Source organism: Cupriavidus sp. CP313 (assembly GCF_054072015.1).
On record NZ_JBSVZB010000013.1, the window covers coordinates 1 to 57,296 of the forward strand.

The window sequence follows — 57,296 nt, forward strand, 5'->3', positions numbered from 1 at the left end:
TCCCAAGCCCTTCGCATGGTCGAAGTCAGCCGATGACATCCTCGCCAGCATCGAGCGATTTTGTCTACGAATTTCTGACTCAGGACACTAGATGATATCGGCCACCGAGAAGAACAGGTGGTCGGTGAAGCCTTGCCCAAAGAAATGACCAGCGAACCGGTCAAAGATCATGAACAGGTGCCATGAGAAGGCGGCGGAAACGATCACCACCTGCCGCATTCTGTCGATCTGATTGAAAATCGACAGGAAAAATATCAGGTATAGCACGTACTCGTATCGATAATACCTTGGGAAGGCACCCGGCATCAGTACCAGCAAGCCTATCGAGAAAGCAAAGCTGATCAGTATGGTTAGCAAAAGATTCCTGTCGATCTGTTTTCGATAGACGAACAACAGCAGACCCATGCAGGCAGTCTCGATAAGGAACTGTACGGTGGAGCTGAGTTCCATATCGAATTGATCGCTATAGGCAGATATCTTTGCGCCGAGGCCGATCTCGCCCGTTTCGCGTGCCACCAAGTAAGCTCCGAGCGTCCAGCCGGCGCCCAGAACCACCATTTGAGCGACTCGTTTCAGGTTCTTGCCATCACCCAGCCTGGCAAGAACCATCAACGACATCGGCAGCATGCTGTAGTGCACGGCACTGGCACTGACCGCCGTCACAAAGGAACCACGGGTCATGCCGCGAAGCATTAGTGCCACCGCGAACAGCATGACGCAGAAAGCGAGACCCGCTCGAATCCCGGACCCCTGGAAAGCGTAGCTGGTGATGGTGGACGCGTACAGCAGATACGCGATCAGGCCACGATTGGCCAGCATCGCCCCGGCCGCATAGACCAGGAAAAAACCCAGCATGCTGATCGCCACATGGATGCCGATGGATGATGAAAATAGCAAGGAGAAGATCTTTGCGACAACCCAGAATATTGGCTCCGTGCTACTGGTATAGTGGGCCACGCCCTCCAGCATGCTCGTCATGCTGTCATACTGGCCCGTTTGCAAGAAATCGAAGCCCTGCGAATAGCTGTACATATCCGGGCCGAATCCGATCTCGTCACCCTCCAGATACGGCCGCACTGCCAGCAGGAAAGAGAACGCAAGACTTGCGTTCAGAAAGACTGCGAACTCCACCAATGGATACCCACGCACCCGGCGCAACGCAGGCTCAATGAGCGTCACCAGCGCAAAGACGTATGCGAATGGCACCGGCATCAGCAATGCGCAGATGAGAGTGCCGAACAGCGCAAGTGCAGCGAACGCGGAAGCCATGACAACTCACTCCAAAAACGCGCGAAAGCTCGCCTATGTTCTTTCGCACTTATCCGAGCATAGCCGCTCCAGCGCGATGCGACGAGTGCCTTCAGGTGGACATACCACATTGCTTGCGCCGCGGCAGGGCCGCATTGCCGATGCCACCGCGCCTGGCCGCACATCGCTCAACCCGTCAGGCGGGCTGCCCGACGGTCTTTCCTGCCGTCGCGGGCGACAATTCTGTGAACAATCGCCGATTCAGTTCCATCGCGCCCGAAGCATGAAGCCAGTCCTGCGCGAACCTGCGTGCGCCGTTTCGGTGTGCTTCAAACTCGACGGCGGACATCCGTACATAATGGCTCAACACCGTGACAAAGGCTTGCGCGTCGTCGAGGTCAAGATCGTGGCCGGCCCCATGCTCCTGAAGATTCCTCCATGGGGTCCGGTCGCTGATGACAACCGGCAAGCCACAGCTCATCGCCTCATAGATTGAATGTCCGAAGTTCTCGCTATTAGTCGGCAGCAGGAAGACGTCATAGCGATCCATCCGCGCAATCACTGCCTCGTGAGCAACAGGCCCCAGGAAATTGATCTTTACGTTCCCTGGTGCCACGCCTATCAGCGCCTCGCATTCTTCCAGGTAGCCCCGGTCCTCCACGAGCCCATAGATATCGAACACAATGTCGCCCTGCAGCCGGCTCACGATCTCAATCGCCCGCGCCAGATTCTTTTGCCGTACCACCCGGGACAGGGCGACGACACGCAGCGTGCCGGGCGCCTTGGCTACGCACGGGCGAACGTCGTCAGGAACGCCACCGGGCAGATCCGGCGCAATCGTAATGCACTTGTCGGCAACGCCGGTGACACGCTTGATATCCTCGGCCTCGTAGTGCGTGGACGCGTGCCATTGCACATCTTTCAGAACCCCACTGGCTTTAGCAGCGCAAAGGTAGGCCTTCTTCTTCTGCGCACTGAACTTCAACGCTCCTGGCGAGAATTCCCCCCGTGGGGCAATCAGGGTATTCCAGGCAGGCAGCAGCCCGTACCTTGCGGACCACAGTGGGAGAATGGTGAAACGCGGATTAAAGAAGCTATTGAAATACACCGTGTCTGTCATCCTGGTGCCGAGCAGCTTGCGCAGGTGCCAGGGGCGCATCGCCTGAGCGGGCAGGTAGATCACGTCGCCTTTGCCGACTCGCTGCCATGCACCGACCTGGACGTCCGGATAGGCCACCGGTTGCCGAAGATCGCGATCCAGGCAGACGACCTTGAACTCGATGTTGTCGCCCAGATGCTCGATCATATTGGCAATACTCCGCACCGGACCTCCGGAAAGGGAACCGGGCAAGTAATGCTGCAGGAATACGAGTATGCTTCGCTTTCTCATTTTTTCCCCTCGACTGCGATTCGCCATGAATGATGGGCACAGGCGTTCATCAAGCAAGGCTCCCGGGCTTTCTCATTCCTCTCTTCCTGAAGCATCAGCTCCTGCGTTGCCGCGACCACGTCTTCGACCCTGATGGCGCGGATGCACATTTTGTCGAACTCTTCGCAAGTGACTCGCCTGCACCCGGTGCATGGCACCTTGTGGTAAAGGATGCGATGACCATGGCCGCACGGAAACCATACTCCCGGTTCGCAGCGGCCACTGAATACGGCGACGCAGTGTATTCCCACCGCAGCGGCCAGGTGCATCGGCCCACTATCGTGCCCGACATAGAGCCTGGCCATTTCCAGCAAGGCCGCGCTTTCCCGGGGAGTCATGCTGCCACACAGGTTGATGACGGGCCCGCTCCAGCATTGTGCGATGCTGGCGCTCTCCTGGACCTCATCGGGAGCGCCGATGAGCGCCAGTCCCAGATCGGGGTCGCGAGCTGAGAGCAGCCTGGCCCAACTCTGCCATCGATCCGCTCCCCAGTGATTGACATCTACCTTCGTGCCAATGCTTGCCGCCATAAAGCGTCCGGCGCCACGCCACCCACTGATCGCGGCGCGCGCTCGTGCCCGTTCACCGGCGTCCAGCTTCAGGTCCCAGAATGCACGATCCGCGAGATCGACCGGGCCAAGCGGCGCGATGTTCCTGAGCAGGCGCGAAGCTTCCGACTCGACCTGACCCTTGCCGGGCACGCTCAGATGCGAGTGGTAGGTACCGTCGTAATTCAGCCCGATCACCTTTCGGATGCCGCTTAGCCGGAAGAACATGCTATCGCGTACCAGCGATGACAATGGCCGCTGGGGCATCAGGTAGATGACGCAATCAAATTTTTCGGCACGCAGACGGCATGACAGCGTGATGAAATCCTTTATCGAAGACGTGCGGGCATCGTAGTCAATGAACTGATGCACCAGGCCGGAGGGCGCGAGAATCGAAGCGATCGGCGCCTCCTTCTTGCCGATTCCAACCGGAAGATTTGCAAGAATCGCCCGATGGGAGTCAGGGAAAGCCCGGGCGATGAGATGGAGCGCGGGTAACGCTACGACAGTATCGCCGAGCGATCCGGTTCTGAAGATGAGTATTCGTTGCGGCATTATTTGTTCTCTTTCCATGACTCCACCGAGCTGCGCGCTCCGCGCAGGAAGAGCGGGATCCAGACCGCGCCAATCAGCGCGGATGAACAGATCATTCCCAGCAATACCCCAATGAAACCCATTCTCATGGCGAGGTAATACTGGAGTCCGGCATTGACAACGGCCTGGGCCACGGTAATGCGAATAAGAACATTCTGGCGGTTGAGCGCCTGGCACGCGAATGAGTGCGCTTCTGTCCAGCATCTGATTGCCAGATAGCATCCGAACAACACAGTCTCCCAGGCGCCTGGTATGGGAGCGTTGGCACCGAACAGCCAGTGAAAGGTATCGTTCCTGACCAGCAGCAGTGCCATGGTTTCCAGCGTGACGCCGAGCACCCCGACCAGCGCAAGACGACGGGCCGACGCAGTGATCTCATCGAGGCGCCCGCGGACTCCCAAGGCACTCCAGGTCGGCCAGGCCGCGGTCAGAAGCGTCCAGTAGAGACTCATCCATACCCAGCCCAAGCGGTAGAGCACGTTGTATTGCGAGATGTCTGTCGCAGTCAGTATCTGGGACATCACCAGATACTCGATATTGAAGGACAGCAGACCAACCAGCGCGAATATCCATGCGTTGCGAGCGCGCGGCAGCAATGGCCTCAACTGACCGAGCCACGCCGACGCCGGCAGGGCCCCATCCTTCACAAAGACCATGGCTAGCGTCACCACCCCCACCAGGCCGAGACTTGCGGCATAGCTGAAGAAAGCTCCCACCAGTACATTGTCGGCACTGGCGTAACGCACCGAAATCCATACTGTGGCAAATGAGACGACGGCACCGGCGACCTGGAGAAGGTTGGCGGTGACGCCTTTCCCAAGCGCATACATCAGGCGCGAGCCAACCGATCCCGCAGTGGCCAGGGAAAAGAAGACTCCCGCCGCCATCAGCAGCAGGACTCCGGACGTCGCGCTGACTGCCGGGTTGTTCCTGAACAGAAATGGCGCCAGGAGATAGGCGACGGGGAGCGAGACGCAACTCACTACCAGCACGGCGGCCACGACACACAGGCATGCCGAGCCAATGATTTCCCGGATTGGCTGCCCTTTCTCCCGGCGTTCAGCGATGGCATTCTGGACTGCCACGCCCAGACCGATATCAGTCAGGGAGAACCAGGCCATCAGCGAAGCGACCAGCGCGTACGCCCCGAACTGTTCGGCACCAAGGCTGCGAGTAAGCACCGGAACTATCAAGAGCTGCAAGCACATCGCAACGATGCGCGCGCCCCATCCCGAGGAGACCAGCAGTACGGGATTGCCGAACCTGCCCCGCACCCCGGCGCTGCCAGCCTCATTCGGGATTTCCGCAATGGCTTGCGCGCCCTGGGCTTCGCGGTCGCAATGACCGCCACAATTTTTCAATGCGTCGCGACCGGAAAGCCAGGAAAGCCGATTACGGAGAACTCCCGCGAAGTAGGCAGCATTCATGGCCGATAGCGCGTCAGTCCAACCGGCCTAGGCCTCGACCGCAAGCAGCTCGGCGCACGTCAGCGTCGACGTGCCAAGCTTGCCTACGACGATTCCGCCAGCCCGGTTGGCATAGTGCACGGCCTCCTGCAATGGCACGCCCGCTGCCAGCATGACGCCGAGCGTAGCCACAACGGTATCGCCCGCACCAGAGACGTCGTACACCTCGCGCGCCTGTGCCGAAATGTGCAATGCACCGGCCTCCGTATAGAGCGTCATGCCCTCTTCCGAGCGCGTCAACAGCAGTGCATGCAGCATCAGCGCGCGGCGCAACTCCTGCGCGCGGCCTGTGAGGTCGCTCTCCGAATGCCAGGCCCCTACCACGCTACGCAGTTCGGCGCGATTCGGTGTCAGGATGGTCGCACCGCGGTACTTGGCGTAGTCATCGCCCTTGGGATCCACGAGGACGATCTTGCCGGCCTCACGGGCAAGGCTGATGATGCTGCTGACGTGACGCAGGGCGCCTTTCCCATAGTCCGACAGCGCGACCACCGGATAGCGCGGCAGCATCGAGGCAACGGCCTCCATCTTGCTCTCCAGCGCCCGGATCGCAGGCTGGCCCTCCATGTCGATCCGAAGCACCTGCTGGCGCCTTGCGAGTATGCGCAGTTTTATCGTCGTCGCCAGCCCGGTGTCAATCTCCAGGCGGGCCTCCACACCGATTGCCGCGAGCTGGCGCCCTATGGCGCGACCAGGCTCATCGTCACCGATGACGCCAATCATGCCGACCTGCGCGCCCAACGCAGCGGCGTTCCTTGCAACGTTCGCCGCACCGCCCAGCCGTTCATCCTCGTGCTCGATCAGCACTACCGGCACGGGTGCCTCCGGGGAGATCCGACTCGTGTCGCCGAACCAATAGCGGTCAAGCATGACATCCCCTATCACCAGCAATCGCGCTGATGCCAGGGTTGCCGCAAGAGCAACTTCCTTTGCTATACCGATGTCCATAGGAACTCCCGTCATCAAACGCTCTGCTGCTCACCCACGCGTCATCTACACTGACGTACATACCAGCGCCTCGAACTGGGCGGTGCCCCGCGGGCAATGCAGTGTCGTGCCAGCTAGCATCCGGATCTGGAGCAGCCTCATCTGTGCGTTGACCCACGGAACCCTGGCGATCCCCCAGGCGCTCCTCGAACGCCCGCTCGGGAGCCGCTTCCGCCCGTGCTCCAGATGCGTGCGCTGCCGTGCAGACCGGCTTCGGGCAGGGCGACAGCGCCGCCCGGAAACCGTCGCCGGCAGGCGGCCTGGCTCGCGTGGGCATATGGCTCGCCCTTAAATACTTTCAGTGTGCGACAACGCACCGAAACAGGGAGCGGCCCCTCCTAGGATGCAATCGTCGGGGGACATGGCATATACGGTGCGATGCCCACTGCTACCAGCAAGGAGACCGCCGTGAGTTCAGTCAATTGGCGCTTTCATTTTCGGGACTTTTCTACCCATCGCCACAGTGTCCTTTCCAGTCTGGCGATAGTCGTTGCTACAGGTCTGCTGGCGGCTTGCGCCGCATCGCCGGGCATGTACTTCGACAACAAGGCGGTAGTGAGTGCAATCGGGCCCGATGTCGTACCCAAGGTGACACCGATCACCCTCGATCTGGTGAAAGCTCAACGCAGTAAGGCTCGTACGGACAACGAGCGGGTCGAGGAACTGTTCGCGACTCCGCAGCCTTATCGGATCGGCCCCGGCGACATCATCTCGGTGGTGGTATGGGACCATCCGGAACTGGTCTTTCCCACCCAGACCTACAGCATCGGAGCCGCCTTTGAGATCCCCACGTCGAGCGGTGGCTCCAACGTGCCTGGCTATGTGGTCAGCGCGCAGGGCGATATTCAGTTCCCCTACGCCGGCGTCATGAAGGTGGCCGGCAGAACGGCAAACGATGTTCGCAACCAGATGGCGCGTGTGCTGTCGCGAGTGGTCAGGGATCCGCAGATGACGGTGCGTGTGCTCGGCTTTCGCAGCCAGCGCGTCTATGTCGACGGCGAGGTCCGCACGCCTGGCATGCAGGCCATCGACGATGCGCCCATGACCCTGGTGGAAGCGCTCAACCGCGCCGGCGGTGTGCTGAACCTGACCGGCGACAACAGCCGCATTCGTGTTACCCGCGGCGAACGCAGCTGGTATGTCAACATCCCCGCGCTGTTGAACAAGGGTATCGATCCGGCCCGCATCCTGCTGCGCTCCGGCGATATTGTCCGCGTGGAACAGCGCGAGGACAACAAGATCTTCGTCACCGGCGAAGTGGTGCGCCCGACCTCCCTGCTGATGCGCAATGGGCGGATGACACTGAACGAGGCGCTTGGCGATGCCGGTGGGGTCAATCCGAGTTCGGCCAATGCGGAGCAGATCTACGTGATCCGCAAGGCGGCTGATGGCCAACCCAATGTATTCCACCTGGACGGCAATTCGCCGGCAGCGCTGGCCATCGCCGAGGGTTTCGAGCTGGAGCCGAAGGATGTGGTCTATGTGGACGCACGTCAGGTGGTCCGCTGGAGCCGCGTGATCAACCAGCTGATACCGAGTACGCAGCCGGTGTTCAGTGCCACGAGCGCACTGAAATAGTGGGGCGCGAGAGATGGTTCGCTCAATCCTGGTCATTTGCGTCGGCAACGTCTGCCGCAGCCCGATGGCGGCTTGCCTGCTGGGCCGCGTCCTGCCCGCATGCGATGTGGCTTCGGCCGGGCTCGCGCCGCCGGTTGGCGCACCCGCTGACCCGAACGCTGTCAGGCTGCTTGCGCGTGAGGGATACGATCTGGCCAGTCATCGCGCCCGCGCTGTCGATGAAGCGCTCGTGGCGGCGGCAGATCTGATTCTTGTGATGGACAGCGAGCAACGCGACGAGCTCGAGCAAGTGTACCCGCAGGCATGCGGAAAAACGCACAGGCTCTGCGAATTCATGCACACAGACGTGCCGGACCCATACGGATGTTCGCCGAGCATGTTCGTGATCGTGCTGGAACTGATCAAGCAGGGCATCGCATCATGGTCTACGCGGCTGGAAGAAGTTGTACCGGCCGATGGTCAAGGAGAGGCATCATGAAAACGGTCAGTGCGCGGGACAATGTCCCCGCTGGCGCGGACGACCGCGGCACGGCAGTGGATCTGACGGCCTATCTCGATTTGCTGGTTCGCTATCGCCGGACCTTCCTGTCCGTAGCCGGGCTGGTCATCGGCGTAGGCCTTGTCTATGCCCTTGTTGCCAAGCCGGTCTACCGCACCGACATGACGGTGCAGGTGGAGGAGTCGAGCGGCAATGCCGCCAGCAAGCTCGCGGCCGGCGTCTCGCCGGTGTTTGACGTCAAGCCCGCCGCTTCTGCCGAGATCGAACTCCTGCGTTCACGAATGGTGGTCGGCAAGGCGGTCGACAACCTGCGCCTGTATATCGAGGCCGCGCCGCGCTATTTCCCCCTGATTGGTCCGGCCATCTCCAATTTCAACCCGGAGCTGTCGCGCCCGGGGCTGTTTGGATGGGGCGGCTTTGCCTGGGGACATGAGTCGATCACCGTGCCCCAGCTCGACGTGCCTGCGCCGATGGAGGAGCGCAAGATCATGCTGACTGCGCTGGGTGACAACCAGTATCGGGTGCGGTTCGCCAGCGACAATGCCGAGGCCACGGGCACAGTGGGAACGCCATTGGCGATCACCACCGCCACCGGCACGGTCACCATGCTGGTCAGCCAGCTCGATGGGCGCCCCGGCAGCCAGTTCGTGCTCCGTCGACTGCCTCGCAGCGCGGCCATCACGCGGCTGCAGGAGCGGCTGATGATCAGCGAGCGTGGCAAGCAAAGCGGCGTGCTTGGCGTGTCGCTGGAAGGCATCTCGGCGAGCATGACGGCAGCGGTCCTCAACGAGATCGGCAACGCATATGTCGACCAGAACATCCGCCGCAAAGCTGCGGAAGCGGAAAAGTCGCTAGCCTTTCTCGAGCAACAGCTACCGGTGCTCAGGCAGCAGGTCGACGCGGCCGAGACCCGATACAACGCGATGCGCAATCAGCGCGGCACGATCGATCTCAGCGAAGAGTCCAAGCTGATCCTGGGACAATCGGTACAGATCCAGACCAGGCTGCAGGAATTGCAGCAGAAGCGGCAGGAACTGGCTGCGCGCTTTACTGCAAACCACCCGGCCATTGCACTGATCGATAACCAGATTGCCGGCCTGAACGCCCAGTTGAATGGCGTATCCGGGCGCATCCAGAAGCTGCCGGATGTAGAGCAGAACGTGCTGCGCCTGATGCGCGACGTCAAGGTCAGCACCGAGTTGCTCCAGTCGCTGCTGAACGATGTCCAACAGCTTAAGCTGATCAAGGCGAGCAAGGTGGGAACAGCGCGGCTGGTCGACCCGGCAGATGTACCGCTCAAGCCAGTGCGGCCGAACCGGGTGATGATTGCCGGGATGTCATTGGCCCTGGGCTTGTTTGCCGGCCTTCTGGTGATCTTTGTGCGCAACGCTCTCGATGGCGGCGTCGCGGATGCGGACGAAATCGAGCGGCAGACTGGCATGACCGTCTACTCAACCATCCCCTTCAGCAAGCAGCAGTCACTGCTGCCATCGGCAGGCGGGCTGCTGGCGCTTCAACAGCCAGATGACCCCACGGTAGAGAGCCTGCGCAGCTTCCGCACCGCGTTGAAGTTTGCCCTGGCCAGCAGCAGTAGCCGAACGGTAGTGATCACCGGGCCCGCGCCAGGCGTCGGCAAGTCATTCGTGTGCGCGAACTTTGCCGCGATTGCCGCCGCCGGGCACCGCGTGGTGCTCATCGATGCCGACCTGCGCCGGGGCGGCTTGCATGGTTCCTTCGACGCCAAGCGTGGCCCAGGCCTGACTGAGCTGCTGATGGGTGCGCCGCTGGAGCAGGTCATACAGCGGCAGGTGGCGCCCGGCCTGGATTTCATCTCGACCGGCACCAAGCCTCCGCATACGGCGGATATGCTGCTGAGCCCGGGCATGGATTCTCTGCTGGCGCAGCTCAAATCGCGCTATGACCTGGTGCTGATCGATACGCCGCCAGTACTCGCGGCCGCTGACGCCGGCATCCTGGCCGGCAAGGCAGGCGCCGTGTTCCTCGTGGCGCGCGCCGAGAAGACCACCGTCGGCGAGCTGGTCGCGGCGCAGCGAACCATCCGCCAGGCTGGCGCAGAGGTCAAGGGCGTGCTGTTCAATGGGCTCGTGATCGAGGGGCGCTGGTATCGGGCCCACTACTACTTCGGCAAGTATCGCTATCTCGCCGAGTACGGTCGTGCACCGACCAAGCAGGCTTAGAGGTGGCGCCCGTACGGGCGCCATCGTTCCCTTGCCATGATCATCTGCCTCGGCTTTGCCTTTCCGGGGCTCAACCAGCCATGCCACTTGTCAATGCGTCTCCCATCTCCTCGGTCGTCATCGCCGGCGCTGGCGGCCTTGGGGTGGAACTCTATGATTACCTGCACGATGAAGCGTTGCGCGGCGGCCCAGCTGTAGCGGGCTTCATTGACGACAGCCCGGGCAAGGTTCCGGACGGCGTCGATGCGCCCAATCTGGGGGCGGTTCGCCAGTTCCGCCCCGCACCGGGCCAGGCAGTGCTGGTCGCGATCGGTTCCCCGCAAGCGCGGCAGGAGGTACTGTCGTGGCTCTTGCAGAACGGGATCACGGTCCCGCTGTATGTGCATGACAAAGCCCTGATCTCGCCTTCCTCCCGTTTAGGCATCGGGGCCCTGATCTTTCCTTTCACCGTCGTCAGCCGGGGCGCGGTGGTGGAAGACGGCGTGGTTGCCAATGTCTTCTCGGGGATTGGCCACGGTGCTTGCGTGGGCGCGTGCTCGGTGCTTTCGCCGCACGCCGTGCTCAATGGCAACACCGCGGTCGGGCCGGGGTGTTTCCTGGGCACACGGGCAACGATCTACCCGGGCATAAGGATCGGTGCGGAATGCGTGGTCGATTCCCACACCGGCGTTTCGTCCAACGCCAAGGACCGGCAGTTCATCACGACCGGCAATTACCAGATTACCTCGCGCCGCATTCGGGATCAGTGAGGATGGGTTACCGGGTCACGACGCGGGTCACAAGAGAACTTCGGTAAGCAGGCGGCATTGCAACGGCGCGCCTGCACCGTCAGCCCTGACCAGGGGCTGCCGCCGAGGCCCCTGGCTTGTCGTGGCATGTCGCCACGGTTACCACCACCTCATGCGACATCCACATCGGGCGCGCTGCGCTTGCTGCCCCGGAACCGGGGGGCGGAGAATTCTCCTGCGGCGCTGATGCCTTCGCGCGTCAGCACCTTGATGACTGTCTTCCACAGGATCACCACGTCCAGCCATACCGATACATGGTCGACGTACCACACGTCGAGCCTGAACTTCTCCTCCCAGCTAATGGCGTTGCGTCCGCTGATCTGCGCCAGCCCGGTGATGCCGGGGCGAACGTCATGGCGGCGCGCCTGCTCTGGCGTGTAGAGCGGCAGGTATTCCACCAGCAGCGGACGCGGTCCCACCAGGCTCATGTCACCCTTGAGGACATTCCAGAGCTCCGGCAGCTCGTCCAGGCTCGTGGAGCGCAGGAATGCGCCGAATTTCGTGAGCCGTTCCGGATCCGGCAGCAGCTCGCCATCCTCGCCGCGGGTGTCAGTCATGGTGCGGAACTTGAGGAGCTTGAATGGCTCGCCGTGAAGCCCTGGTCGCACTTGCCGGAAGAAGACCGGCTTGCCCAGCTTCAGGCGGATTGCGCAAGCCAGGAACAGTAGCGGAACGGCAAGCAGCAGGAGGCCCAGCGAGGCCAGGCAGACGTCAAAGATGCGCTTCATGATGGTTCATCCTGCCGTTGAAATCCGACCTCAGGCGATGGAGGTGGGCACCGCGTCGCCGCATGGAGGGATGCCCGGGAAAGTGGGAATGTTGCAGGGAGAGACCTGTGTCCCGCGTCTGCGCCCGGGCCAGTGCTGGGGCCAGGCACGCAAGTGGTGACTGCATGCCCCACTGGCTCAATATAGTCAAGCCAGCAAGCCGGCGTGGCACGGCTATGTGGCGGTGGGCACAAAGCCCGAGTCGCCGGCGCCAACCTCAGTCCCGCGGCACGGGCCTCGTCGCCATCTCTTCTGATTTTCCGCCACCGGGAACTTGGATGCCCCGAAAGTTCTGACGCAGCTCACGCAGCTTCACATCGATCAAAGGTGCCGCCGACCCAGCCATCACTGGCTTCCCAGAATACCACCCCAGAAACCAGCAGTGCAGCAGGGATTCCGGCAAAGACAACCCGATGCTCCATGGAGGAACCGGGCGTCAATACGCAGAATCCGATGACGCCGGCCGCAACCCAGCGCCGCAGCAGCCAGCTTGGAGAGCCGGTAGCCGGACAGGTTGAGCCAGGCAAACAAGCAACCGAGAATGAATTCCAGCAGCAACGGGTCGGTCAGGAATCGGAAGAGGAATGGCGTTGGCCGGGCCAGTGACAACAGGGACAGCACGACAAAGAAACCAGGCAATGCCCAACGCATACGCCGCTCCGAAAACAGGATCGGATATCGCAAGGACCAGCGTAGTAACATCTCATACGTCAGCGTCCAGCCAACATAGAGGACGGGGTAGGCGTTACCGTGTTCTTTGACTTCGTATGGGATGAAAAGATAGGAGGTCACTATCTGCATCACCGTGAATTCAGTGCTCTTGAGACTTGGCACTGCCCACACAATGACCAGCATCAGGCTCGTGAAATCCAATACATCGGCGCGATTCGCGTGATCCGGGCGACCATGAAATCCCTTGCCGCCCGAGGCCCGCGACGCCGGTCACCGTCATGAACCCGGAGATGAAGAAGAAGATATCGACTCCGGCCCAACCCCACTCGCTCGCGTCCGCAAAACCACCAGGCGCCCACCCGAAGTTCTTGATCGTGGCCGCCGAATGGTAGGCGACCACCGCAATTGCCGCGACGGCGCGCAGCGATTGCACGGAAGATAGCTTTTGATTCATGACGTGCGCCGGTGCGTTACCCTCGACATGAGGTCCATCCGTTGGCGCAAAATCCGGGCAAGGCGTTAATTGATTTTGGCTCCTTTCGCGCTTGCGCACCGTTGGCTATCTCACATTTCAACCGCTTTGCGGACTCAGCGCGGCCCTGTTCACTGGAGCACGGGAAAGCCTCCGATTCTGTTGGAGAGCGCACCGAATGGCGGGGGCCCTCCCGCTAGAGTCAAAGTCAACGCGCAGGCAAGCAGGCAAAGCCTCGGGGCTAGACAGGTGCGGAGGACCGACATGAAAGCAACCACAGCACGCGGTGAGGGCGGCGGCGGACTCGACGCTACCCCTGCGGCGATTCCGCATCCTCACGCACTGCATGGCGCCGAGGCCATCTGGCAGGAAACCAATTGCTATATCGACCTCTGGGTGGAACTGCTGCATGGCTGGGGGCTCGAACCGCGCGCGGGACTTCCGTTCACGGTTGCTCAGGACTTTGAAGGGGATCACTTCACCTTCTTCAAGTACCCGCAAATGGATCTGGAGACGCTGTACGGAACCGTCGTGCAGGAAATGGCGGTCTACGACACGCTCCAGGCGCACGTCATGGCCCAGATCGAACGCGGTCACACCGTATTGCTCGAGGTCGACAGCTATTATTTGCCCGACACGCATGCCACGGCGTACCGGCGCGAGCACGTCAAGACCACCTTGGCCATCGACCGTATCGACAGCCAGGCCCAGCGCCTCTGGTACTACCACAACCTCGGCTATCACAGCGCGCACGATGAAGACTATCGCGGCCTGCTGCGGCTTTTGCCTGACCTGAGCGGCAATGGCAATATCCTGTTCCCTTATGCCGAATGCGCGAAACGCGTGCGGCCATCGCTCGAGTCGTCCGCGCTGGTCGACGCCTCGGTCGCGTTGATGCGCTACCACCTGGCCAGGCGCCCTGCAGCCAACCCGGTGGGACGCTGGCGCCAGGTGTTCGGCAAGCATATGGACGCGCTGCTGGCACGTAACGATGCTTATTTCCACTTGTATGCCTTCAATTTCCCGCGTCAGCTCGGCGCCAACTTCGAGATGCTGCACCACTGGCTGTGCTGGCTGCGCGAGCAAGGACGCGAGGCGCCCATGGCCGTTATCGGCTCCGCACGGACCATCGCGACAGAATGCAAGGTATTGCAGTTCCGACTGGCGCGTGCAGCGGCGCGCCGGCGCGCCGATCCCTGCACGGACTGCCTGGATACACTGGAAAGCTGCCATGACCGGACCATGGAAGGCCTGGTCACTGCCTTCGGTTGCGTCGGCAATGCGCCCGCGTAAGGCAGAGCCGCTAGCCGCAGAACCGCCAGCCCGCTCCCCTTCGTCCGGTGGCACGGGAGGCTCTGTATCTCCAGGCGTATCGCGAGTTGCAACGACAAGCGAGAACTAGCGCCGCCCGGCGTCTCGCGCATCATGTCGCATCCACCGAAGGCGCAACGTGAAGATCCGATGCGCGTCGGCCCTGGGCAATGATCCGATCGGCGCAGGTCAACCACCATAGCCAAGCGAATGTTCCGCGTTGACGGCGTACACCTCGCCGGAAGGGGGCGGAACCGCGTGCGCCCCCACCTTGCCCTCATGCACGAGACGGAGCCGCCGGCTGCTGCCCGGTGCAAGATGGAACCAGTTCTCGGAGGCATGGTAGGCATGATCCTCGACGTGTACCCATCGAGCGAACCGCTGTGTCGACACGGTAAGCCACCACTCGCCGTCCACTTGCTCAAGCTGTGCCCGCAGCCCTGGCGCCTTGAGCGCCGCGGCACGGCGGTCGGGCAAATAGACGGCTTGGCTCAGTTGCTCGCCACTGTCAGGGGCAAGCAGTGTCGCCAACACGACATCATGCGTCCGCGGGCCGAAGCGGTAGGCATAGGTCAGGTCGAAGAAGCGGTCAAGCAACGCAGCAGCTTCCACGCGCTGCGCACTGCGGGCCGGCAGGCACAGACTGTGCCGCGCCTGCGCCACGACCGCCTCGCCACCGCGCAGGCAATGCAGCTCCAGCGCCAATGCACGTGGCTGCGGCGTTTCGTTGAGCACGTGCAAGTGCAGTCCGTTGAGCCCTTCATCGGTAATCAGTACCTGCAGCGGCTGCCAGACTTGCCTTAAGGCATGCCACGCCGATTTAGGACGGCCGCAGGCATCAACGATACCCCAGCCGGCGCCAGGCATCAGGTCCTGCAGTTGCCAGACCAGGCCGCCTGAGCAACTTGACCCGACACGCCGCCATTCGCTGAAGACTTCGGTCATCACGTCCGCGACCACGGCGCGCGACAGCATCAGGTAGCGCCGGGGCTGCTCATACCGCAGGTGCGGCGGATCCACGTCATACAGCACACGCAAGTAGTGCTCGCGTACATCCTCGAAATCCCACGGCGCGTCGGCGTCGCGCGGCACCGAGGCTTTCCAGCGCGGAGCGTGCAGCGGCGCAGACAAGCCGTACTCCGTCAACGTGCGGTCACCGGGCACATTGGCAAAGGCCAGGCATTCGGAAGCGAAGCGCACTTGCGCCAGGCGTGCGTCAGCCAACGGTCGCTGATAGGCCCCGACGCCGTAGTAGTGGCTGATGCCCGTGTCGGGCTGGAACGGCCAGCTGCCACCGGTTGGCGAATTGCTGACATACACCACGTCCGGCCGATGGGCGGCAACCAGGCCCGGAATCAGTTCGTCGAACAGCGGTTGCTTCCAGTCGCTGCGCGAAGCGCCCAGCATCGAGGCCTGCTGCTCCGCCTCGCTGCCGCCACACAGCACTGCGAGACTCGGATGCGCCCGGGTTGATGTCAGCCATTCGGTGACTTCACGCGTGATGTCATCTGTGAGGCCAATGCCGGGCCCGATGCCGCCGTAGTCAAAATTGGCGAACATGAAATCGTGCCAGACCAGCAAGCCAAGTTCGTCACAGATCCGGTAGAACGCTTCACCCGGATAGCATGTGACGCCGCTGATTCGCACCATGTTCATACCGCCCTTGCATGCCAGCGCCAGCCAATGCCTGGAGGCTTCATCGGTGTCCGCCAGCCCGGGCAGATCATGGCTTGAGATGCAGGCCCCGCGGCAAAACACCGGCTCGCCGTTGATGCGTAGCGCGAAGTGCCCAAGCTCGCCAGCATGATCCGACGATACCGTGCGAAAGCCCACCCGGCCGCAGTCGATGCCGCGCCCCTCGATGGTCGCATCGACGCGGTAGAGGCAAGGTTCGCCGTGCGTATGCGGCCACCACAGCCTGGGGCGCTCTACGCGCACCGTGCCCACGAGGGTGTGATTGTCAGCGCGCGACAACGAGCCGGGATAGCAGCAACCCTCGGCATCTCTGGCTTCGAACAATCCCGAAGCCGGCGCGGACGCCGGAAAATGCAGGCGCAGCGTGATGACACCGAGATCGCCTTGCACCTGTCCGGACAGGTCAGCGCGCACCCCATGCAGGATGTCGTCACTGGCCGGGTCGAGCAATTCCACCGAGCGCCAGGGACCCACCGCATGCACCGGCGGGCACCACCCCGGCATGTGGCCAAGCAGTGTCGTGCGGACCGTGCGCAGCGTCGGCGGCACGATCATCCTCGGCTTCCAGCGCACGAGGCCGCGCTGCTTGCGCAACCATGGATGGAGCGCGCGAAAACAAAGGTACAGCAGGTTGTCGCCATCCAGGTCGAGCTCCACCTCATGCGCGACGAACATATGCCGGGCGCTCAGCACGAGCTTGCCGTTAAGCCAGGCTTCGGCCAACGTGGCGAGGCCGTTAAAGCGCAACACGCGGCGGCCACGGCCCGCAAAGCTGACTCGATACCAATGGTCATGCAAGTGCAATGGCGGCGGCGCCGAGTCGTCCCAGCGCCCGGCGGCGCGCAGGGCGCTGGCCACCGTGCCGGGCACGGGCGCTGGCAACCAGGCTGCGGTGGGATCCAGTGCGGCGGGGCTATCGGCTGCGCCGGCGGGCGTTTGCACCCAAACCCACTCGCCGCCGAGCGCGGCGCTGCCGATGGCAACGCCAGGGCGGCTGCCGCGCGATGCCTGCAGACCGGACGCCGAAGTGCCCGTGTCCGCGTTAATTTGCGCCTTCATGGACTGCCTTCCCTGAGAAAACCTGACAGGACCCGAACGCCAGCACGGCGAAGCACGCGTGACTCCCGGGACGGCCGCCAGGGCGCGATGCCGGGCAAGGCGCCGGCCGCATCCGCCGGCACGGCACCTCATGGGCCGAACGGATGCGGCACGTAGCGTCGTCCTGTCGCGCCCGTACTAGCGCCATGCTAGATGCCTCCGAGCACGTCACGCACCCGCTGGGGCCAGTTCGCCAGTTTGAAGCCGTGGTGGCGCAGCAGGGCCAGTGTCAGGCGCTCGATGCCAAAGCCCACGCAGCCGGTGTGCGCCGGCGCGCCATCCGCGGTACGCAACGGCCATGCGTGCGCGAAATGGTCCATGTGGTAGTTGAAACTCATGCAAGCCGTGGGCGGCGCGCCATCATTGATCGGCACCAGCAACTCGAACTTCAGCTTGAGCTCGCGCTGGCTGTCGGCCACGATCTTCCCACCACGGCCAAAGAACGGATCGTTCGCCACGTCAACCTCATGCGGCAAGCCAAGCAGGCTGGCCAGTTGCGTGCCACGTTCCATCCATCGCTGACGGAATTCTACGATCTGCTCGGCCATGCCGAGCCGGACATATTCGCGCATGCGGAACATCTGCATGCGTGCAGGGTCAATCGATGGCTCATGGCGGAAGCAATACGTGAACACGTCAACCACCAGCCCGTCCCGAGGCATCGGACCGCGGCCGGCCACTACCGGGTAGACGGGATAGCACGCCGCAGGCGCCAGCACCACATCCGTGGGCTGCTGCTGATCGGCCCATTCCTCGCCGTGCTCCAGGCGCGCCAGGATACGCTGATGCTCTCGGTCACCGCCACAGAAGCAATGCACCGTCCCTGCCAGTTGGGGAAAGCTCTTGAGATACTCACTCGCTTCGAAGTCCTTGCGCGGCATGGCAGGAGGAAATCGCATCACCTCCGCGTGCTGGTCGGCGCCCAGTTTGCTGATGGCGTAGTTCAAGCCGTCGGCAATGCTCTCGAACAGTCCGCTACGGCCATAAATGCCGGCGACCGTGGTGGGATAGAGCACCCGGGCGTCAATCAGCGCCTGCCGGTAAGCCCGGCGGCCCGTGTCAGGATCCTGCGCCGGCGTGGCCACGGCATGATGGTCACCCGGGGCAACGGATGCGTCGTCGCCTGGCACGTAAGCGTTGCTGGTATCGTCCATGGACGGCTCCTCAGGCAGACCGGTCCGCCAGTAGCAGATGGGCGGTATTGGTCAGAATGCGATCGTTGTTGATCATCAGGGGGGCGGACCACAGATCCCGCAGGTGGCGTCCCAGGCTGAACGGCGTGCCATGCTTGTAGCCCGCCATGCCGCAGACCAGCATCGCGATTTGCACCGCTTCGAGCGCCAGCGCCGACACGCTGGTCTTGAGCCCGTTCATTTCCGCCGCCAGGTTGAAAATTGCCGACACACTCTGGCTTGCATGACGCTGGCGTTGGTGAGCCAACGCCAGTTCCAGCCGACCCTCCAGCATCTGGATAATGGCAACCGCTTCGGCCACGCGCGTAGCCGAGGGCGGAAGCGTGCCAGGCCGGGCGCGCGCCTGGCCCTGGAACAGCACCTTGGCGCGCTGAACCGCGTCCGCGGCGATGCCAGTCCACAGGGCAGACCACAAGATGTGCGACACGGGGGTCATGGTGACGTCGGCAATCTCGCCGAACGGCACGGGCAGGATCTGATCGGTATGCCCGCGGGCTTCCAGCCGGAATCCATTGCTGCAGGTGCCGCGCATGCCCAGGGTATCCCATGTGGAGAGACTTTCCAGTACGTAGTCTGGCTTGAGCACGCTTACCATGACCTGGTCCGATGGCGAGGCATCGGGATGGCGGCGTGCCGTGACGAGGATACCGTCCGCATGAGCGCCATAGGAAATGGTCGGCGCCATCTTGAGCAAGTGCAGGTTGCCGCCGTCGGCGTTGACCGCGCAGCCGCTGCTGCGCAGGGCACCGCCAATCGCCTCTTCGGAGGTGGCCGAAGCCAGCAGCAATTGTTCGCTGGCCAGGCGCTGCAATAGCTGCGCGTGCCATGCGCTGGTGCTCGCATGATTGACCAGGCATGCCACCTGTATCTGGTGCATGGCGTAGATCATTCCCGTCGAGGCACAGGCACCGCCCAGCACGCGGCAGACCGCTGCGATCGTTTCCAGCGACGCGCCATCACCGCCACAGGCTGCCGGCACCATGGCGCCCAGCAACCTCTGCTCACGCAATATTGCAAATGCCTGGTGCGGAAAACACGCATCTGCGTCGACCTGGTCGGCATGCCTGCCTGCTTCTGCCGCGGCCAGGCGCGCCCCGGCCAGCAAGTGGGCGGCGTCAGCAGTCTCTGCGCGCGGACAGGCCTGCTCGACGCTGGCGAGGACCGGGCTCATGCCGCCTCCTGCTCTTGTTTGATCTGCTCGGTCGCCGCAGCCAGTGCGCTGATGCTGCGGAACAACTGGCGGGTCAGCATGCGGTCAGGTATCTCGATGCCGAAGGTATTCTCGATCGCGAGCATGACCTGCACCGTTGCCAGTGATGACAGTCCCGCTTCGTACAGATCGGCCTGGTCGTCCAGCGATTCAACTGGTACGTCAAGTCGGGCAACTTCCAAAAGTATGGTGCGTATCGCTGCTCGCATGCTGGGCTCCAGGTTGAGGTACAACGCCTTGGTGACCTATTGAGCCCGAACGTCGCACGCGCATCAGTGCGTTTTCACACCAATGCGCGTGCTCAGGAACGTCCGCCAAACGCTCGCAGAAACGGGTACACCCACACAAATGGCGGTGCGGTTTCTGGCGTGCTTTGGCATGCGTCAGTCTTTCCCTACCCGATCGGCTTGCCCGGCCAATGCGGGAGGCTTCGCTACCGCTCGGGGCAACGGCATCCCCAGATAAGGATTGATGGTATTGAAATCCGCCCGGTTGCTACGCCGTGGCATGACGCCATTGAGGATGCCCCCGGCGAGCCGCGCATTGGCATGCGCCAGCCGCTTGAGCGTTTCATCGACCTGCGCCGTAGCCGTGACATCCGCCCGCACCACCACCAGCGTGGATCCCGCCAGGTTGGCCACCAGCGTGGCATCGGCCACCGCCATCACCGGCGGCGTATCGACCAGCACCAGGTCAAACCGCCCCGCGCACAGCCGCAGCATTTCCGCCAGCGCCGGCAGCATCAGCAACTCGGACGGATTGGCCGGCACCGCGCCGCGGTTGAGCAGGAACAGGCCGTTGACCACGCTCGGCTTGACCGCGTCGGCGATCGCGCTGCGGCCCGCAAGCACTTCTGCCAGCCCGGGCTCGGCAGGCAGGTCGAACCAGTCCGCCACGCGGCCGCGGCGCAGGTCTGCGTCGACAAGCAGCACGCGCTGGCCGGCTTCGGCGAACAGCACCGCCAGGTTGACCGCGGCGAAGGTCTTGCCGGCGGCGGCGGCGGGGCTGGTCACCGCGACCACGCAGTTGGGCGCATCGCGCAACGCGAAATGCAGCGCCGCCCGCAGCGTGCGCAGGCCTTCCACGGCGAGCGAATGCGGGGCGCGCCGCGCCAGCAGGAACTGGTCGTGCAGGCCCTGGCGCATCAGCCGTTCGGCGCGCGCGCGCTCATCTTCGGGGGCGGCGGCCGTGGCGGCGTCGATCACGCTGGTGACAGACTCGGGCCAGCCCAGGCGCACATTGGGCGGCAGCACAAAACCGGAGGCGATGCCCAGGCGGCGCTTGGCGTCGACCAGCCGTTCCAGCTCGGTCTGCTCGTTGCTGAAGGCGATATCGCCCAGCATGGCCATGCCCAGGCGCTCTTCCGCATCGGCGGCGCTGGCTACCGACGGGCGCATGCGCTGGCGCAGGTTGACCGCGGCCACGCCCAGGCACAGGCCGAGCAAGGCGCCGGCGGAGGCGAACGGCCACGCGCCGAGACCGACCGGTGTGACCGGCGCGATTGCGGCATCGACCACGCGCATCTGGCTGGAGCTGTCGGACAGCATCAGCGACAGCTGCTCGACCTTGCTGCGCAAGGACATGTACATGTCTTCGGCCACCTTGACGTCACGCGTGAGCGCCACCGATTCGCGCTCGGAGGCCGACAAGGTCTGCATGCGCGCGTCGATCTCCGCGCGCTCGCGAGTCATCTGCTGGATCTGGCTGTCGAGGGTGCGGACCTCGTTGGCCTCGGGCGTGAAGCGCTGCAGCAGCCGCGTGCGCTCAAGCTTGAGCGCTGCGATCTGGCGCTGGTACTCCATGCTGTTGCTCAGGAACGACTGCGCGTCGCGGCTGGGCTGCAGCGAACCCGTGCGCGCGCGGTAGCGCGTGAGCGCCTCTTCAGCGCGCGTGAGCTCGCTCTGCACGCGCGGCAGCTCGCCCGACAGGAACGCGAGCGTGCCGGCCGCGTCCTGGCGCCGCTTGTCGGTCTGGCCGTCGATATAGGCGCGCGTGACCCCGTTGACGAGTTGGGCGGCAAGCTGGCGGTCCGGGTATTGCCAGCTCACGCGTACGGTGCCGCCCGGCGCGGTCAGGGGGTCGGCCGCGCCGCCCAGGCTCGCCGGGGTTTCGGTGCGTTCGCTTTCCACCGTGAGCCCGCGGCGCACGGACTCGGCGGTGCGGGCCAGGTCGTGCCGCGTGAGCTGGAAGCGCGTACCGGGCGCGGCCTCGATCTTGTCCACGCGCAGCACAATGCCGTTGGCCATCGCGGTCTCGCCGGCCTGCCCTTCGAGCAGCACGGTGTCCTGCTGCATCAGGCGGTAGCGGCCGTCGCGGCGCACCTCGAAGGTGAGTGGCTGGTCTACCAGCGCCTCGGGCACGGTCATGCTGGCGATCACCAGGCGCTCGCCCCCCCAGGCATAGCCCAGGCTGGCGGGCCAGGTGCCGCGCGGCTGGCCGGGTGTGGAAAAGCGCTGGACCAGCGCGCCCACCAGCGGCGCACGCAGCGGCTGCACGGTGATATCGAGCCGCAGCCGTTCCACCACCGGACCGACCACAGCGCGGCTCTTGAGCAGGCCCGCGTCGAAGGCCGCCGGGCCCTGCGTCTGGGTGACGCTGCGCATGCCGCTATCGCGCCCCTCTACCTGCACCAGCGCCTGCGCGCGATACTGCAGCGGCGCGGACAGCGCCACCAGCAAGCCTGCGGCCGCACCGGCCACGCCAGCCGCGGCGATCCAGCCGAGGTGGTCCATCAGCGCGCGCGCCTGCGTGACGCCCGGCTGGGCATCACGGCGCGGGGTGGCGCTCTCTGCCGGGCCACCGGCATATGACAGTCTGCTCACGAGTACAGCTCCTCAAATGGGACCGGCGCGGCGTATACACGCCGCGCTTCGCAGGCCACGCGCGCCGGAGCGTGCCGCTCAGGCGCCGGCCAGCGCGGGCAGCAGGCGGTCATACTCGCGCTTGACAAGCTTGTAGCACTCGCACGAATGCTTCTCCAGCCCGCAGCGGTCGAGCACGGTGATATGACCGCGGCTGTGGTGGATCAGGCCCAGGTCTTCCAGCTTGCCGGCCGCTTCGGTCACGCCTTCGCGGCGCACGCCGAGCATGTTGGCGATGACCTGCTGGGTGATCACCAGTTCGTTGGAGCTGAGCCGGTCGATGGCAAGCAGCAGCCAGCGGCACAGCTGCTTGTTCAGGGAGTGGTGGCGGTTGCAGGCCGCGGTTTGTGCGATCTGCGTGAGCATGGCCTGCACGTACAGCAGCGTCACGCGCTGCAGCGTGGGCAGGCGCGGCAGCTCGCCGCGCAGCAGGCGCGCGGGAATGCGGTAGGCCATTCCGGGGCTGCGCACTTCCACGCGGCTGGGCATGGTGTCGCCGCCGGTGACCACGGGGATGCCGACCAGCCCTTCGTTGCCGACCGCGGCGATCTCGACCGTCGCGCCGTCCTCCAGCAGCGACAGCAGCGACACCACCGCGGTGGTCGGAAAATAGACGTGGACGATGCGCTGGCCGGAATCAGTCAGGAGTTCGCCGGCGCGCAGACGGACCAGCTCGAAGTGCTGCGCCAGCGCCTCCCACTCGCCGCGCGGCAGCGCGCTGAGCAGGTGATTGACATGCAGATCCGATCGATGCGTAATCATTTTCGTACCCCCTGTCCATCCCGTATCCGTGAACAACGCTCTGCCGGCCTGGCTCGGCACCACTGCTGTCCGAGAACCGGCTGGCCACGCCACCGACCCAGGTGCGGCGCTCTTTGCAAGCCAGTGCCTCTATTTAGCGTCATGGCAGCGCGCTCCGACAGTAGGCGAACGGCTGGGAAACGGTCATCCATCGGGAGGTTGGACGGAAAGGCGAGAGTGAAGCGGGCGCTGGCAAACGCGCCATGCGCCGCGGCGGCTGCGATGTCTGCCGCCGCCGCACGAGGCGAGGCAGCACGGCGGCTGGAAGCGGTTCCGGACTAATCAGCCACGGCACGCACGCAAGGCTGGATACATGACATGCCCTCCGCTGTCGGCATGAGATCCGGGCTATCGTGCAAAAGGCGGATGCACCGGGTTGCCCCCGGCGCCGGATCAGAACGGTTCTGTGCCACGCGCCAGAGGCAGCACACAGGCCACGGGTTGCCCGCTGCAGGCACGGTCTGCCGGCTCATGGCGTGAACTCGCCGAAATGCGCGGCCAGCAACGGCACGCTGGCCAGGTATGAGGCTTCGAGCTGGTCCAGGCAGTCTTCGCAACGGTCCGGCTTGCGGCTGATGACCGCGCGCATCAGGCGGAACTGCATCACCATCGCCTCCGAGGCCATGGTGTAGCAGGCTTGCGCCGCCTTCTCAGGCACCTCCTGCCCGTGCAGCACCAGCCAGCGCAGATAGCGCGCCAGCAGCTCGAAATTGGCGCCGAGCTGGCGCAGCACGCCCGACGCGTAGTGGTGAAAGCCCGGTTCGCCGCGCGCCATCAGCCGCTCGAGATGCTGGGGAAACACCGCGCGAAACAGGGTGACGGGGTTCTCGCGCGGACGGTTGCCCAGGTGAAAGCGCAGCAACGCCAGCGAGGCCTCGAGCAGCGTCTCGGCAGCGTGCGGGTGCCCGTTGCGGCGGACCACGTCGGCATGCATGAAGGGCAGCGCCTCGGCACTGCGCACGCCCGGTGCCAGGCGAATGATGGCGGTGTAGTCCTCGCCGGTCGCGGTGTGGTAGCCGTCGGAGTGGTAGTAGCCGACCGCGCCGGCCTCGGGGATCAACACATCGATGGCAATGCAGGTGGGCGTGCAATGGCGCAGGTAGCCGGCGCCGCGGGGTGGCGGCAGCTGGCTGCTGTCCAGCTCCATCACGACGATATGGCCGCGCGAGGTCTGTGCCGCCACGTGCGACTCAAGCGAGTCGTAGAACGCCAGCGCGTGCACGGTGAGGCCGTACAGCCGCTCCAGGTCGGCATCCGGAAAGCGGCACTGCGTGAAGTGGTCGGCCTCGAAGTCCTGCCGCACCGCGCAGGCCAGTGCCGCGACCGGCGGCAGGTCCAGCCCGTGCAGCAGTTCGATCCAAAGGTCGATATGGCAGTTGACGTGCGACCACACCGGATTGCCGCCGCGCAACCCCGGTCCGCCCCGTCCACGCATCCTGGTGTCGCCGTGCACTAGTGACCTCCGCGCCTGCCATGCCGTTTCATGAGCGGATACGGACGGCCCATGCCGGGCCCGCGCGCGTGCCTGACGTGCGATACGGCAGGCCAAGCGCTGACACCAGTCATTTTTCCGTCTCCCCCTGAACCCGAGCCAGATACTTGCTGCCATTGGCCGTAATGGCGATCTTGGCGCGCGCGGTTCAGGCCAGTCTGTTGGACGGCGCACAAACACGCGGACGGTTCAGGGGCACTCAGCCGCAAATATGCGCGCATGGTGCTTCTGGTTGATGGAGGAGGGCGAGCCGATTGGTTATCGTCAAGGAGACGTGTGGGCGGGCAGTATGGCCCGCACGCCTTCAAAGCCCGCATGGTCCCCCGGTCGGCGGGCTTCTTTTTTGCCTCGCCGGCAAGCTGCGCGATCACGAAGGGAATGACAAAGGCACAGTGGCACCCGGCGAGGCCGCCGGGTGCCACTGTGCATGATTCTCGCTGGATGCCTGCAGGTTCAGGCTACGAGTGGCGGCGGCACGCGATGCCGATGCTGAGCAATGATCAGCGCCCTCAGGCTTTCCACACGCAGCCGCGCTTCGCGCTCGCCGGCCGCGCGGGCCGCGTCGGCGGCGGCCAGCTCACAGTCAAACTGACGCCCGTGCAGTTCACCGCGGTAGAGCAGCGGCTCATCGCTGCCTTCGTTGGTACCTGCGTTGCATCCTTCGTCATGGCTGATTGCCAGCCTGATCTCGAAGCAGCACGCCCACTTGCCTCTGCCTTCGCGCACAGCAAAGCCGCGAACGACGAGGAATTCCAGTCCGGCCTCCATATGACCCCCTTACTTCTCCGGGGCGGCCTGCCTGCAAACTGGGCTGGCTTCTGCCTCCGGGCGAATCAAGCATAGGTGATCGGGTGCGATGCGCACTCCTCCGGTGGATGTAGGACTGCTCGCTCAAAGGAGGGAGGCGGTCGTCCCGTTGGCCCCGGTCAGTGACAGCGCCATGCGCGGAAAGCATTGGCCGCCGGCCCAGACCAGCGCGGTGGCTGCGCAGACCAGTTCGAGCGGTGCCGGCAGCGCGAGACACCCGCTGGCACCGAGCAGCGCGGCATGCAGCATCAGCGAGGCATCGAGGCGATCGGACAGCACCAGCCAGCGCCGTGGCGCCAGGCGTGCCTGCAGCTGGTCCAGCAACGTACGCGGGTCGCCCTCGAGCGCGCTGCAATCGATCAGCGCAATATCGGCCGGGTCCGGCGATGGCTCCGATGACGAAGCCTGCGTCGATGCGCACGCTGTTTCATGCAGCCACTGCGGCGTGCGCCATGTGATCGGCTGCGGCACGTCCAGTGCGTTCAGGCGACGCGCCAGGACACGGCACATCATTTCATTGCTGGCGATGAGGTAGGTCGGCATTGACTCAGTCTGGCAGCGTGCCCGGGCCGCAGATGTGCTTGCCGCCCGGTCGGGATCCGGGCCGCGGCGCGGCCCGCCTTGCAGGGCATCAGGGCAGCGCCGGCCGCCGCCGGCAAAAGTGTCTGCAGATGCCTTTCATCACAAGGTAGCAAGCCGCCGCCGCCATTGCCTCATGCTTTTGGCCGAGAGCCGCACGCCAGAAGGATGAGGCGCGGCCGGCCGGTGGCGCCCTGGCGCCACGCGCTCATCCGCGCCTGCCGCCCCTGGAACCCGCGCCGCCACCAGTCACGCAGCCTGGCAGGTGTGGTCAGGCGCCGGCACGCGGGTCACCGGATTGGCGGGCGTGGCGGGCCCGGCCCAGTTGAGCGTGGCACCCTTCTGCAGGGCAACGTAGACGGCTTCGCCCTTGTTGCGCACGTGCAGGCGCTGGTACAGCGTGCAGGCATGCGTCTTCGCGGTGGCCACCGAGATATTCAGCATGCGGCTGACCGTCTTGATGGGATAGCCCCGCGCCAGCAGCGCAAGCACTTCGTACTGGCGCTCGGTGATGTTCAGCAGGTGCGCGCCGGCCGACGGGGTTTCGTGGTACGTCGCGTGCGCCTGGAAATGGCGCTGGGGCGCGGGCACCGCGTGGTCGAGCACGGCCTCGCCGATACCTGCGCGCAGCGCCACAACCCGGGCCTCGCCCTGCCCTGCGCTGCTTGCCACCGGGGCATGGCCGGCTTCGAGTTCCGGTTGCCAGGCGTGGCTGCCCTGGGCACGCGCCGGGAAACACTCGCCGCCGGCCAGCACCAGTCGCACCGCCGCATCGAGCGCATCCGCGCTGCAACTCTTGGCCACGCAACCGCGCACCGGGTCAGGCAAGCCCGCACCCGGCAGCGATGGCGCCGCTTGATCGCTGAGGACTAGCACGCGCTGCGGGCGTAGCCGCTGGCACAGTTCGTCCAGCATGGCCCAGCCGCCGGCGTAGTCGGCAGGCAGACCATAGATCAGCAGGTCGGCATCGTACAGCCACAAATCCGAATCGACTGGGGCGAGGGGATCAATATCGATCAGGTCACCAGGAATATGTGCTTGGGCCAGCAGATGGCGCAGACCCAGGCGCAGGAGGGGGTGAGGCTCGATCAAGAGGATGGTGGCCATGGCCGCTCTCTTATTATTGCGGCAAGTACGGACCCTGCGACAATCCGCGCTTGCTTGTCGGAAATGCTCCGCTATCTTGCGGTTGCAGTTCCATACGATCCGCCATCGCTCCAGACCGCCTTGCAGCCTTCCCGTCTGGCTGCAGGTCCGTCCTTCCCGTGGAGATACCGGATCGCCCCGTTTTGCGTGTTAAGACGCTTATGTGAAACAGTCTTAGATACGACTGAAGTCTGATCTAAGTATTTATAACTCCTGACCTGCAGCATATGAAACGCGTAGGGCGAATGCAAGGTGATGGTGCGCTGCGACGGGTTTTCCCCGAGCACCGCCTGACGCCAGCATACGGATCGCATAAGGCCAGCGGGGATGACTTTTCAGTGAAAACACGCATAAAATTATCGGCATTGCGTTTTGCTATGCATTTCGGGCCGGATGAATTCTCGCTCACTTCAAGTGCCTTATAAATCAAGAAGTTAGCCATTCAGCGCATACGTGCCCATGATTCCTGGAATGATGACGGTCAGCCTCACCCGCAGCGAGTTTGCGGCGGTGCGCGCCTATGTCCAGGGCATGCCGGCGGCCATGGTGGTGCCCCGCTACCTGACAGACGAAACCGATGACGACGAAGCCGGGGCCGAGTCTTCACTGCGCATCCTGCTTGCCCTGCGCGACCGGATGGTCCAGCTCGCGCACCTGCACGGTCGGGCAGACCTGGCCGAACTGCTGCTGGCCGGCCCCGGCCGCTCCAACCGCGGCATGGACCGCCGGGTGGACGCGCTGGCCGAACTGGAGCGGCTGGGTACGGCGGCGCCGCGCCCCCAGCATGGCGTGGAGTTGTGGTTTGCACCAGCCTTGGCGCGGCGCTTGCGCAAGGCTGATATTGTGACTCTTAATACTCTTTTTGGGCTTGCGAACCAGCGCGGCAGCGCCTGGTGGCGGTCCGTCCCGCGCATTGGCGCGCTGGCCGGCGCGGCCGTCAACCGCTGGCTCAGCGAGAACCGTGCTGCCTTCCGGGACCCGGACGGCAAGCCGCTGCTGGGCGCGCATGTCGGCAACCGCACTTTGCTCGAGCAAGGCAGGCTGGGGCCAGAGATGCGCCAGCCGTTGCCGCTGGAACGGATGACCGCGTCGCCCGCGTTGGATCCTGACGCAAGCTGCCCGTACAGCCAGGGCCTCGACGTGGTCCAGGCCTGGCTGCGCGATGCCGCCGGCGACAGCGGCAGCACGTTTTCGGCCTACCGCAAGGAGGCGGAGCGCTTGCTGCTCTGGGCAGCGCTGGAGCGGCGCAAGGGCCTGTCCCGGCTCGATCTGGACGACCGCCGGGCCTACCTGGGCTTCCTGGCGCAGCCCGAACCTGCCAGCCGCTGGTGCGGACCGCGGGCACCGCGCCACCTGGCCGCATGGCGTCCGTTCACCGGCCCGCTCAGTCCGGCAAGCGTGCGGCACAGCATGCGGGTGCTGGCCGCCCTCTTCCGCTGGATGCATGCCAACGGGTACCCCCGCGCAGCGCTCTGGCCGGCGCAGGTCCCGGACGGCACCGAAGCATCGGCGGCAACTGCGGCGGCGCGGCCGGACGCCTCGCCGGTTCCCGGGGCCAGCCTGGCCCCCTTCCTGTCATGGCTGGAACGCCGGGGCGGCGACGGCGATGGCCAGCGCTACCGGACGGCCCATGCGGCAATCCTGCTGTTGCGGGAACACCGGCTCAGCCTGGACCGGCTGACCTCGGTCACGCGGAGTTCACTGGCCCCGATGCAGCAGCCTGCGCGGAGTCCGGAAGACGATATGGGAAATGCTGCGCCAGACAGAACGCCTGGCTTTGGCCTGGCCACGCAGCACGCGCTGGCCCGGCATTGGCGTGACCGCAATCTCCAGTGGGATGGCGCGGGCACCGAAGACGCCTCGCTGATCGGCCCACCCGCCGCGCCGCCGACCCGGCGCGCGCAGCGTAAGCTGGCGGCATTGCCCCAGGCCGGCTACTCGGTGCGCGGCCTGCACGCCCTGCTGTCCAGCATGCTTGAGCGCTACCGCAAGACCTGTGATCCGGAGTTTGGCGCGCGGTCGCCGCGCGACCTGCTGGCCTGAGCACGGCGCCGGCAGTGCTGCCGCAGCGCCATGGCTTGCCTGCTCGGCTCAGAGCAGCGTCTTGTCCAGCCCGAAGCGGGCCTTCAGGGCCTCGACCAGCGCCTCGCGGGCACTGCGGTCGCTCAGCTGCACGTCCAGCATCACGCGTCCCGAGTCCCATTCCTTGATGGTGCCCAGCAACTGGCCGCTGTCGGTCCGGATCTTGTATTGCCGGCTGATTTCCTTGACCTTGCGCGCCTTGCCTTCCTGCGCGTGCTTGCGGATGGCTTCAACCTCGCGGCTCGACAGGCCGTCATTGATGATGCGCGCCGCCAGTTCGCGCGTGCGCTCCTCGCCCGCCAGCTTGCAGTACAGCGTCAGTTCATAGCCCGCGGCGATGCCGATCGCGCTCGGGCGCTCGCGCATCACGCCCAGCACGGACTCGGGCAGGCGCAGCAGCGCCAGCGTCTTGTTCACGGTGCCGGCCGACATGCCGGTCAGCTCGCAGATTTCCTCTTCCTTCTGGACCTTGCCTTCGTCCAGCAGCTGGCGCCAGGCGATCGCATTGTCCAGCGCCGACTGGTCCGAGCGTTGCTCGTTGAGCATGAACGACAGCCGGTAGAAATCCAGGTCGCTCAGGTCGTTTTCGACAAAACATTCCATCTCGAGCTTCCCGGCGGACGCCAGGGCTCGCTTGCGGTAATGACCGTCGATCAGGATGTAATGGCCGGGGCGCGCCGGGTCGGGCGCGGCCAGGCCGGGCGTCTTCTGGCCGTGCGTGGCGATGGATGCCGCCCGCTCCTGCACCACGGCCGGATCGTAGAGGCGCCGCGCGTTGAGGGGATTGTCGTGCAGTTGCGCCAGCGGGATCCTGATCAGCTGCCGGCCCGCGGCGGCTTCGCCAAGACTTTCAGCGCTGAAAACGGGCGTGCCATCGGCTCCCCTGCCCTGCAGCAAGCCGTTCGGATGCTGCGAAATGGCCGCTTCCGCGCGTGCGAAGCGGTCCAGCGTTTCGTTGCGGTTCTTTTCGGCCGCCATGCCGGCCAGCATGCCAGCCTTGAGGCTCTTCAGTTTGGTAGCCATGCCTAGTGCTCAATCAAAGACAGTATTTCGTCGACCATCATGTCGACCTCCTGCACCGCCTCGCGCGCGCCGACAACGCCGTGCACGGTGCAGCCGATCGCCTGGCATTCCCGGAATGCCGAGCGCGACCCAATCATCGAATTCAACAGCGGTACGTCGCCGTCGTCGCCAAGGATTTCAATGGCCTGGCGCGCGATCGAGACGCGGCGCTGGACCATATTGGCCATCACGCGGATCAGCAAGGATTCATTCTGGACCTGGGCGTGTTGCGCCAGCGTCTTGGCCGCTACCGCCGCCCACAGATCCGGCGGCGAAGGCACCACCGGAATAATGGCAAGGTCGGAAATCAGCAGCGCGCTCGAGGGCGCTGCCGAGTGCACCGCCGGCGGGCAATCCACGACGATGTAGTCATAATCCTGGACGAACTTGCGGACCTCGCGGTGCATGGCGCCGCCCGAGGGCGCCAGGCCGATCACGGAAGCCGGGAAAGGCCGCTCGTCGCTGGCCTGCGCCGCCCAGCGGGTGGCGGTGCCTTGCTCGTCCATGTCGACCAGCATCGAGCGCGCGCCGCGCAGGCCCAGCGTGCCAGCAAGGTGCATGCTGACCGTGGTCTTGCCGCAACCGCCTTTCTGGTTAAAGACTGTGATGATTTTGGCTGGCACTGCGACCTCTCTTTCAGCGCTGAAAGCGCGGTTGATTCTTAAGGCGCAACTGTAGCCAAAACCAAGTGATGCTTCAACCGTTTTTCAAACTTACAAAATATATGTTATCGCCGCAGGGGCACAGGCCGCCATTTGGCAGCCGGAAACGGGCCGGACCGTAAAATTGCTTGAAAAGCAGGCCGGAATGTGCCTAAAGTATCTGTAGTGCGCATTACGCCGCACATGACACCGCAATCCAAAGTGGTTATGATGCGCGCTACAGTCGAGTCAAGTCGTGTCAACCTCGTCGGCTTCCGTTCGGTATCTACGAGAACTCAACGTGCTTGAACGGTTGTTTGCGTTGTGTACAAGAACTTGCTTCGAAAAGGAAATTCCTATGGCAACCGGTACGGTCAAGTGGTTCAACGAGACCAAGGGCTTTGGCTTCATTACCCCGGACGACGGCGGTGCAGACCTGTTCGCGCACTTCTCGGAAATCCAGGGCTCGGGCTTCAAGACCCTGAAGGATGGGCAGCGCGTGACGTTTGAAGTCAAGCAAGGCCCGAAGGGCCTGCAGGCTTCGGCGATCAAGCCGGCCTGACCAGCCTCGGCTGACCCCGCCCGCTGCGGATCCGTCCGCGGCGGGCAAACAAAAAAGGCAAGCGTTCAACGCTTGCCTTTTTTGCATTCAGGGGCCGGGCATGGTGTCCGCCTTCCGCTGCGGCACGCCCGGCCCGCTGCTGCCGTCCCGAGAGCGCGTGCAACGGCGTGCGCGGCTTTCCCGGCCGGAAGCCGGGAGATCAGCCCAGCTTGCGCACGCTGGTCCGGGAGGGCTGCAGGATCAGCGCCTTGGACGAATCCGCATCGACCTTGGCACCGGGGTACACCACCAGCACATCCTTCAGGGCCTTGCGGAACAGCGCGCGGAACTTGCGCTCGCTTTCGGTCTCGGTGCCGAACTGCATCTGCAGCGCTTCCCACGGGATTTCCGTGCGGCGCTGGATCGTAAAGAAGCGGTAGGTCAGCCACGAATACACGTCCAGTGCGAACGGCGACTGTTTCAGCGCCTTCAGCGCGCGCATGTCCACCGGCACCGGGCGGTTGACCAGTTCGTTGAAGAACGGCTCGGACAGCACCACGAAGCTCTCGAACATGGACCCCTGGCCGGGCTGCATGGGGTCCCACCAGGTCGACAGCTGGTCGGCCAGCAGGTAGCCCACCCGGTCGATCGACAGCGGCTCGTGGTTCGGGTTCTGGTTCTGGCTCGGCGTTGACTTGTTCTGCACGATGGCGATGGTCGCCGAGAACAGGCGGATCATCTGCTGGCGTACCAGCGTCATGGTGCCGCGCTTGCCGCCGGTGGCCATCGGAATGCCGAGGTTGTACATGAACTCGGACAGCGAATTGCCCAGCGAAATGCGCCGGTCCTCTACCGTGCCGGTGAATTCGCCGCGCTTTTTCTTCGCCATGATCTCCTTGCCGATCCAGGCCAGCATCAGCCGCGGATAGGAGCCATAGGGGTAGCCCAGCGAGACGGTCTCGGACACCAGCTTCTGGCGGCCGTTGGCGGCACGCTCGGAGCGTTGCTGCGTGAAGTAGCCAGGCTGGATCATCAGCGAGATATTGCCGCTGGTGCGGGTCCATACCGGCGGCGCGCCCTTGGGCGCGCGGTAGGGCAGCGTCACCTGGACGCTGGCGCGGCTCAGGAAACCGACTTCCCCGCTGTGCCAGGCGTCTTCACGCTCCATGGCCTGCGCTTCGTCGAACAGACGCTGGAATTTCTCGGACGGAACCAGGTTGTTCTCGTTGCCGGGAACAATGATGCGGGAGGGCTCGGCGTCCAGGTCGAGGATGCGTCGATCCCCCGTGGTGGCCGGGGAGCGTTTGATGGGCATATTGGCGTGCTTCGGATTACCCGCCTTTGTACGCGAAGCCGCAAAGGTTGTCACGCAGAAACAGGTACGCAAAGTCTTTGCCTTGCCCGCCCTGTTTTTTGCCAGCCGGGGATCTCAAGACTGGTCGCATGGTGGCGGACGGTGGGCAACCCGCCAGGGTTGTCCACGGTTCGCCAGCCATCCACTACCAGTAAACGATACCGATACGGGTTAACTACTTGTAAACCGTATACGTGAAGTTCAGCGCCTTGATTCGTAAGGGAAAAACCAACCCCACCGAACCCGATTCTGCGGGCAAACGTACCCGATTCTGCGAAGGGCCGAACCCGTATCTGCGGCAAGCCGAACCTGTATCTGCGGGTGGGGCGAACTGGTTTCTGCGGGGATAACTCGCGGGTTCCACAGCCTTTTCCACAGCGGCCACCCCGCAAACCGTACCCGTTTCTGCGAGCAAGCACCGGGTATACGCGGTTTACGAGCGCTTTGAGGCCTCGTTCCCGCAGAAAGCACCACCAGGCCCGGTTATCCACGCAGAAACTGGTTCACTTGCCGAGCTGCCGGCGGGCGTTTTGCACGCCAGGCGTACCCGATTCTGCGTTCCGAAGCCTGAAACCGTACCTGTTTCTGCGCCGGCCTGAAAAGCCGCTGTCGTGCTGCCGCAGCGTACCTGTTTCTGCGGCGTACCCATTTCTGCGTGCCGTCCCGGGAGCCTAGTACGCCGCGAAGCGTACCTGTTTCTGCGTACTCGCTGCCAGGCTTCTCCGAGTCATGCGTACCCGTTTCTGCGCAGATTTGCGGGTTGCTCTGGCGGAATTTCCACCAAGTTTCCATTCTACATGAGAGCTGTATAAAAAGCTAGCACTTACACTCAACGTATACGTGACAACCTCGCCGCGCTGCATGCCGTACCTGTTTCTGCGCCGACACACCATGGTTGCCGCGGCTCGACTTGGTGGCCATCCACCTCGCATGCCGTCGGCGTACCCGTTTCTGCGTGGCATTGCGTTGTGCACCTGCGCCCGTCGGCGTACCTGTTTCTGCGTGAGGTGCGGGCAGCCTCATGGCTTCAGGTGGCTATTGCGTTGCAACATCCGCCGTACCCGTTTCTGCGTCGTCGGTCCGGTCCGATTTTGTGGATATGTCGGCGGAATGCGGGGCAGACAACCGCTGCCATCGGCCGAATCGAATTTGAAGAAAAATTTAGGGCGTACCCGTTTCTGCGTGCCAGAAGGCGCCTGGAAAGACCACGTCAGCCGCAGGGCGTACCCGATTCTGCGTGCGCGCTGCGCAGCGCGAACCGGCGCGCCAGGCAGACCGTACCCATTTCTGCGGCGCTTACGGACCGTGACGGAACACGTGCGGCGCAGCAGGGCGTACCCGATTCTGCGTGAGGCGAGAGGCAGGGTGGTGAGCAGGATGGCGTGCCGCGCAAGGCCAGGAGTTCTGGCTGTCGGCCGCATGGGCAGGCGGGGGCAAGAGCGGGGCGCCTGGCCGTTTGCATGACCGGGGCAGGCGGGAGCAGGGCGGGGCCGGGATGTGATGAAGGTGGCGCAGGTAGCACCGCCAGTGGCGCGATCTGCGCCTGAAAACAAAAAACCCCGCCATCGGGCGGGGTTCTACGCTGTTCGGCGCGCACGGGGCGCGCCGGCAGTCAATGCTTACAGCGGGGTGATGTTCGCGGCCTGCAGGCCCTTCGGGCCATTCTTGACTTCGAACTGCACGCGCTGGTTTTCCTGCAGCGACTTGAAGCCGTCGGAGCGGATTTCCGAGAAATGGGCGAAGAGGTCGTCACCACCCGCGTCCGGCTTGATGAAGCCGAAGCCCTTGGCGTCGTTGAACCACTTGACGATACCGGTTTGCATGATTTGCTTTCCAGAAAAAGGACAAAAAACATCGCATGACGAAAACGTCATCCGATACGGGGAACTCAAGGAAAGGACACCATGGACAACCGAAGTACCAGACGGTGGCTAACGAATGAACTGTTGCCTCGTCGCTTGAATCTAGGCGGCTTTATACGGGGGATTGCCGCAAGCGTCAAGCTGGGGACGCCCCGGAACGCCCCCGTTGCGGCGCTGGCTTCAGCGGTGTGCGCTGTGGGATCATCACGCCTTTTGCATATCGCTTATTCGCCTGTGCCGTGGCGAAGCGGGGCTGACCTGCACCAGAGTACGCTTGCCGCGCAGCGGGGCGTCGCAGGATGCTTCAGGCCGAAGCCAGCCACCTGCGGCCGCGCCGTTCTTGTCGCCGCGCACACGATAACGATATCAGGAGACCAGTCATGTCGATGCCGGAACCCGCTTCCAAGCCGGGCACGTCAACCGCCAATCCGCCGCACGGCCAGCCCCAGGCCCCGCCTTCGCTGGTCGAGCGCCTGTTCAGGCTGCGCGAACACCAGACCGATGTGCGCACCGAGATCCTCGCCGGCGTCACCACGTTCCTGACGATGGCCTACATCATCTTCGTCAACCCGTCGATCCTGGGCGATGCGGGCATGCCGAAAGACGCGGTGTTCGTCGCCACCTGCCTGGCCGCGGCGATCGGCACGCTGATCATGGGTTTCTACGCGAACTACCCGATCGCGATGGCGCCGGGCATGGGCCTGAACGCGTACTTTGCGTATACGGTGGTGAAGGGCATGGGCTTTGCGTGGGAGGCGGCGCTCGGCGCGGTCTTTATCTCCGGCTGCCTGTTCCTGCTGGTGACGCTGTTCCGCGTGCGCGAGATGATCGTCAACGGCATTCCGCATTCGATCCGGGTGGCGATCACCGCGGGCATCGGCCTGTTCCTGGCGATTGTCGCGCTGAAGAACGCCGGCATCGTCACCGCCAGCCCGGCCACGCTGGTGACCATCGGCGACCTGCACCAGCCTTCGGCGGTGCTGGCGATCATCGGCTTCTTCGTGATCGTGGCACTGGACCACCTGCGGGTGAAGGGCGCGATCCTGATCGGCATCCTGCTCACCACGCTGCTGAGCTTTGCGTTTGCCGGCAATACCTTCCACGGCGTGTTCTCCGCGCCGCCGTCGCTCAGTCCGACGCTGTTCAAGCTCGATATCTCCGCCGCGCTGTCAATCGGCATCATCAACGTGGTGCTGGTGTTCTTCCTGGTGGAACTGTTCGACGCCACCGGCACGCTGATGGGCGTGGCCAACCGCGCGGGCCTGCTCAAGGCCGGGAAAATGGACCGGCTGAACAAGGCGTTGATGTCCGACAGCACCGCTATCATGGCGGGCTCGTTCCTCGGTACGTCTTCCACCACGGCGTATATCGAAAGCGCGTCCGGCGTGCAGGCGGGCGGGCGCACCGGACTGACGGCGGTGACGGTGGCCGTGCTGTTCCTCGCGGCGTTGTTCATCGCGCCGCTGGCCGGCACGGTGCCGGCCTATGCCACCGCGCCGGCGTTGCTGTATGTGTCCTGCCTGATGTTGCGCGAGCTGCTGGAGATCGACTGGAATGACGTCACCGAAGTCGTGCCCGCGGTGATGACCGCGCTTGGCATGCCGTTCACGTACTCGGTCGCCAACGGCGTTGCGTTTGGCTTTATCAGCTACGCGGCGCTCAAGCTGCTGACTGGCCGCGCACGCAGCGTGCCCGTGATGGTGTGGATCATCGCGGCGGTGTTCATCTTCAAGTTCTACTACCTGCCGGGGCATTGAGCGCGCCAGCCGGCATGGGATGAAGGAAGGGCGGCCAGGGCCGCCCTTTTTCCATGGTGCGCTGCTGTCATGATATTGCCATCGTGATGCCGGGCGGTGCCGTAGCGCCGTCCGGCATCCGTACCCGTTTCTGCGTACCGCGCAAGCGGACCCACAGGCCGGGCGTACCTGTTTCTGCGTGACAGTCCGCTACGCCCTCGCGGCATGCGGCACGGCTTGCCATGCCCGCGGCGACGGTGCTGTCATCACCCGTTCGGGGGTGTGAAAGCGTACCCGTTTCTGCGTAGCATGTATGCAGACACTGGCCGCTGGGAATGTGCCCGAAGGGGTATGGTCGCAGGCCGGCGGCCAGTGTGCGCGTGGCCTCATACCAAAGTATGAGATTGGCTGTAAGTCATCCACTCGGGGCTGGACAAAGTGCCCTAAATGCACTGAACTATAGACGTGGCAAAGAGGGGCGCGGCAAGGCGCCCCTTCTTGACTCCGGTGCATGCGGCAGGATGCCGGAGCCAACCGAGAGCGCTTGAGCGCCGTTCGCCAGTCGGGGGACATTTCGGACCAGACCGTCAACAAGGCGGCATAGCCACCATCCGGGAGCGTGCGGGAAACACGCGCGCCACGCAGACAAAAAAACTAGTTCAAAGACTGACAAGTGGTAACCGCAGACGTGTAGTGCCGGGGGATGTTGTTCAACGGGGATTATCATGACCGCAGGAGAGATCCGGCGACCCGCCATCGGGCCTGTCAGGGAGACTAATAACCGCTCCATCCGATCCATCCATCATGCCTGGGCTGCCGTGGGGGAAGCCGCAGGCGAAGTACCCAGCAAGCGGACAGTCCAAGAGGGCGCGACGGCCGACGTGGCCGCGCTGCTTGCCGAAGACAGCGAACTCAGCGACAGCGCACGCGCGGCCGTGGCCAACCTGCTGCGCCGCCATCGCCTGCTCGAGGGCGAACTGACACGCCAGCGCACGCTGCTGCAGGAATGGATCCTGAGCCAGCTGACCTACAAGACGCTCTACTACCAATACTCCGGCCAGTCCCAGCAGGCGCCGCGCCTGGAGTTGATGCATGAAAAGGAGACTGTGCGGCGGCGTATCCGCGATCAGCTCCAGGCGGGTGCGGACTATCTTGCCGCGCCCGATGAGCAACTCCGCAGTCTGTCCAGCTCGTGATACCGACGTCGCGCGCGGGTGCGTGCCCGCAGCCAGTTCAGCCCCACCGTCCGCCGCGGCCGCAGGCCGCGACGGCGGACACGGGTGCCGGAACCAAAAACAAGCCTAACGTCCGGGAGATCGTGATGGACCGACTGTGCAAGGCGTCACGCACTGCACAGATCGTGGTCGTGTCGCGTCATGAAGATTTTGGTTTTGACCCGTCTGGTACGGCCACGGGATGGGAAATCCGCCGGGTCCAGCAGATTCGCGACCTCGAACGCGTGGTGCGGGCCTGCCCGCCCATGGCAGGCGTGATCGACCTGCAGTCCGACTACAGCGATGCCGAGTTCGCGCAGCTCGAACAGGCACTGCAGTACCTGCACATTACATGGGTGGCCATCACCTCCGATGAAATGCTGGCGCAGGAGCGCGTGCGCCGGCTGATCCGCGACTACTGCGTTGACTACGTGCGCATGCCGTTCTCGATGCCGGAGCTGCTCTACACGCTCAAGCATGCGCAGGGCATGGCGTCGCTGCACGGCGTGCGCCCGCAGGAGACCGCCTCGCGCGGCACCATGATCGGCGAGTGCGCGGCCATGCGGGCGATGTTCCGCTCGCTGGCCAAGGTGGCGCACAACGAGGCACCGGTGTTCATTTCCGGCGAGTCCGGCACCGGCAAGGAACTCGCTGCACAGGCGATCCACGATGCCTCGAGCCGGCGCAAGGGACCGTTCATCGCCATCAACTGCGGTGCGATTCCCTCGCACCTGGTGCAGTCCGAGCTGTTCGGGTATGAGAAGGGCGCGTTCACCGGCGCCAACCAGCGCAAGATCGGCTGGATCGAGCAGGCGCAGGGCGGCACGCTGTTCCTGGACGAGATCGGCGACCTGCCGCTGGAAAGCCAGGTGGCGCTGCTGCGTTTCCTGCAGCAGGGCATGATCACCCGCCTGGGCGGACACCAGTCGATCCCGCTGAACCTGCGCATCATCTCGGCCACGCACGTGGACCTGGTGGCGGCACAGGCCGACGGGCGCTTCCGTTCCGACCTGTTCCACCGGCTGTGCGTGCTGACGCTGACCATCCCGGCGCTGCGCGAGCGCGGCGAGGACATCCTGCAGCTGGCCAACGCGGTGCTGACCGAGCACGGGCACGAGGCGCACCGGCGCATTCGTGGTTTCTCGGCCTGCGCAACGCAGGCAATGATGCAGTACGCGTGGCCGGGCAACGTGCGCGAACTGATCAACCGCGTGCGCCGCGCCATCGTGATGACCGACAACCGCAAGATCACCGCCGAAGACCTGCAGCTGCATGGCGGGGCGGAGCTGCCGCGCAAGACCCTCGACGCGATCCGCGAAGAGGCCGAGCGCGAGGCCATCCGCACCGTGATGGCCAGCCACGGCTTTCACGTGGTGCCGGCCGCGCGCGAACTCAATGTGTCGCGCGTGACGCTGTACCGGCTCATGCACAAGCACAACATCCGCGTGGAGAGCCAGGCGACGGCAGGCGAGTAAACGGTTGGCGGGCCTCAGCCGGCGCAGGTTGCCGGAGGCCGGGCGCAATCCCAGGCGCCGCAGGAAAGGGGAACAGGCGACGTCCGCTCGCCGGTTCCGCCTTTCCTCGTGCCCGTCGGCACGTCAGCGCACCACCGCAAGGGGCTGCCTGGCCCCGGACCCGCCGCTGGCCGCATCCATCGGCTCGGCGGCAAGGTTCATGCTGAGCTTGCCGCGCGGAAGGCGCGGCGGCCCGTTCTCGTCATGCTGGCGCCACGGCACGATCGCGCCGCGCTCCGGCTTGTCGCGCGCTTGCCGCCCTGGCGTTGGCATGGCGGCACCGGACGGTGTGTCCGGGGATAGCTGCAGTTCCCCCCAGGCCCAGCCAAAGCCGCGCACGTAGACATCATTGCTGACCGCTGCGTGGCTGTTGGCGCTGGCCGCTTCGGGGCGGTCGAACCAGGCGTAGCTTGCCGCCGTGGCGCTGGTTGAGAACACCGCCAGCACCGTGGCGGCAAGCATTCCGGCTGTCATGGTTGGTGCCTCCCTGTGGAAAAAACGGTGCCCGCCGGGGGACGGAGCACCAAATCCGCGCGGACACGCTGGCTCGCGTGCCCGCCATCATTCTGTTTGCGGCGCCAGCCTGCCGCGAATTCCTGCGTCGCCGATGCTGCCTGCGGTCACGCGCGCCGCTTGCCCGCATGGCGCCGGAAGGCAGCCCTGGCAACCCCCTGCCTTGCCGTCGCTGCGCAGCCGGCGCCTTGTGCGGCTGGCGTGACGGGCGGCGTGCGCGCACGCGGATGGGGCAACAGGGGCGACGACAACAGGTCCACCACCGACGGCGGCGGACCCGCGAGCCGGTAAGAGCGCCGGCGCGCCGTCATGCGTGATGGCGGATGACGCATGGCTGGGCTTTCTCCTGCATGCAATGGCTGGTTCAATGGACACGGGCGCATGCGCCCCTGTCCAGGCTGAGCGACAAGTGTGCCAAGGGCCGCAAAGGCTTATGCCACGCGGGTTTGCGGCGGGCGGGGCAAGCGCGGGCAGGCTCCGGGGCGCAGTGGCAGACCAATCGGTTTCGCCGCTGCAACGCGCCATGCGCGCGGCGGCGCGCGTGATGGCCGCGCTGGTGCGGCGCAGGGTGCCCGTTGCGTACGCGGGGTGCGGGATAACGCGCTGCGCCACGCCCGCAGGCGCGGTCTTGCAACGCGTTGCACGCCTGAAACCGGCGTTGCAGCGGACGCGGCCCGGCAACACCTGCGCCGGCAGCCGATTGGTCACGCAGAAACGGGTACGGCCCGGTCAGTGCCTTCAGCGCCGTCAGCGTGGCTGCCCCGATGCCGGCGCGCCTGGTGTGTCGGCGGGATTGAGCGTGGCGGGCGCGCCCGGGGTGGCGCTGGCCGCCGTGCCGGAAATGGGCTTGGGGCCCGGCTGGCTGCGTTCGCAGCCGGCGCAGCCCAGCATCCCGATGATCAGTAGCACGGCCGCTGGGCGCGTGCGGAGGTTGCAGGTCACGGTGCCTCCTTGCGCCGGCGCGCGGGCACGGGTTGCGCCGGCAGGTGTGCCTCGTCCTACTGTAGCAGGTTGCCCCCCGTGCGCCGGCTTGGGGCAGCGCGCAATGCGCAGTATGATGAACGCACGGGTCTTCGCCGCACAGACCGCGACGCGAAGGCATGCGCAACGCACACGCGATCCGCCTGGCGCATCGCGCCAGCACCAGGCCGTGACCGACAACACCGAACACCCATCCACTTCTGCCGGCAGCGCGGCGCCACAGCCCCGCCGGCACCGCCCGCACTGGTTGCCGGACCGCCATACCGGCACGCGCACCCTGCGCGTGGTCGCCGCCGCCATCAACTCCTGGTTCGCGCATCGGGCGGCCAGCAAGGGGGCGGCGCTCTCCTTCTACATGCTGTTCTCGCTGGCGCCCATCCTGGTGCTGGTGATCTCGATCGCCGGCCTGTTTTTCGGCGCCGAGGCGGCGCGCGGCGAGATTTTCTCGCAGCTTGAAGGCCTGGTGGGCGAGCAGGGCGCCGCGGCCATCCAGCAAATCCTGGCGGCCACGCACCGCGCCGGCGGCAGCGGCATGGCGGCGCTGATTGCGACGGGCATCCTGTTCGTGGGCGCCACCAGCGCCTTTGCCGAGCTCAAGAGCAGCCTGGACGACATCTGGCATGTGCCGGTGCCCGCGACCGCGGGCTGGCAGCAACTGCTGCGCACGCGCCTGCTGTCGTTCAGCCTGGTGCTGGTGCTGGCCTTCATGCTGCTGGTGTCGCTGATCGTCAATGCGGCGCTGGCCGTGGTGGAGCGCCTCTGGGGCCAGTTGTGGACGCAGTCGTGGTTCGCGCCGGTCGCCGATGTGATTTCCACCGCCTTTTCCTTTGCCGTGGTGACGGCGCTGTTCGCGGTGATCTTCAAGATGCTGCCCAACGCGCGCATTGCCTGGCGCGACGTCACCATGGGCGCGGTCATCACCGCGTTGCTGTTCTCGATCGGCAAGCGGCTGATCGGCCTGTACCTGGGCAACAGCGCCGTGGCCTCGTCGTACGGGGCCGCGGGCTCGGTGGTGGCGCTGATGCTATGGGTGTATTACTCGGCACAGATCTTCTTTTTCGGCGCGGAACTGACGCGCCAGTACGCGCTGCAGTTCGGCAGCCTGCGCGGCAAGCCGGCGGAGAAGCTGGCGGAATAACTTGCCGATCCGGGGCGCCACAAACCCGGAGCGGTGCGCAAAACCGGTAAAATAGCGCCCCATTCCCTTCGCGTGCCCGCAGAGCCCGGCCCCGCCATCGCCTGCGGGCGCTGCCGGCCCTGGCCCGGCCGCCCGCCGGGCCATCCAATATTTCCCAGTCAAACTCCGCTGCCGTGAGCTCGCTCGTTTCTGAAATTGCGCGTCGACGCACCTTTGCCATCATCTCCCACCCCGATGCGGGCAAGACCACCCTGACCGAAAAGCTGCTGTGGTTCGGCGGCGCCATCCAGGTCGCGGGCGAAGTGCGCGCGCGCAAGGCCGACCGCCACGCCACCTCGGACTGGATGGAGCTGGAAAAGCAGCGCGGCATTTCGGTGACCTCGTCGGTGATGCAGTTCCCCTACCGCCGGGGGACCGCCGATGGCAAGGCGCAGGAGAACATCGTCAACCTGCTCGACACCCCGGGCCACGAGGACTTCTCTGAAGACACCTACCGCACGCTGACCGCGGTGGACTCCGCGGTGATGGTGATCGACTCGGTCAACGGCGTGGAAGCGCAGACCATCAAGCTGCTCAACGTCTGCCGCCTGCGCGACACGCCCATCCTCACCTTCATCAACAAGCTCGACCGCGAAGGCCGTTCGCCGATCGAGCTGCTCGACGAGATCGAGGAGGTGCTGCAGATCCAGTGCGCGCCGATGACCTGGCCGATCGGCATGGGCAAGGCCTTCCGCGGCGTGTACCACCTGATCGACGACAAGGTGCAGCTGTTCGATCCGCACGGCGAGAAGGGCACGGCCGCGATCCTGGACGGGCTGGACAACCCGGAGCTGGACCGCATCCTGGGCAGCCAGGCCGAAGAGCTGCGCATCGAGATCGAGCTGGTGCGCGGTGCCTCGCACACCTTCGACAAGGATGCGTTCCTCAACGGCAAGCAGACCCCGGTCTACTTTGGTTCGGCCATCAACAACTTCGGCGTGCAGTCGCTGCTGGATGCGCTGTGCGAGCTGTCGCCGCCGCCGCTGGCGCGCAACACGGATTCGCGCGTGGTCGAACCGCAGGAGCCCAAGTTCACCGGCTTCGTCTTCAAGATCCAGGCCAATATGGACCCGCGCCACCGCGACCGCATTGCCTTCGTGCGCGTGTGCTCGGGCCGTTTCGAGCGCGGCATGAAGCTGCTGCACGTGTCCGCCGGCAAGACCGTGGCGATCAACAACGCCATCACCTTCATGGCGCAGGACCGCAACACCACAGAAGAAGCCTATGCCGGCGACATCATCGGCGTACCCAACCACGGCACCATCCGCCTGGGCGATGTCTTCACCGAGGGCGAGCCGCTCAAGTTCACCGGCATCCCGTCGTTCGCGCCGGAGTTCTTCCGCCGCGCGCGCCTGAACAACCCGCTCAAGGTCAAGCAGCTGCAGAAGGGATTGCAGCAGCTGGCCGAGGAGGGCGCCACGCAGATGTTCCGCCCGCTCGCCTCTAACGACCTGGTGCTGGGCGCGGTCGGTATCCTGCAGTTCGATGTGGTCGCGCACCGGCTCGAGCATGAGTACGGCGTCGATGCCATTTTCGAATCGCATGAATGCGCGACCGCGCGCTGGCTCAAGGGCGCGCCCGCGGAGATCGAGAAGCTGATCGCCAAGGCGGGGCATAACGTGGCGCTCGATGGCGCGGGCGACCATGTCTATCTGGCGCCGAGCATGGTGAACCTGCGCCTGACACAGGAGCGGTTCCCGGAGCTGCAGTTCCTGGAGACGCGCGAGATCGTTTAACGATCCCATCGCTGAAAATGCAAAACGGGTCGCCATGGCGACCCGTTTTGCATTCCTGAGGGGTGGGGGGCGGTGGCGCTAAACAGCGCCTCAATACGCCAGCGACGCCTGGATATAGAACGTCCGCGGCATCCCCACATACTTGCCCGCATTGTTGTCCGTCGAGCGCGTGAAATAGCGCTTGTCGAACACGTTCTTCACCCCAACCGCCACCTTCAGATTCTGCGCCGACTTGCCGAAGTCATAGCCCAGCCGCATGTTCAGCAGCGCATAACCCGGGATATCGCCCAGCGCACCGTTTGCGCTTTCCGCCGTCTGGTAGTTGGTCGACGTGCTCGGATCGCCCGGCGAATGCTGCTTCGACTGGGCAAAGCCATCGACATTGAGCGCCCAGCGGTTGCGCGCATAGCGCATGCCTACGGTGGCCACGTGGCGCGAATAGAACGGCAGGTCGCGCCCAGCGAAGTTGCCCTGGTTGTAGGTAGCTTCGGTGAAGGTGTAGGTCGCGTACGCCGACAGGCCGGCCAGCGACTTGTCGAGCGCGCCGAAGTCATAGCGCAGCGATGATTCCACGCCGCGGTGGGTGGTGGCGCCGAGGTTGGTCCACGCATCCGGCGCGCCGCCGGTGCCGCCGCGCAGTTGCAGCTCGTCGTCGAAGTCGATATTGAACAGCGTCAGCTCGCCGCCCCAGCCGTTGGCGTTGAAGTGCGTGCCGACCTCATACGTCTTGGCCTTCTCGGGCGTCAGGCCATTGGTGGTCTGCGCGATCTGGAAATACTGCAGCGGGCCGAACGAGACGCCGGCATTGGCGAACAGCTTCCACTGGTCGCTGACGTGGTACATCACCGCCAGCGACGGCAGCGGCTCGTTGGACGAGACGTCGTTGCGCGCGCCGGTGAAGTTGTCGGTCACGTACGACCGGATGAACTCGTAGCGCAGGCCCGGCGTGATGGTCCAGCTGCCGACGTTGATGGTGTCGTCGATATAGACCGCGTTGGCGGTGGTGCCGCCCGTGCGCGACTGGTACACCGGCGACGGCAGCGTGGTGGGGTCGATGGTGCCCGGGGTGTAGAACAGCGTGCGCGATGCCTTTTCGTCGCTGGCTTCGCGCAGGAAGCGGTAGCCGACGCTGACCTCGTGGCTCATGCTCTCGCCGCGGAACAGCTGCGAGTAGCGCGGCTCGATCGCGAACGTATGGTAGTTGCGCGGGGCCGCGGTCAGGCGGCGCAGGTTGGCCTGCGCGCCGGTGCCTTGCTGCTCGATATTGCTGCCGCGGAAGCTGTCGGTGTAGTACGTCAGCACCTCGAACTTGCGGTTGTTGTCGTTGTGGCTGTACTTCAGGCTGAAGTCGCTGCGGCGGCCGTCGAAATTGTCGTAGGGCCGCACCGACTGGAACGGGTCGGCCGCATACTGGGCCGAAGTCAGGCCGCCGGGCATGCCGGCCCTGCCCTCGTAGTAGTGGAAGGCCGCGCTCAGTTCATCGGTCTTCGAGATCCGGTACGCGCCCTTGAGCATCAGGTCGTCGATATTGACGTGGTCGTTGCTCTCGCGATAGCCGTTGCCATGGATGCCCGAGTACAGCAGCGCGCCGCCCAGGCCGTTGTCGTTGGTGCCGCCAATGAATGCGGTCGGGTTGGTCTTGACGCTGCCGCCATGGCTGTAGATGTCAGTCGATACCGATGCATCGGCCGCAAAGAGCTTCGGGATCGGGCGCGTCACGAAGTTGATGATGCCGCCCACGTTCTGCGGGCCGTAGCGCACCGAGCCGGCGCCGCGCACCACGTCGATGGTCTCGAGGTTGCCCAGCGACAGCGGCGCCATCGACAGCTGCGGCTGGCCGTAGGGCGCCACCGCCAGCGGCACGCCGTCCATCAGGATGGTCGAGCGCGGCGACAGGCGCGAGGCCAGCCCGCGCACGCCCACGTTGAGCGATACATCGCTGCCGCCGGTGCCGTTGCTCTCCTGTACCTGCACGCCCGGAATGCGGCGCAGCACCTCGCGCACATTGTTGGCGCCGGCTTCCTGGAAGGTCTCGCGGTCGACGATGGTACGCGCGCCGGGATGCTCCAGCACCTTGGCCTCGTTGGCGTTTTCCAGCCAGTTGCCGACCACGGTGACGGCGTTCAGCGTGGCTTCGGGGTTGGCGGCCGGCGCGGAGGCAGGTGCGGCGGCGGGTGCTGCAGCCGGTGCAGGATCAGCGGCGTGGGCCGGCAGGCCGGCAAGCTGGGCGAACAGCAGGGCGGCGCCGATGGCACCCCCGGAAAGGCGGAAAGCGGGCTGCAAGATGAGATTCCTGAAAAGCAGCGCGTTCCGCAGCCAGGGAGGGACGTCGTGGGCGGCCGCGCCAATGGGCCGCGATTATAAATACGAGTGATTCTCAGAAGCGAGACGGCCAGCACCCGGCGCCGGGCATTGTGGTTTCTGTGCATCAATGTGCAGACATTCGGACATCAAAAAAGAGATGAATTACCGACATTATTTCCGGCGGGTGTGCGCGTGTGGGCATCTGTACGCAGGTATTCAGCAGGCGCTTTAGAATCTTGCCTTTGTGCACTGCAAAGGCTGGCGTGGCGTCCTCAACGGCACGGCGGCGCTGGGCGGTGCGCAGCCATCTCCGCCTCCCTCCCGCATCCATGTCTTCCCCTGCCACCGTCCCGGCCGCCGCGCCGGACAGCGTCTTCGGCGACGCCGTTTTCCGCCGTTACTGGTTCGCACGCCTGTGCACCACGATTGGCTACCAGATCTTTACGGTGGCGGTCGGCTGGCAGATGTATGACCTGACCCGCGACCCGCTGATGCTCGGCATGGTCGGGCTGGTGCAGTTCCTGCCGTCGGTGGTGCTGATCCTGATGTCGGGGCACGTGGCCGACCGTTTCGACCGGCGCCGCATCGTGCGCACCTGCCAGGCGATCGAGGCGCTGCTGGCCGCCGGCATGGCGGTGGCCAGCCTGACCGGCTGGATCGACAGCCATCACATCTTTGTCTTCGTCGCGCTGATCGGCGCCACGCGCGCGTTCGAGACCCCCACGCTGCAGGCGCTGCTGCCCAGCGTGGTGACGCCGCGCCAGCTGCCGCGCGCGGTGGCGCTGGCCAGTTCCGCCGGGCAGGCCGCCATTATCATCGGCCCGGCCATCGGTGGCTTTGCCTACGTGGCCGGGCCGGGCGTGGTCTACGGGCTGAGTGCCACGCTCTTTGCCATTGCCGCCGTGCTGGTAAGCGGCATCACGCTGCGCCAGGCCGCGCAGCGCCTGACCGCGCCGGTCAGCGTGCGCACGGTGTTTGCCGGGTTTGCCTATATCCGCAGCCGCCCGGTGCTGCTGGGCGCGATTTCGCTGGACCTGTTCGCGGTGCTGCTGGGCGGCGCCGTGGCGCTGCTGCCGATCTACGCGCGCGACATCCTGCACACCGGGCCGTGGGGCCTGGGGCTGCTGCGTTCGTCGCCGGCAGTCGGCGCGCTGGTGATGGCGCTGTGGCTGGCGCGCCATCCGCTGAACCGGCGCGCCGGGCGCATCATGTTCGGCGCGGTGGCGCTGTTCGGGGTGGCTACCGTGGTGTTCGGCGTATCGACCTGGCTACCGTTGTCGATGGTGGCGCTGGTGGTGCTGGGGGCCTCGGACATGATCAGCGTGGTGGTGCGCTCCACGCTGGTCCAGCTCGACACCCCGGACGACATGCGCGGGCGCGTGGGCGCCGTCAATTCGGTGTTTATCGGCGCCTCGAACCAGCTGGGCGAGTTCGAGTCCGGCGTCACCGCGGCATTGCTGGGCCCGGTGGGCGCGGTGATCCTGGGCGGCGTCGGCACGCTGCTGGTGGTGGCGCTGTGGATGCGGTTCTTTCCTGCGCTGGCCTCGCGCGACCGGCTGCACGATCATCCGGCCTGACCCGTTTGCCGAGGCACGGCAGGCAGGGAGCGTACCCGTTTCTGCGTCCCTGCCGATGCCCGGACGGCGGTATTTCCGATACCCCTTCGCCAACTTTCGTCGCTGAAAGTTGCGCCGCACAGGTGGCCAGCCGCGCCGGCACGCATCCGCACCCCGCGATCGCGGGAAACCAAATCCCGCATTGCTTTCCCCCTTCGCTGTGTTGTCGTGCCGGCCATTGTCTGTGATCGTCAGGCATCATGCAGTCAACGCGCGACAATCTGGCCGGCGAGAAGTTTTCGCCAGTCGCCTGCGCACGCTCAGACAGCCTGCTGCCGCACGCAGAAACGGGTACGCAGCACCGCTCATCTCCTCGATAACGGGTGCCTGCGCGTGCCCAACGGCAAGCTGGTGGGGAAGCAACATCACCAACCTGGGCCAGGCGCGGCTCACGCGTCCGCCATGGGCCCCCCGCCTTCGTCGGAGAAGAGCGTGCAGGCGCCGCTTTCAGCGGTGCTCACATTACAGCGGAAGGTCGCGAACAAGTCGCGGCCTACGCCGTGCCGGTTGGCGCCCAGGTCCGGCCGCGCCGGCTCGCGCGCCTGCCATTCGTCGTCCGGCACCCGTACGTCAAGGATCCCGGCAGGCGCGTCCACCAGCATCATGTCGCCGGTGCGCACGCGCGCGATCGCGCCGCCGCGCAGCGCTTCGGGGCAGACGTGGATCGCCGCCGGCACCTTGCCCGACGCGCCCGACATGCGCCCGTCAGTCACCAGCGCCACATGGAAGCCGCGGTCCTGCAGCACCGTCAGCGTGGGCGTGAGCTTGTGCAGCTCGGGCATGCCGCACGAGGCCGGGCCCTGCCACGGCAGCACCGCGACAAAGTCGCGCTCCAGTTCGCCGCGCTTGAATGCGTGCAGCACATCGTCCTGGTGCTCGAACACGATCGCCGGTGCCTCCACCACCTGGTGCTCGGCCTTGACCGCCGAGGTCTTGATCACCGCGCGGCCCATCTTGCCGTCCAGCACCTTGATGCCGCCGTCCGGGGCAAAGGGCGCGTCGGCGCCGCGCACGATGCTGTCATCGAGCGGCGCGGCCGGGCCGTCGATCCACGTCAGCTTGCCGTCGCGCAGCACGGGTTCGCGCGTGTAATCCTGCAGCCCGCGGCCGACGATGGTGGTCACGTCGTCATGCACCAGGCCCAGCGACAGCAGCCCGCGGATCACCACGGGCAGCCCGCCGGCGGCCTGGAACTGGTTCACGTCGGCCTTGCCGTTCGGGTACACGCGCGCCAGCAGCGGCACCACGGCCGAGAGCTCGTCAAAGTCGTCCCAGCCCAGCACGATGCCGGCCACGCGCGCCATCGCGATCAGGTGCAGCGTGTGGTTGGTGGAGCCGCCGGTGGCCAGCAGCCCGACGATGCCGTTGACGAAGGCGCGCTCGTCCAGCACCTCGGCCACCGGCGTATAGCGCTCGCCGCCGTGCACCAGCTTCAGCGCCTGGCGCGCGGCCTCGCGCGTGAGCGCCTCGCGCAGCGGTGTGTTGGGGTTGACGAAGGCCGTGCCCGGCAGGTGCAGCCCCATCATTTCCATCAGCATCTGGTTGGAATTGGCGGTGCCGTAGAAGGTGCAGGTGCCGGGGCCGTGGTAGGAGCGGGTCTCGGCCTCGAGCAGTTCCTTGCGGCCGATCTTGCCTTCGGCGTAGAGCTGGCGCGTGTGCGCCTTTTCGTCGTTGCTGATGCCGGTGGTCATCGGCCCGCCCGGCACGAAGACGGCCGGCAGGTGGCCGAACGACAGCGCGCCCATCACCAGCCCGGGCACGATCTTGTCGCACACGCCCAGGTACAGCGCGGCATCGAACATCTGGTGCGACAGCGCGACCGCCGTGGCCAGCGCAATCACATCGCGCGAGAACAGCGACAGGTCCATGCCGTCCTGGCCCTGCGTGACGCCGTCGCACATCGCGGGCGTGCCGCCGGCAAACTGCGCGGTGCCGCCGGCCTCGAGCGCCGCTTCCTTGAGCCACTGGGGGAAAGCCGCCAGCGGCTGGTGCGCCGACAGCATGTCGTTGTAGGCCGAGACGATCGCCAGGTTGGGCCGCTCGTCGGCCTTCAGCCGGATCTTCGCGGCGTCCGGCATGGCAGCCACCGCATGGGCCAGGTTGGTACAGGAAAGCTGCGCGCGTTCGACCTTCTGCCCGGCCATGGCGCGGGTACGGTCAAGGTACGCCTGGCGCGAGGCGGCGCTGCGGGAGACGATGCGGGCGGTGACCCGCTCGAGCACTGGATGACGTGGCATGGGGTTCTCCTGCGGGGGAGCTTTCAGCCTAGCGCACTTTGCCGCGTACCGCACGGTGCCCTGACCGGTGCACGCAGAAACGGGTACGCTTTGGGCCCGGGCCATGCATTTGCCGCGGCATGTGCCGCGGCCTGCGCCTCGCCAAGCGGGGGCGAGTCACGTAAACTTGCCACCATGCAAACCCGCCCATGGCGGGTCCTCAACCGCACAAGGAGTCCCAGGGTGAGCATGCCTGATTTCGATATGGTGCTGTTCGGCGGCACCGGCGACCTGGCGCGGCGCAAGCTGCTGCCTTCCCTGTTTGATGCGCACCACGCGGGCCTGCTGCATCCGGCCGCGCGCATCCTCGCCACCGGCAGCCAGCCGCTCTCGACCGCGGACTACCTCGCCTCGCTGGAGCAGACCGTGCGCCCCGGGCTGGCCCATGCGCCGCCCGAGTCATGGGACAAGTTCTGCGCGCGCATTGTCTACGTGCAGGCCGACGCACGCGTGCCCGCGCATTTCGATGCGCTGGCAGAGCAGGTGCTGGCACGCAAGCCTGAAGTGGTGGTGTGCTATCTCGCCACCGCGCCGCACCTGTTCGTGTCGATCTGCGAGCAGCTGGCACGCACCGGCCTGAATACGCGCCAGGCGCCCAACGTGCGCATCGTGCTGGAAAAACCGCTGGGGCATGATCTCGAATCCAACGAGGCGATCAACTCCGCAGTGGCGAAGTACTTCGCCGAAGAGCAGATCTACCGCATCGACCATTACCTCGGCAAGGAGTCGGTGCAGAACCTGATGGCGATCCGCTTCGGCAACGCGCTGTTCGAGCCGCTGTGGCGGCGCGAGTGGGTGCAGGACGTGCAGATCACCATCGCCGAAGAGCTGGGCGTGGAAACGCGCGGCGACTTCTACGACCGCACCGGCGCGCTGCGCGACATGGTGCAGAACCACTTGCTGCAGCTCTTGTGCATGGTGGCGATGGAGCCGCCGGCCAGCCTCAGCGAAGATGCCATCCGCGACGAGAAGATCAAGATCCTGAAGGCGCTCAGACCGATCACGCCGCAGGACGTGGCCGAGAAGACCGTGCGCGGCCAGTACCGCTCCGGTGCCATCGGCGGCAAGCCGGTGCCGGGCTACCTGGAAGAAGCGGGCATCGCGCCCGACAGCCGCACCGAGACCTTTGTCGCGATCAAGGCCGAGATTGCCAACTGGCGCTGGGAAGGCGTGCCGTTCTACCTGCGTACCGGCAAGCGCATGCAGTCTCGCGTGGCCGAGATCGTGATCCATTTCCGCGACGTGCCGCACGCGATCTTCCCGCGGCCGCTGACGCTGTCGCCGCAGAACCGGCTGGTGATCCAGCTGCAGCCGGAAGAAAGCATCCGCCTGTACTGCCTGGTCAAGCAGCCTGGCGACACGCTGGAGCTGACGCCGACCTCGCTCGACCTGGACTTTGCCAACTCGTTCAAGGTGCGCCGCGCCGGCGCCTACGAACGGCTGCTGCTCGACGTGATCCGCGGCCGGCTGGGCCTGTTCGTGCGCCGTGATGAACAAGTGCAGGCCTGGCGCTGGGTCGAACCCATCATCGACACCTGGGAGGCCAGCACCGTGCCGCCCAAGCCCTATACCGCCGGCACCTGGGGGCCGGCCGCGTCGTCGGCGCTGATGTCGCGCGACGGCGCGCTGTGGCACGAGGAAGCCTGAGCCATGCGCTCGCAGAATCGCAAAGGAAACCATCATGCGCCTGTTTGAACATCCCACCCCGATGGACCAGGCCGAGGCGCTGGCCATCTCCATCGGCAATGCGCTGGAGCTGGCCATCCGCGTCAAGGGCTGGGCGGTGCTGGCGGTCTCGGGCGGACGCTCGCCGGTGGCGATGTTCGAGCGGCTGCGCCACCGGCACGTGCGCTGGGAAGCGGTGACCATCACGCTGGTCGACGAGCGCGTGGTGGCGCCCGACCACGCGGACAGCAACGCCGCCCTGGTGCGCGCGCACCTGCTGCGCGAGGCCGCTGCCAGCGCCGCCTTCGTACCGCTGATTGCCGATGCGCAGGACGTTGCCGCACCCGCGCAGGCGGTGGCGCGCGCCAACAGCGCCTATCGCCAGCCCGACGTGGTGGTGCTGGGCATGGGCGAGGACGGCCATACCGCCTCGCTGTTCCCGGATGCGCCCGAACTGCAGAGCGCGCTGAGCGAGCCGCAGCCCGGCTACGTGATCACGCACCCGTCAGTCGCGCCCCATGCCCGCATCACGCTGAACCTGGCGGCGCTGCTGGCCGCCGAGCGCGTGTTCCTGTCAGTGTCCGGCGCAGCCAAGGCCGAGGTGCTCGAACGCGCGCTGCAGGGACCTGCGCCGTCGTTGCCGGTCAGCCTGGTGCTGTCCCGGCACCGGCACGGGTTTGACGTGTTCAAGACCTGACCGACCTGATTCCCAAGGGGAGCGATACCCGACGCCATGGCCACCACTGCATCCTCTTCCGCTGATTTCCCCCGCCTGCTCGGCGATGTGGGCGGCACCAACGTGCGCTTTGCGCTGGAAACCGCGCCCAGGCGGATCGGCCCGGTGACCGCGCTGAAGGTGGCCGATTTCCCGTCGCTCGAAGCGGCCCTGCGCCAATACCTCGACGGACTTGCCGCGTCGGGCAAGCCCGTGCCGCGCCACGCGGCGATCGGCCTGGCCAACCCGGTGACCGGCGACCAGGTCCGGCTGACCAACCACAACTGGTCGTTCTCGATCGACGGCATGCGGCGCGCGCTCGGGCTGCAGACCCTGGTGGCCATCAACGACTTCACCGCGCTGGCGCTGGCCCTGCCGCACCTGCCTGCCGACAGGCTGGTGCCCGTGCGTGCCGGCGCCGCGGTGCGCACCGCGCCGCTCGCGCTGGTCGGGCCGGGCACCGGGCTGGGCGTTTCCGGCCTGGTGCCGGCGCCGGGCGGACAAGTCGTGGCGCTGGCCGGCGAAGGCGGCCATATCGAGCTGATGCCCGACACTGACGACGAATGGGCCGCCTGGCGCGCCGCCCATCGCAGCGTCGGCCGGGTGTCGGCGGAGCGGCTCCTGTGCGGCAGCGGCCTGTCGCATATCCATGCCGCGCTGGCCGCAGAAACGGGTACGCTTTTGCTTGCGCCGCTGCTGCCGGAGCAAGTCACCACCGGCGCCTTCGAGCGCCACGACCCGCTGTGCCAGCGCGCCATGGCGGTGTTCTTCGGCCTGCTCGGCTCGGTTGCGGCCGACATCGCTCTGGTGCTGGGCGCACGTGGCGGGGTCTACCTGGGCGGCGGCATCGTGCCACGATTCGTGCCGGCGCTGCAGGCCTCGGCCTTTGCCGAGCGCTTTGTCGCCAAGGGTCGCATGCGCGGCTGGCTGGAGGCCGTGCCGGTCCATGTGATCACCGCCAGCCACCCCGCGCTGCCGGGACTGGCGCGCGCACTGGCCGAGCGGCTCGACGGCTCCGGCGGGAACGCATAGCCATGCGCGTGCTGCTGGTGGAAGACGACGCCATGATCGGCGACAGCGTCAAGCTGGCGCTGCGCCAGGAAGGCTTTACCGTTGACTGGGTGCGCGACGGCGACGCGGGCCTGGCCGCGGCCAGCACCGCGCAGGGCGGCCAGGCTTGCTATGACCTGATCCTGCTCGACCTCGGCCTGCCGCGGCGCCCGGGCCTCGACGTCCTGCGCACCTTGCGCGCGCGCGGCGTGCCGACGCCGGTGCTGATCCTGACCGCGCGCGATGCCGTCGCGGACCGTGTCGCGGGGCTCAATGCCGGCGCCGATGATTACCTGGTCAAGCCTTTTGACCTGCAGGAACTGGCGGCGCGCATGCACGCGCTGGCGCGCCGCGCCGCTGGGCGCGCCGAACCGCTGGTCACCTACGGCGACATTGTGCTCAATCCCGCCACGCGCGAAGCGACCCACCGCGGCGAGCCGGTGCGCCTGTCGGCGCGCGAGTTCGCGCTGCTGTCCGCGTTGATGGCGCGGCCCGGCAAGGTCTGGTCGGTGCCGCAGCTGCAGGAGCGGCTGTACGGCTGGGACGACGAAGTCGGCAGCAATACCGTCGAGGTCTATATCCACGCGCTGCGCAAGAAGTTCGGCGCGGCGCTGATCCGCAATATCCGCGGCGTGGGCTACGTGGTGCCGCGCCTCGACGGGGAAGCGTCGTCTGCAGGCGAAGGAGACACCCCCTGATGCGCTCCATCCAGCGAACCCTGCTGTGGTGGCTGGCCGCGGGCCTGCTTGCCGGCATCGCCGTTGCCACGGTGCTGATCTACGGGCAGGCGCGGCAGGAAGCCAATGCGCTGTTCGACTACCAGATGAAGCAGATGGCCGCGGCATTGCCCAGCCAGTTTGCCGACCCGGTGGCGCCGCCGTTTCTGGGCGCGCCCGGCGACCTGGCGCACGCCGACGAGGATGTGGTCATCCACATCTGGGACGGCTCCGGCCGCAGCCTGTACCTGTCGCATTCGCACCCGGCGCTGCCCGCGCGTGCGGAGCTGGGCTTTTCCAACGTGACCACGCAGCAGGGCGAATGGCGCCTGTACAGCATGCAGCTTGGGCCCACCGTGGTGCAGATCGCGCAGCCGATGAGCGCTCGGCGCACGTTGGCCGCTCGCATGGCGCTGCGCACCGTGGCGCCGCTGCTGTTGCTGCTGCCGTTGCTGGGATGGCTGGTGTGGATGGCAGTCGGGCGCGGCCTGCGCCCGCTGCGCGAAATCGCCACTGAGGTGCGCGCGCGCGACGCCAACACGCTGGCGCCGCTGGCCTTGCGCCAGATGCCGGACGAGATCGCTCCGCTGAGCGCGGCGCTGAACCAGCTGCTGGCGCGGCTCTCGCACGCCATCGACACCCAGCGCGCCTTCGTCGCCGACGCCGCGCACGCCCTGCGCACGCCGCTGGCCGCGCTGCAGCTGCAGGCACAGCTGGTGGAGCGCGCCGACAACGGCGCAGCGCGTGACGAAGCGATCGGCAAGCTGCGTCAGGGGCTGGAGCGGCTGACCCACCTGGTCACCCAGCTGTTGACGCTGGCACGGCAGGAGCCGGGCGCAGCCATGCCCCGGCACGAACCGGTGGAGCTGCACCAACTGGCCGCAAGCGTGGTCGCGGACATGGCGCAGGCCGCGCTGGATCGCAATATCGACCTTGGGCTGGACGGCAGCGAGGACACATCGCCGGCGGTGGTGCGTGGGGATGTGGATGCGTTGCGCATCCTGCTGACCAACCTGCTGGATAACGCGCTGGCTTATATCCCTGCCGGAAGCCGTATCGACGTGCTGGTGGGTCGCAGCGCTGATGGACGTGCGGTTGAACTGGTGGTCAGCGACAACGGGCCGGGGATCCCCGCTGAAGAGCGGGCGCGCGTGTTTGATCGCTTCTATCGGGTGGCGGATGCGCCGACCGGCGGCAGCGGGCTGGGGCTGGCTATCGTGGCGGAGATTGCCCAGTCGCATGGGGCGCGGGTGGTGCTGGAGGATGCGGGGCCGGGGTTGCGGGTTAGGGTGGTGTTTCCCGCTTAGCTGGGTTCAGCCAAACATTTCCGCCTGCTCGTGCCGCAACTGACTGATGCTGCTGCGCAAATGGAGCTTCTCTTCAGCCTTGCGCAATGCCGGGTCCGCCATGAACGAAAGCAGGAGCTCAAGCTGCTCGACGTCGCGTACGGTCAGGAAAGACTTGGTCTTGCTGACAAAGACGACGGTTGCCTTCCTGCGTCGCAGCAACTCCATGACGTTGCGCAGCGTGCCGGTGCTTCGCGCATCCCAGATCATCAGGCCGAAGTCGGCCGCCTTCGCCATCTCGACATCCTTCGCAGTAAAGAAGGCGCGGGAGCCGGGCGCTGCGTGCTTGACGTCGACACGAACCACCGGCCAGCGGCCTACGTTGTTTCGAGGTGTGTCCCCACTGCAGTAGACGATGGCCTCCGCCACACCTTTGCCGCAAAGGTAGGATTGGACGGAGCTGTCGGCGCCGTCCGCGTCCCCTACGATCACGGTGTGGTCGCCCTCGACGATGCTATCGATGCGCGCTTTGACCTTGGGGTCGAGCTGCTTGATACTGATCGAGCCGGCTACAAAGATCTTGCTCATCCATTGCACCTCACCATGTTACGGTCGCTACGTAAATGCTTGCGACTTTCGCGTAACCTCTCAAAACCCGACAGGCTTCCTCCAACGATGCGCCGGTGTCGTACCGGTCGTCGACGAGCAACACATTTCGGCGCTTTGATCCCGGTATTCCGTCGTGCAACATGATCCGCCCGGCCAGTACCGCCGCGCGCGCCGCTTTCGTTCCGATATCCTTTAGTGCTTGTCCTGTCGGCACCCTGGACAAGATACTGGAAAGGACTGGCCGGCGCACGCTTCTACCAAGCGCAGTCGCGATCTCCAGAACAGGCTGCCGGGGGCGTACTCTGGACGCCGGCATTGGAACAATGCAGCCCACGTGGGCGAGGCGGGGATAGATGCTTTCGGCGATTTGCAACGCAATGGATAGCGTCTGGCTCCAGTCCTGCCGGTACTTCAGCTGATAGAGCGCTTCACCAGCCGGGGAGCGCGTCGTATCGAACACTGGATGACCCCATTCATCGTCGCCGAGATAGGTGCTGATACGGGTATGCTTGTCGAGTGCAAAGCCACGGTCCCAGTTCCCGTGGAGCTCCCGCAGTTGCACATCCATCCCGTTCTCCGATTCGTCGCGTACAAGCCATGCTCGCGGGATCGACGGTTCAGAACTAGGGGCTGAGTCTGAAAGCGGAATGGAATTGCCCCGCTACTCGGTGTCAGTTTCCGATGCGGGATGCAGATTGAATCGATGGAGGCAACGCAAGGGTAGCGGTGGCGGATGGGGTAATCCGCCAGGCGATACTTCACCCCACCGGCGTCAACACCCCCTCCCCCGCAAAATGCCGCCGCGCATTCTCCAGGAACTGCGTCACGGACGCCGTGATGGCCTCCGGCGACCAGCCTGCCACATGCGGCGTCAGCACGACGTTAGGACAGTCGAACAACGCCACCGGCGGCGCCGGCTCGCTCTCATAGACATCCAGCCCCGCACCCCCCAGCTTGCCGGCACGCAGCGCTGAAGCCAGCGCCTCGGTATCCACCACGCTGCCGCGCGCGATATTGACGAGGAACCCGGCCGGCCCCAGCGCCGCCAGCACGCTTGCATCGACAAGGTGCCGCGTACCCGCCCCGCCCGGCGTGGCGATCACCAGGTAGTCCGCCCACGCGGCCAGCGCACCGATGCTGTCGAAGTACCGGTACCCCGCGTCCTCGCGCGGCTTGCGGTTGTGATAGCCGATCTCGAGGTCGAAGC

General features: G+C 65.4%; 48 protein-coding genes (1 of these 48 running past the window's edge). 18 read left to right on the forward strand and 30 right to left on the reverse strand.

Going from position 1 to position 57,296, the window contains the following annotated elements; translation table 11 throughout:
- Positions 1-87: 87 nt before the first annotated feature.
- From ACW4E8_RS18395 to rfaE1, 5 genes are all read right to left on the reverse strand, one after another.
- Positions 88-1,269, reverse strand: coding sequence for an EpsG family protein (locus ACW4E8_RS18395; protein WP_456805827.1), 1,182 nt, complete (start codon positions 1,267-1,269; stop codon positions 88-90).
- 175 nt (positions 1,270-1,444) lie between these two features.
- The gene (locus ACW4E8_RS18400) at positions 1,445-2,554 is read right to left on the reverse strand and encodes a glycosyltransferase family 4 protein (RefSeq protein ID WP_456805828.1); all 1,110 of its coding nucleotides are present in this window, start codon (positions 2,552-2,554) and stop codon (positions 1,445-1,447) included.
- 80 nt (positions 2,555-2,634) lie between these two features.
- Positions 2,635-3,798, reverse strand: coding sequence for a glycosyltransferase family 9 protein (locus ACW4E8_RS18405; protein WP_456805829.1), 1,164 nt, complete (start codon positions 3,796-3,798; stop codon positions 2,635-2,637).
- Positions 3,780-5,246, reverse strand: coding sequence for a lipopolysaccharide biosynthesis protein (locus ACW4E8_RS18410; RefSeq protein ID WP_456805830.1), 1,467 nt, complete (start codon positions 5,244-5,246; stop codon positions 3,780-3,782). The genes ACW4E8_RS18405 and ACW4E8_RS18410 overlap by 19 nt, the downstream gene beginning before the upstream one ends.
- A 27-nt stretch (positions 5,247-5,273) precedes the next feature.
- Entirely contained in the window at positions 5,274-6,221 is a 948-nt protein-coding gene (gene rfaE1 / locus ACW4E8_RS18415; protein ID WP_456805989.1) for a D-glycero-beta-D-manno-heptose-7-phosphate kinase, read from the reverse strand.
- 417 nt (positions 6,222-6,638) lie between these two features.
- Here rfaE1 and ACW4E8_RS18420 point away from each other — a divergent pair, with 417 nt between their 5' ends.
- The 4 genes from ACW4E8_RS18420 (at position 6,639) to ACW4E8_RS18435 (ending at position 11,296) form a co-directional block, all read left to right on the forward strand.
- On the forward strand, positions 6,639-7,850 hold the full coding sequence (locus ACW4E8_RS18420; RefSeq protein ID WP_456805990.1) for a polysaccharide biosynthesis/export family protein: 1,212 nt from the start codon (positions 6,639-6,641) through the stop codon (positions 7,848-7,850).
- A 13-nt stretch (positions 7,851-7,863) separates the two neighbouring features.
- Positions 7,864-8,328 (forward strand): low molecular weight protein-tyrosine-phosphatase, encoded by a 465-nt coding sequence (locus tag ACW4E8_RS18425; RefSeq protein ID WP_456805831.1) that lies wholly within the window; start codon positions 7,864-7,866, stop codon positions 8,326-8,328.
- Positions 8,325-10,547 (forward strand): polysaccharide biosynthesis tyrosine autokinase, encoded by a 2,223-nt coding sequence (locus ACW4E8_RS18430; RefSeq protein WP_456805991.1) that lies wholly within the window; start codon positions 8,325-8,327, stop codon positions 10,545-10,547. The genes ACW4E8_RS18425 and ACW4E8_RS18430 overlap by 4 nt, the downstream gene beginning before the upstream one ends.
- 80 nt (positions 10,548-10,627) lie before the next feature.
- Positions 10,628-11,296 carry an acetyltransferase gene (locus ACW4E8_RS18435; protein ID WP_456805832.1) on the forward strand — a complete coding sequence of 223 codons (669 nt, stop codon included), beginning with the start codon at positions 10,628-10,630 and terminating at the stop codon, positions 11,294-11,296.
- Between the two features lie 149 nt (positions 11,297-11,445).
- Here the strand turns inward: ACW4E8_RS18435 and ACW4E8_RS18440 are convergent, their stop codons facing one another.
- The 3 genes from ACW4E8_RS18440 to ACW4E8_RS18450 form a co-directional block, all read right to left on the reverse strand.
- Positions 11,446-12,063, reverse strand: coding sequence for a sugar transferase (locus ACW4E8_RS18440; RefSeq protein ID WP_456805833.1), 618 nt, complete (start codon positions 12,061-12,063; stop codon positions 11,446-11,448).
- Positions 12,064-12,447: 384 nt separating this feature from the next.
- Positions 12,448-12,957 (reverse strand): hypothetical protein, encoded by a 510-nt coding sequence (locus tag ACW4E8_RS18445; protein WP_456805834.1) that lies wholly within the window; start codon positions 12,955-12,957, stop codon positions 12,448-12,450.
- On the reverse strand, positions 12,914-13,228 hold the full coding sequence (locus tag ACW4E8_RS18450) for an acyltransferase family protein (protein ID WP_456805835.1): 315 nt from the start codon (positions 13,226-13,228) through the stop codon (positions 12,914-12,916). The genes ACW4E8_RS18445 and ACW4E8_RS18450 overlap by 44 nt, the downstream gene beginning before the upstream one ends.
- A 282-nt stretch (positions 13,229-13,510) precedes the next feature.
- Here ACW4E8_RS18450 and ACW4E8_RS18455 point away from each other — a divergent pair, with 282 nt between their 5' ends.
- Complete coding sequence (locus ACW4E8_RS18455) at positions 13,511-14,539, forward strand: DUF1839 family protein (protein WP_456805836.1); 1,029 nt, start codon at positions 13,511-13,513, stop codon at positions 14,537-14,539.
- A 207-nt stretch (positions 14,540-14,746) separates the two neighbouring features.
- Here the strand turns inward: ACW4E8_RS18455 and ACW4E8_RS18460 are convergent, their stop codons facing one another.
- The 10 genes from ACW4E8_RS18460 to ACW4E8_RS18505 form a co-directional block, all read right to left on the reverse strand.
- Entirely contained in the window at positions 14,747-17,311 is a 2,565-nt protein-coding gene (locus tag ACW4E8_RS18460) for a beta-mannosidase (RefSeq protein ID WP_456805837.1), read from the reverse strand.
- Between the two features lie 188 nt (positions 17,312-17,499).
- Positions 17,500-18,504, reverse strand: coding sequence for an amino acid--[acyl-carrier-protein] ligase (locus ACW4E8_RS18465; protein WP_456805838.1), 1,005 nt, complete (start codon positions 18,502-18,504; stop codon positions 17,500-17,502).
- Between the two features lie 10 nt (positions 18,505-18,514).
- The gene (locus ACW4E8_RS18470; RefSeq protein ID WP_456805839.1) at positions 18,515-19,714 is read right to left on the reverse strand and encodes an acyl-CoA dehydrogenase family protein; all 1,200 of its coding nucleotides are present in this window, start codon (positions 19,712-19,714) and stop codon (positions 18,515-18,517) included.
- Entirely contained in the window at positions 19,711-19,962 is a 252-nt protein-coding gene (locus ACW4E8_RS18475; RefSeq protein ID WP_456805840.1) for an acyl carrier protein, read from the reverse strand. The genes ACW4E8_RS18470 and ACW4E8_RS18475 overlap by 4 nt, the downstream gene beginning before the upstream one ends.
- A gap of 174 nt (positions 19,963-20,136) precedes the next feature.
- A complete protein-coding gene (locus tag ACW4E8_RS18480) occupies positions 20,137-22,575 on the reverse strand; it encodes a polysaccharide biosynthesis tyrosine autokinase (RefSeq protein WP_456805841.1) in 2,439 nt (812 codons plus the stop codon).
- A 78-nt stretch (positions 22,576-22,653) separates the two neighbouring features.
- Entirely contained in the window at positions 22,654-23,376 is a 723-nt protein-coding gene (locus ACW4E8_RS18485) for a Crp/Fnr family transcriptional regulator (protein ID WP_456805842.1), read from the reverse strand.
- A gap of 508 nt (positions 23,377-23,884) precedes the next feature.
- Entirely contained in the window at positions 23,885-24,850 is a 966-nt protein-coding gene (locus tag ACW4E8_RS18490) for a DUF1839 family protein (RefSeq protein WP_456805843.1), read from the reverse strand.
- A 510-nt stretch (positions 24,851-25,360) separates the two neighbouring features.
- Positions 25,361-25,675, reverse strand: a complete 315-nt coding sequence (locus tag ACW4E8_RS18495; protein ID WP_456805844.1) for a hypothetical protein — start codon at positions 25,673-25,675, stop codon at positions 25,361-25,363.
- A gap of 123 nt (positions 25,676-25,798) precedes the next feature.
- Positions 25,799-26,257, reverse strand: a complete 459-nt coding sequence (locus ACW4E8_RS18500; protein ID WP_456805845.1) for a DNA-binding response regulator — start codon at positions 26,255-26,257, stop codon at positions 25,799-25,801.
- Positions 26,258-26,542: 285 nt separating this feature from the next.
- Positions 26,543-27,400, reverse strand: a complete 858-nt coding sequence (locus tag ACW4E8_RS18505; protein ID WP_456805846.1) for a response regulator transcription factor — start codon at positions 27,398-27,400, stop codon at positions 26,543-26,545.
- 498 nt (positions 27,401-27,898) lie between these two features.
- Here ACW4E8_RS18505 and ACW4E8_RS18510 point away from each other — a divergent pair, with 498 nt between their 5' ends.
- Positions 27,899-29,482, forward strand: coding sequence for a phage integrase family protein (locus ACW4E8_RS18510; RefSeq protein ID WP_456805847.1), 1,584 nt, complete (start codon positions 27,899-27,901; stop codon positions 29,480-29,482).
- Between the two features lie 48 nt (positions 29,483-29,530).
- Here ACW4E8_RS18510 and ACW4E8_RS18515 read toward each other — a convergent pair whose 3' ends face one another.
- On the reverse strand, positions 29,531-30,544 hold the full coding sequence (locus tag ACW4E8_RS18515) for a ParB/RepB/Spo0J family partition protein (RefSeq protein WP_456805848.1): 1,014 nt from the start codon (positions 30,542-30,544) through the stop codon (positions 29,531-29,533).
- 2 nt (positions 30,545-30,546) lie between these two features.
- Complete coding sequence (locus ACW4E8_RS18520) at positions 30,547-31,206, reverse strand: AAA family ATPase (RefSeq protein WP_018309760.1); 660 nt, start codon at positions 31,204-31,206, stop codon at positions 30,547-30,549.
- A gap of 376 nt (positions 31,207-31,582) precedes the next feature.
- Here ACW4E8_RS18520 and ACW4E8_RS18525 point away from each other — a divergent pair, with 376 nt between their 5' ends.
- Positions 31,583-31,786, forward strand: a complete 204-nt coding sequence (locus tag ACW4E8_RS18525; RefSeq protein ID WP_006159056.1) for a cold-shock protein — start codon at positions 31,583-31,585, stop codon at positions 31,784-31,786.
- 199 nt (positions 31,787-31,985) lie between these two features.
- On the opposite strand, the gene ACW4E8_RS18530 is transcribed toward ACW4E8_RS18525, so the two are convergent.
- Together ACW4E8_RS18530 and ACW4E8_RS18535 are read right to left on the reverse strand one after the other, a co-directional pair.
- Positions 31,986-33,080: a replication protein RepA gene (locus ACW4E8_RS18530; RefSeq protein WP_456805849.1), complete on the reverse strand. Its 1,095-nt coding sequence runs from the start codon at positions 33,078-33,080 to the stop codon at positions 31,986-31,988.
- A gap of 1,658 nt (positions 33,081-34,738) precedes the next feature.
- On the reverse strand, positions 34,739-34,942 hold the full coding sequence (locus ACW4E8_RS18535) for a cold-shock protein (RefSeq protein WP_022539866.1): 204 nt from the start codon (positions 34,940-34,942) through the stop codon (positions 34,739-34,741).
- A gap of 419 nt (positions 34,943-35,361) precedes the next feature.
- Here ACW4E8_RS18535 and ACW4E8_RS18540 point away from each other — a divergent pair, with 419 nt between their 5' ends.
- The 3 genes from ACW4E8_RS18540 (at position 35,362) to ACW4E8_RS18550 (ending at position 39,406) form a co-directional block, all read left to right on the forward strand.
- On the forward strand, positions 35,362-36,738 hold the full coding sequence (locus ACW4E8_RS18540; RefSeq protein WP_456805850.1) for an NCS2 family permease: 1,377 nt from the start codon (positions 35,362-35,364) through the stop codon (positions 36,736-36,738).
- Between the two features lie 704 nt (positions 36,739-37,442).
- Positions 37,443-37,913 (forward strand): hypothetical protein, encoded by a 471-nt coding sequence (locus ACW4E8_RS18545; RefSeq protein WP_456805851.1) that lies wholly within the window; start codon positions 37,443-37,445, stop codon positions 37,911-37,913.
- Positions 37,914-38,038: 125 nt separating this feature from the next.
- Complete coding sequence (locus tag ACW4E8_RS18550; RefSeq protein WP_456805852.1) at positions 38,039-39,406, forward strand: sigma 54-interacting transcriptional regulator; 1,368 nt, start codon at positions 38,039-38,041, stop codon at positions 39,404-39,406.
- Positions 39,407-39,529: 123 nt separating this feature from the next.
- On the opposite strand, the gene ACW4E8_RS18555 is transcribed toward ACW4E8_RS18550, so the two are convergent.
- From ACW4E8_RS18555 to ACW4E8_RS18565, 3 genes are all read right to left on the reverse strand, one after another.
- Positions 39,530-39,919: a hypothetical protein gene (locus ACW4E8_RS18555; RefSeq protein WP_456805853.1), complete on the reverse strand. Its 390-nt coding sequence runs from the start codon at positions 39,917-39,919 to the stop codon at positions 39,530-39,532.
- A gap of 146 nt (positions 39,920-40,065) precedes the next feature.
- Positions 40,066-40,290 (reverse strand): hypothetical protein, encoded by a 225-nt coding sequence (locus ACW4E8_RS18560; RefSeq protein ID WP_456805854.1) that lies wholly within the window; start codon positions 40,288-40,290, stop codon positions 40,066-40,068.
- Positions 40,291-40,705: 415 nt separating this feature from the next.
- On the reverse strand, positions 40,706-40,900 hold the full coding sequence (locus ACW4E8_RS18565; RefSeq protein ID WP_235205753.1) for a hypothetical protein: 195 nt from the start codon (positions 40,898-40,900) through the stop codon (positions 40,706-40,708).
- 103 nt (positions 40,901-41,003) lie between these two features.
- Here ACW4E8_RS18565 and ACW4E8_RS18570 point away from each other — a divergent pair, with 103 nt between their 5' ends.
- Positions 41,004-42,077: a YihY/virulence factor BrkB family protein gene (locus ACW4E8_RS18570; protein ID WP_456805855.1), complete on the forward strand. Its 1,074-nt coding sequence runs from the start codon at positions 41,004-41,006 to the stop codon at positions 42,075-42,077.
- 173 nt (positions 42,078-42,250) lie between these two features.
- Entirely contained in the window at positions 42,251-43,852 is a 1,602-nt protein-coding gene (locus ACW4E8_RS18575) for a peptide chain release factor 3 (RefSeq protein WP_456805856.1), read from the forward strand.
- Positions 43,853-43,942: 90 nt separating this feature from the next.
- Here the strand turns inward: ACW4E8_RS18575 and ACW4E8_RS18580 are convergent, their stop codons facing one another.
- Complete coding sequence (locus tag ACW4E8_RS18580) at positions 43,943-46,135, reverse strand: TonB-dependent receptor family protein (RefSeq protein WP_456805857.1); 2,193 nt, start codon at positions 46,133-46,135, stop codon at positions 43,943-43,945.
- A 350-nt stretch (positions 46,136-46,485) separates the two neighbouring features.
- On the opposite strand from ACW4E8_RS18580, the gene ACW4E8_RS18585 reads away from it, so the two are divergent.
- Positions 46,486-47,733: an MFS transporter gene (locus tag ACW4E8_RS18585; RefSeq protein ID WP_456805858.1), complete on the forward strand. Its 1,248-nt coding sequence runs from the start codon at positions 46,486-46,488 to the stop codon at positions 47,731-47,733.
- A gap of 428 nt (positions 47,734-48,161) precedes the next feature.
- On the opposite strand, the gene edd is transcribed toward ACW4E8_RS18585, so the two are convergent.
- The gene (gene edd, locus ACW4E8_RS18590) at positions 48,162-50,009 is read right to left on the reverse strand and encodes a phosphogluconate dehydratase (RefSeq protein WP_456805859.1); all 1,848 of its coding nucleotides are present in this window, start codon (positions 50,007-50,009) and stop codon (positions 48,162-48,164) included.
- A 228-nt stretch (positions 50,010-50,237) separates the two neighbouring features.
- Between edd and zwf the strand changes: the two genes are divergently transcribed.
- Genes zwf through ACW4E8_RS18615 form a run of 5 tightly spaced genes read left to right on the forward strand, consistent with a single transcriptional unit; the run spans position 50,238 to position 55,501 of the window.
- Entirely contained in the window at positions 50,238-51,695 is a 1,458-nt protein-coding gene (gene zwf / locus ACW4E8_RS18595; protein WP_456805860.1) for a glucose-6-phosphate dehydrogenase, read from the forward strand.
- 34 nt (positions 51,696-51,729) lie between these two features.
- Complete coding sequence (gene pgl / locus ACW4E8_RS18600) at positions 51,730-52,410, forward strand: 6-phosphogluconolactonase (RefSeq protein WP_456805861.1); 681 nt, start codon at positions 51,730-51,732, stop codon at positions 52,408-52,410.
- Positions 52,411-52,446: 36 nt separating this feature from the next.
- On the forward strand, positions 52,447-53,460 hold the full coding sequence (gene glk / locus ACW4E8_RS18605; protein WP_456805862.1) for a glucokinase: 1,014 nt from the start codon (positions 52,447-52,449) through the stop codon (positions 53,458-53,460).
- A gap of 2 nt (positions 53,461-53,462) precedes the next feature.
- Positions 53,463-54,176: a response regulator transcription factor gene (locus ACW4E8_RS18610; protein WP_456805863.1), complete on the forward strand. Its 714-nt coding sequence runs from the start codon at positions 53,463-53,465 to the stop codon at positions 54,174-54,176.
- Complete coding sequence (locus ACW4E8_RS18615; RefSeq protein ID WP_456805864.1) at positions 54,176-55,501, forward strand: sensor histidine kinase; 1,326 nt, start codon at positions 54,176-54,178, stop codon at positions 55,499-55,501. Before ACW4E8_RS18610 ends, ACW4E8_RS18615 begins: the two co-directional genes overlap by 1 nt.
- 6 nt (positions 55,502-55,507) lie before the next feature.
- Here the strand turns inward: ACW4E8_RS18615 and ACW4E8_RS18620 are convergent, their stop codons facing one another.
- The 3 genes from ACW4E8_RS18620 to ACW4E8_RS18630 form a co-directional block, all read right to left on the reverse strand.
- Positions 55,508-56,068, reverse strand: coding sequence for a hypothetical protein (locus ACW4E8_RS18620; protein ID WP_456805865.1), 561 nt, complete (start codon positions 56,066-56,068; stop codon positions 55,508-55,510).
- Positions 56,069-56,078: 10 nt separating this feature from the next.
- Positions 56,079-56,657, reverse strand: coding sequence for a ComF family protein (locus ACW4E8_RS18625; RefSeq protein ID WP_456805866.1), 579 nt, complete (start codon positions 56,655-56,657; stop codon positions 56,079-56,081).
- A 190-nt stretch (positions 56,658-56,847) separates the two neighbouring features.
- Positions 56,848-57,296: the final stretch of a 2-hydroxyacid dehydrogenase gene (locus ACW4E8_RS18630; RefSeq protein ID WP_456805867.1), read on the reverse strand. 487 nt of this gene lie beyond the right edge of the window; 449 of the gene's 936 nt are visible here — the last part of the coding sequence; the start codon falls outside the window, past its right edge; it ends in the stop codon at positions 56,848-56,850.

What these genes read in the sequence shown, in the direction of transcription:
- ACW4E8_RS18395 (WP_456805827.1), bottom strand. Translation starts at nt 1,269, where the DNA reads ATGGCTTCCGCGTTCGCTGCACTTGCGCTGTTCGGCACTCTCATCTGC.
- ACW4E8_RS18400 (WP_456805828.1), bottom strand. Translation starts at nt 2,554, where the DNA reads ATGATCGAGCATCTGGGCGACAACATCGAGTTCAAGGTCGTCTGCCTG.
- ACW4E8_RS18405 (WP_456805829.1), bottom strand. Translation starts at nt 3,798, where the DNA reads ATGGAAAGAGAACAAATAATGCCGCAACGAATACTCATCTTCAGAACC.
- ACW4E8_RS18410 (WP_456805830.1), bottom strand. Translation starts at nt 5,246, where the DNA reads ATGAATGCTGCCTACTTCGCGGGAGTTCTCCGTAATCGGCTTTCCTGG.
- ACW4E8_RS18425 (WP_456805831.1), top strand. Translation starts at nt 7,864, where the DNA reads ATGGTTCGCTCAATCCTGGTCATTTGCGTCGGCAACGTCTGCCGCAGC.
- ACW4E8_RS18430 (WP_456805991.1), top strand. Translation starts at nt 8,325, where the DNA reads ATGAAAACGGTCAGTGCGCGGGACAATGTCCCCGCTGGCGCGGACGAC.
- ACW4E8_RS18435 (WP_456805832.1), top strand. Translation starts at nt 10,628, where the DNA reads ATGCCACTTGTCAATGCGTCTCCCATCTCCTCGGTCGTCATCGCCGGC.
- ACW4E8_RS18440 (WP_456805833.1), bottom strand. Translation starts at nt 12,063, where the DNA reads ATGAAGCGCATCTTTGACGTCTGCCTGGCCTCGCTGGGCCTCCTGCTG.
- ACW4E8_RS18445 (WP_456805834.1), bottom strand. Translation starts at nt 12,957, where the DNA reads ATGCTGGTCATTGTGTGGGCAGTGCCAAGTCTCAAGAGCACTGAATTC.
- ACW4E8_RS18450 (WP_456805835.1), bottom strand. Translation starts at nt 13,228, where the DNA reads ATGAATCAAAAGCTATCTTCCGTGCAATCGCTGCGCGCCGTCGCGGCA.
- ACW4E8_RS18455 (WP_456805836.1), top strand. Translation starts at nt 13,511, where the DNA reads ATGAAAGCAACCACAGCACGCGGTGAGGGCGGCGGCGGACTCGACGCT.
- ACW4E8_RS18460 (WP_456805837.1), bottom strand. Translation starts at nt 17,311, where the DNA reads ATGAAGGCGCAAATTAACGCGGACACGGGCACTTCGGCGTCCGGTCTG.
- ACW4E8_RS18465 (WP_456805838.1), bottom strand. Translation starts at nt 18,504, where the DNA reads ATGGACGATACCAGCAACGCTTACGTGCCAGGCGACGACGCATCCGTT.
- ACW4E8_RS18470 (WP_456805839.1), bottom strand. Translation starts at nt 19,714, where the DNA reads ATGAGCCCGGTCCTCGCCAGCGTCGAGCAGGCCTGTCCGCGCGCAGAG.
- ACW4E8_RS18475 (WP_456805840.1), bottom strand. Translation starts at nt 19,962, where the DNA reads ATGCGAGCAGCGATACGCACCATACTTTTGGAAGTTGCCCGACTTGAC.
- ACW4E8_RS18485 (WP_456805842.1), bottom strand. Translation starts at nt 23,376, where the DNA reads ATGATTACGCATCGATCGGATCTGCATGTCAATCACCTGCTCAGCGCG.
- ACW4E8_RS18490 (WP_456805843.1), bottom strand. Translation starts at nt 24,850, where the DNA reads ATGCGTGGACGGGGCGGACCGGGGTTGCGCGGCGGCAATCCGGTGTGG.
- ACW4E8_RS18495 (WP_456805844.1), bottom strand. Translation starts at nt 25,675, where the DNA reads ATGGAGGCCGGACTGGAATTCCTCGTCGTTCGCGGCTTTGCTGTGCGC.
- ACW4E8_RS18500 (WP_456805845.1), bottom strand. Translation starts at nt 26,257, where the DNA reads ATGCCGACCTACCTCATCGCCAGCAATGAAATGATGTGCCGTGTCCTG.
- ACW4E8_RS18505 (WP_456805846.1), bottom strand. Translation starts at nt 27,400, where the DNA reads ATGGCCACCATCCTCTTGATCGAGCCTCACCCCCTCCTGCGCCTGGGT.
- ACW4E8_RS18510 (WP_456805847.1), top strand. Translation starts at nt 27,899, where the DNA reads ATGATTCCTGGAATGATGACGGTCAGCCTCACCCGCAGCGAGTTTGCG.
- ACW4E8_RS18515 (WP_456805848.1), bottom strand. Translation starts at nt 30,544, where the DNA reads ATGGCTACCAAACTGAAGAGCCTCAAGGCTGGCATGCTGGCCGGCATG.
- ACW4E8_RS18525 (WP_006159056.1), top strand. Translation starts at nt 31,583, where the DNA reads ATGGCAACCGGTACGGTCAAGTGGTTCAACGAGACCAAGGGCTTTGGC.
- ACW4E8_RS18530 (WP_456805849.1), bottom strand. Translation starts at nt 33,080, where the DNA reads ATGCCCATCAAACGCTCCCCGGCCACCACGGGGGATCGACGCATCCTC.
- ACW4E8_RS18535 (WP_022539866.1), bottom strand. Translation starts at nt 34,942, where the DNA reads ATGCAAACCGGTATCGTCAAGTGGTTCAACGACGCCAAGGGCTTCGGC.
- ACW4E8_RS18540 (WP_456805850.1), top strand. Translation starts at nt 35,362, where the DNA reads ATGTCGATGCCGGAACCCGCTTCCAAGCCGGGCACGTCAACCGCCAAT.
- ACW4E8_RS18545 (WP_456805851.1), top strand. Translation starts at nt 37,443, where the DNA reads ATGACCGCAGGAGAGATCCGGCGACCCGCCATCGGGCCTGTCAGGGAG.
- ACW4E8_RS18550 (WP_456805852.1), top strand. Translation starts at nt 38,039, where the DNA reads ATGGACCGACTGTGCAAGGCGTCACGCACTGCACAGATCGTGGTCGTG.
- ACW4E8_RS18555 (WP_456805853.1), bottom strand. Translation starts at nt 39,919, where the DNA reads ATGACAGCCGGAATGCTTGCCGCCACGGTGCTGGCGGTGTTCTCAACC.
- ACW4E8_RS18560 (WP_456805854.1), bottom strand. Translation starts at nt 40,290, where the DNA reads ATGCGTCATCCGCCATCACGCATGACGGCGCGCCGGCGCTCTTACCGG.
- ACW4E8_RS18570 (WP_456805855.1), top strand. Translation starts at nt 41,004, where the DNA reads ATGCGCAGTATGATGAACGCACGGGTCTTCGCCGCACAGACCGCGACG.
- ACW4E8_RS18585 (WP_456805858.1), top strand. Translation starts at nt 46,486, where the DNA reads ATGTCTTCCCCTGCCACCGTCCCGGCCGCCGCGCCGGACAGCGTCTTC.
- edd (WP_456805859.1), bottom strand. Translation starts at nt 50,009, where the DNA reads ATGCCACGTCATCCAGTGCTCGAGCGGGTCACCGCCCGCATCGTCTCC.
- zwf (WP_456805860.1), top strand. Translation starts at nt 50,238, where the DNA reads ATGCCTGATTTCGATATGGTGCTGTTCGGCGGCACCGGCGACCTGGCG.
- pgl (WP_456805861.1), top strand. Translation starts at nt 51,730, where the DNA reads ATGCGCCTGTTTGAACATCCCACCCCGATGGACCAGGCCGAGGCGCTG.
- glk (WP_456805862.1), top strand. Translation starts at nt 52,447, where the DNA reads ATGGCCACCACTGCATCCTCTTCCGCTGATTTCCCCCGCCTGCTCGGC.
- ACW4E8_RS18610 (WP_456805863.1), top strand. Translation starts at nt 53,463, where the DNA reads ATGCGCGTGCTGCTGGTGGAAGACGACGCCATGATCGGCGACAGCGTC.
- ACW4E8_RS18615 (WP_456805864.1), top strand. Translation starts at nt 54,176, where the DNA reads ATGCGCTCCATCCAGCGAACCCTGCTGTGGTGGCTGGCCGCGGGCCTG.
- ACW4E8_RS18620 (WP_456805865.1), bottom strand. Translation starts at nt 56,068, where the DNA reads ATGAGCAAGATCTTTGTAGCCGGCTCGATCAGTATCAAGCAGCTCGAC.
- ACW4E8_RS18625 (WP_456805866.1), bottom strand. Translation starts at nt 56,657, where the DNA reads ATGGATGTGCAACTGCGGGAGCTCCACGGGAACTGGGACCGTGGCTTT.